Source organism: Affinundibacterium seohonense, assembly GCF_014284305.1.
GTDB classification, from domain to species: Bacteria; Pseudomonadota; Gammaproteobacteria; order Burkholderiales; family Burkholderiaceae_D; genus Undibacterium; species Undibacterium seohonense.
Genome location: NZ_JACOFW010000027.1, coordinates 1 through 51,693 on the forward strand (window position 1 = coordinate 1; position 51,693 = coordinate 51,693).

A 51,693-nucleotide genomic window follows, 5' to 3' on the forward strand; every position below is an offset into this window, starting at 1 on the left:
TTTACCAAAACCGGGGACATTCCCAGCTTCAGAGTAGAAAACCATACACTTTTTACTAGTGATAATTCGTTGAGGAACAGCCCACCGCGTAGCGGTTTAGTTCAACTTGTTTTAAAGTGAAAAAACCGAAGTTAACACAAACGTACAATTTGAGCAACACGGTTCCAACCCTCTCAAGAGGCTTATGTTTACTACTTCCTTCTTGTTATACTGCATGCATATACAGCACAACAAGAGAAACCTAGATGCGAGCGGAACCGACACATCTCTTAGATCAAGTGCGCAAGAGCATATGTTATAAACATTACAGTCTCGCGACAGGAAAACTGTATGTTAATTGGATCCACTTTTTATTAAGACGAAGGCCACCCCATCCAATTGATCCAACACAAACTTTACATCCCGCATTGCACAAATTTCTTGCATGCGCTTGCCATTTGATAGATAATCTAAATACGAATTGTTCTTATTTAGATTAAGTCCCGACTTCAAGGCAAATCACCATGAATACGCTGCAGGCTCCTCAACTTCCACGTCAATTTGCCACCGGTACGGTGATCACGCTTTTGCATGTGGCTTTGTTTGGTTTAATCGTATTGAATCCGGTTAAACATTTTCAGGCTGCGCCTAAGGAAACTGTCGTTTTGATGGTGCCAAGTATGTTGCCGAAGCCGGCATTGCCAGTGAATAAAGTGGTGATGGAGTCTGCGACAAAACCGAATAGCATCGCCGCACCTGTCGTCCCACAAATTGCTGTACAGCGTGAATCCCAAGATGCGATTACGGTTGCGCCTGCAGTCGCTGAAATCGCTCCTCAAACGACACCTGCGCCAGTAGCACCTAGCCCAATCATTGCCAAAGCTGAGCCTGCCGGTCCTAAGGTCGTTAGCGCCGTTGAGTATATCAATGCGCCACAAGCCGACTATCCACCAATGGCGCGTCGCATGGGTGAAGAAGGTCGCGTCGTTATGCAGGTTTTAGTCAACGATAAAGGTCGCGCAGAAAAAGTCGAGATTTTGAAATCTTCTGGCTTTGCGCGTTTAGATGAGTCTGCCAAACTCGCCCTGCTACGTGCGCTTTTCAAACCGTATGTGGAAGATGGCAAAGCAACGATGGTGTTGGCAACGGCAAGCATTAATTTTTCGCTGCGCGGCTAAAGAGAATTTTTGCACTTCACAAATAAAGAAAATGCATGTCGAGAGACATGCATTTTTTGTTGGTGCCCACTGTACAAGCGTTGGCATCAGCTCACTTTCGCTGCCACACTTGCCAGCGTTCTTTTCCTTCAAATACGGCTAGCGAATCACTGACTTCTTTGTCTTCCACGAGCACAAAATCATTTTGCATCAACGCGTAGAACTCGCTTGGATGGGTACGGAAAGGCGGCCCTTTTTTACTCGCATTGTCTGCATCATCGATTAAAAAATAGCCGATCAATTGTCCGCCGCTCGCTAGCAACTGCGCCCAACGGGCGACCACAGCCGAACGCTGCGTTGGCGGCAAAGCGCAAAAGAACGCACGCTCATAAATCACTGACAGTTGTGCACTCGGTGTATAGCTAAAGAAATCCGCCTGAACAATGCGATCTGCCCACGGCGACAATTGCGCCTTCGCAGTAGCGACTGCCGCTGGTGAAAAATCGATGGCGGTCACTTGCCAACCAACTTCAGATAAAAATCCCAGCTCGTGGGCATGACCGCAACCAGGAATCAAGCACACAGGCAAACTTGACTGTGTTTGTCCGATCTGCCGCACATAATCCTGCAAATTCTGTGGCACAGCACCACGATTCCAAGGCGTAAATCCTTGTTCAAAACGCTCATCCCAAAATTCGGGATGGCTCGGATTACGACTGGCAAATTCTGGCATTACACCACCGGCACCATGAAGAAATTCACATACGAAAAGGCCAGTATCACGCCTGCCACCAAACCAATGCCGAAATAAACTATCGTACGCAGCAAACTGTTGGTCGCACGTTGTTCCGCAATCAAACTCACCAACAATGCGTCATTGTTTTTACCCTCCGCCGCTCGGCTCAAGGCTTGATGCGCGAGACGTGGTAATTGCGGGAAAATATTACTGTAACGCGGTGCTTCTGCTTTGAGCTTGTCTATCAATCCGCGCCAACCGACCTGCTCACTCATCCAGCGTTCTAAGTAAGGTTTAGCGGTCTTCCACAGATCCAAATCCGGATCTAGCTGACGTCCCAAACCTTCGATATTGAGCAAGGTTTTTTGCAGCAAAACGAGTTGCGGTTGCACTTCGACATTAAAGCGGCGTGAAGTTTGGAACAGCCGCAATAAGACCTGACCAAAAGAAATATCTTTCAATGGACGATCAAAGATAGGTTCGCAACAAGCACGCACTGCCGCCTCAAGCTCATCAACGCGCGTTTCTTTTGGCGCCCAACCAGACTCAATGTGTGCCTCGGCCACGCGCTTATAATCACGTTGAAAAAACGCTAGGAAATTCTGCGATAAATAATCTTTATCGTAATCATTAAGCGTGCCGACAATACCAAAATCGAGCGCAATATAACGCCCTAAAGTGGCAGGCTCGATGGATACCAAAATATTCCCAGGATGCATATCCGCATGAAAGAAACCATCGCGGAAAATCTGGGTAAAGAAAATCGTCACACCATCACGCGACAACTTGGCCAGATCAACACCGGCTTCCTGCAGCTTATCGATTTGGGAAATCGGAATGCCCTTCATACGTTCCATCACAATCACGGATGAGGAGCATAAATCCCAGTACATTTCAGGTACGATCAATAAATCCGAGTCGGCAAAATTTCGGCGCAATTGACTACCATTGGCCGCTTCGCGCATCAAATCTAATTCATCATGCAAATACTTATCAAATTCACCGACCACTTCTTTGGCTTTTAAACGTTTGCCATCCGCCCACAAAAACTCTAACCAACCAGCAGCGATTTTCATCAGGGCGACATCGCGATCGATGGTGTCTTTCATCCCAGGGCGTAAAACCTTTACGGCGGCTTCACGACCATCTTTTAGGGTCGCAAAATGCACTTGCGCGATTGATGCAGAAGCGACTGGTACACGCTCAAAGCTAGCAAACAATTGATCAGGATGCGCGCCTAGGGACTTGGTAATTTGTGCCACCGCCAAATCAGGATCAAACGAAGGCACGCGGTCTTGTAGCAACGCCAGTTCGTTTGCGATGTCTGGTGGCATTAAGTCACGACGTGTTGACAGCACCTGACCAAACTTGACAAAAATAGGGCCCAAATCTTCTAAGGATTTACGCAAACGCTCACCACGAGGTGCAGACAAATCGCGCCAGAACAAGAGTGCTTTAATGACTTTGGCCGTGCGCGGAATCCGCAAGCCTGACATCGCGATTTCATCAATACCGTATTTCAGAACGATGCGAACAATTTTAAACAAACGTAGGGAATTTAAAATCATTGCTTAGCTACCTTCATCTTTTCTAATCGTTCTAGTCGTTTCATCAAACGCTCAACATCATCACGGGTTTTGCTCACTTGCTCACCAAACGCACGCACCGCTTGCGGGCGCACTAACATGGGATTTTCTTCTAAAAAATATTCAGCCAGATTTTCTTGTAGGTTTTGATGTGTGCGTTTCGCGTTTTCAAGCAAACTTTTACCAGTCGCCACCATGCGCACCGCAGTCACATCGCCAAATAATTTACTCAAATCTTCTTCCGCTTCCCACCGTAAATCTTGACTCAGTTGCGACAAGGTATTGGCAAAATCAGCATCGCCTTCAATCTTGACATAAGACACCGCGCGTTCACGATTTTGTGCGATCAATGGCAAGTCAGCTGGTTTGATTTTTAAAATCACTTGGTCAGGATTCGTTTCGCTGGGGTCTTCAGCAGCCAGCAACAATCCATCTGCGCCGACTTTGACACGCAACTGAAATAACTCGATATCAATACAAGCAGTCCTACCCGCATGTTTTTGCAGACGGGCTGCAGCCCATGGCTCTTGTGCCAACAAGTGATTCACAAACAGGATAAATGGAGTGGAAATCATAGGGATAAAATAAAAAACCGCGCATGACATCATGCGCGGTTCTTAGTTTAACAGCAAACCCTTAAAAGACCTTCAATCCGGCCAATTTCAAGCGTTTTTATCAGATACAAGTTTGTCCGAAAACAAGGCTGTACCGACATTCGACCAATTAATTCAACTGCTGAATACCAGCCAACAACCAACCACCTTGACCATTCACTGGTTTTGCCAAATTCCAAACTTCAGCAAATGCCTCAGGGTTAGTCGCGTTGCCTTCTTTGACCATACCTGTGAATTTCACACTAGCGACATAGTCATACGCTTGGGTTTCGATGCCTAACAATTCGGCATCCAAGGTCACTACATCCGTTTCATTCTTCGCTGTACCACGGTCTTGCAATTCCAGTTTCATTTCTGCAAACATTTCTGGTGACGTGAATTCACGAATATCATTGATATCACCACGATCCCATGCTGCTTGCAAACGAATGTAATTTGATTTCGCATGACGCAAAAATCCTGTCACATCGAAGTCGGCTGGGATAGTCCAGTTGCCTTGATTGGCTACTGGAGCCGCATCTGCACCTGCGCCACCAAAATTCGCTGTACTAACTGAAGCCGGTGTAAATGCTTTTGGCGCATTGTCATTCGGTGCATCCACACGCGAACCGATTTCAGGTAAAGCATTGTTATTTGGCATACCAGCATACGCAGGCTGTTGGTTAAACATGCTTGGCGCATTGCCTGCTGCATTACCAGCTTTTCTGCGTGTGAAGAAACGATACGCCATAAATGCCAACAAACCGATCGCTGCGAAAGTCAAAATTGAGCCCATCGCACTAGCCAAAGCGCCACCCATACCTAAAGAAGAGAACAAACCTGCCAACAACGCTCCACCAATCAAACCGCCCACGATGCCTTTCCAAGGAATCGATGGCTTAGGTGGCACCGCTGGTGTTGCCGCATTTGGCGCACCTGGTTTAGCTGCTTGAGCAGGATTTGCCGCGCTTGCCGCTGGTGCTTTTTGTGTCACATTATTTGATTGACGTCCAAAAGAGCCTTTCTTACCCATACGCTGTGCTTCAGCATCCGCAACCACCATGGTTGTCGCACCGAACAACAAAGCGACACTTAATAAAATATGTTTCATACAAATCTCCTTTTTATACTGCAAACTGTACACAAACTATCCGAACCGTTTTCAAACCACTTACAAACCTTCAGCAATCAATCTGTTTTGATCGACTGCCTTACAATTTAATTCCTGTGTGCAAAGCCGCCACACCTGCGGTCAAATTAAAATACTCAACGCGCTCCAAACCAGCTTCTTGCATCATGCCTTTCAGGGTTTCCTGATCGGGGTGCATGCGTATCGATTCAGCTAAATAACGATAACTGTCCGCATCATTCGCAATCTTTTGTCCCAACCAAGGCAGCACCTTGAATGAATAGACGTCATACGGTTTTTGCAAGGCATCAGGGACTTTAGAAAATTCCAACACCAACAATTTTCCGCCTGGCTTCAAGACCCGACGCATTTCCGCAAGCGCCTGATCTTTGTGCGTCATGTTACGCAAACCAAATGCGACACTAACGCGATCAAAATAATTGTCTGGAAACGGTAATTTCTCCGCATCACATAACAAAGTTGGGGTAATCAAACCTTTGTTCAAGAGACGATCACGACCTACGCGCAACATCGACTCATTGATATCGGTATGCCAGACTTCACCCGTTTTTCCTGCCTGCTTTACAAATTCTTTAGCCAGATCACCGGTTCCACCGGCAATATCGAGCACCTTGAATCCGGGCCGTATGCCTGCTTGCGCAACCGTGAAGATCTTCCAAACACGGTGCAAGCCAGCGGACATCAGATCATTCATGACATCGTATTTGGCTGCAACAGAATGGAATACTTCTGCCACTTTATGGACTTTTTCTTCTTCGGCGACCGTGGTGTAGCCGAAATGGGTAGTCGACCCATCTACTTTGTTTGCTTGCTCGCTCATCTTGATAATCTGCAGAGAATGAAAGATTATGATTTCTACGCATTGCTTCAGACTTGTCGACGAGACTGAAGCCGCGTTGTTAGAAATCGACAGGCGCGATTATAGAGCTGAATCAGGAATCTGATCAGCACCTAGCGCGATAATTCGTCGGTAGAAATTTCAAAAAATTACCTACGAACCGCATTTTGATCCGGTTTTAGGTGCAGGAATGGCGTCACGCCCCTCTTCGCCAGCATAACCAGCGGCTTGCAGGCGTGCTAAATAGTCTTGCCACAATGCTGCCTGATGCATGCCCAACCAATACAAGTATTCCCAAGTAAAGATACCTGTGCTGTGATCATCGGTGAAAATCGGTTTAATCGCGTAATTACCCACCGGTTCGATGCCAGTAATGCTGACCAAGCGTTTGCCAATTTGTAAAACCTCTTGCCCTTCGCCATGACCGCGTACTTCGGCTGAGGGTGAATACACGCGCATTAATTCAAATGGCAGCTCAAAACGTTTGCCGTCATCAAATTCGACTTCCAACAAACGCGATATGGTTCTGGCGTTCAGCGCTGTTGGATGGATTTTATGGGAAATTGGTGGTGGTAGTTGGTTCATGATTTTCTTATTTGATGGGTAATCAATTCAATTGGCTGCAGACTCGATCACTGTCATTCCTGCGCGCTTTTGGCAGGAATCCAGCGTCTTTCGTTGATCAAGCAACGCCAATGGGCTCCTGCCTTCGCAGGAGCGACAGCTAATGTTTCCTTAAAATAATTTAAGTCGCAAACTCACGTCGCAGAACTTCACGCAATTCGGGCAATAAAGCACGTTTCGTCTCAACTTCCGCAGAAACTCTATCCGTGGCCGCCCACACAGGATTCGGAAAGTGCGCGTCATCCTGATAACGTGGAATCACATGCCAATGCAGATGCGGCACCATATTACCTAAGCTTGCGAGATTGATTTTATGCGGCAGCATGACATCGCGTATCGCTTGTTCCACTTTGCAAACCGCTTGCATCAATGCGGAACGATCCACGATGGCTAAATCGGTCATTTCTTTAACATGCGCATTCCAGATCACACGGCAAAAACCAGGGTAGTTCGCGTCATCAACCAAGATCACGCGGAATTTAGGCGCGTTGACGATAACATCCTCATGTTTAGCAACACATAATTCGCAATCAGCCATTACACCAACACCCTTTCAATACCGCCGTTATTCGCATTAGCCACATATTCTGGCATCCAATTCTCCCCCAAAATATGTTTGGCCATCTCGACCACAATATAATCCGCCGTCGTAGCGGAGTCTTCGTTATAGCGCGACAAACCTTGCAAACAAGCCGGGCACGAGGTCAAGATTTTTACGTCACCATCAAAACCATCCGCACGTAATTTATCCGCACCTTTGAGCATTTCCTCTTCTTTGCGGAAACGAATTTGTGTGGAAATATCCGGACGCGACACGGCTAAAGTTCCAGCCTCACCGCAGCACCGATCATTCTTCTCAATCTTGGTGTCATCCACGGTCGTGATCAACGCATTCACCGTTTTCAACGGGTCTTGCAATTTCATCGGCGTATGGCAAGGGTCGTGATACATATAGCGTGTGCCATTGACAGCTGCCAGCTTCACGTCTTTCTCCAACAAGTATTCGTGAATATCGATAATGCGCGAACCCGGGAAAATTTTATCGAACTCATAGCCTTGGATTTGGTCGTAGCAAGTGCCGCAAGAGACCACCACAGTTTTGATATCGAGGTAATTCAGGGTATTTGCCATGCGATGAAATAGCACTCGATTATCGGTGATAATTTTTTCGGCTTTATCAAATTGACCTGCACTGCGTTGCGGATAGCCACAGCACAAATAACCTGGCGGCAAAACGGTTTGTACGCCAACATTCCACAACATGGCCTGCGTTGCCAAGCCAACTTGTGAAAACAGACGTTCTGAGCCACAGCCGGGGAAATAAAACACCGCTTCGGTATCTGAAGTCGTCGTCTTCGGATTGCGGATGATAGGAACAATTTTATCGTCTTCAATATCCAACAAGGCGCGTGCCGTTTTCTTCGGCAAATTGCCTGGCATTTTCTTATTGATGAAGTGAATCACTTGCTCCTTCATCGCTGGTTTACCGATACTTGCCGGTGGTGCTTTAGTTTGTTTCTTCGCGAATTTTTTGAGCAAAGTGTTGCCCCAGCGTTGAGCGCTCACACCCATGCCAAAGATGACCTGACGTGCTGCCTTAATCGTAGCAGGGTCTTTCGCATTCAAGAAAAACATCGCAGATGCAGTGCCAGGATTAAAGGACTTTTTATCCATCTTGCGCAAGAGATTGCGCATGTTCATGGAGACATCGCCAAAATCAATATCGACTGGACATGGCGTGACGCACTTGTGGCAAACCGTGCAGTGATCGGCCACATCTTCGAACTCTTCCCAATGTTTAATGGAAATACCGCGACGTGTTTGCTCTTCGTACAGGAAGGCTTCTACCAACAAGGATGTCGCCAAAATTTTATTGCGAGGCGAGTACAATAAATTGGCACGAGGCACGTGAGTGGCACAGACAGGCTTGCACTTACCGCAACGTAGGCAGTCTTTCACGCTATTGGCGATCGCACCGATATCACTTTGTTGCATGATCAGGGATTCATGCCCCATCAAGCCAAACGAAGGCGTGTAAGCATTACGCAAATCGGCCGCAAATTCAGGTAAATTTAAAAGCTTACCTTTATTGAAGCGCCCTTCTGGATCGATACGCAATTTATACGCACGGAAATCTTTAATTTCGTCTTCGGTCAAAAACTCTAACTTGGTAATACCGATACCGTGTTCGCCCGAAATCACACCATTTAAAGAACGTGCCAACACCATGATCCGTGCAACCGCATGATGCGCGACTTGCAGCATGTCGTAGTCGTCTGAATTAACAGGCAAATTCGTATGCACATTGCCGTCACCCGCATGCATGTGCAATGCGACGAAGACGCGACTACGCAATACTTTTTTATGTATCGCGGTGCATTCATCCAAGATTAATTTGAAAGCCGCACCATTGAAAATCTGGCGCAGCAGCGCACGCACTTCGGTTTTCCAAGAGACGCGGATAGTGCGATCTTGCACCACGTCAAACAAAGTCGCATCAGGCTGTTTTTGCAGACGTTGTTCGAACACGAAGTCGAGTTTATCCAATCCCAATTTACTCAATTCAACACGCGCATCGCGCAAGGGTTGATCGAGTTGCGTCAACAAATACGTCCAGCGCGCTTGTATCTCACTCAGCAATTGATCAGCTTGCGAAACGCGATCTTCGAGTAATTCTGCGGCGGGAATATCGTCGCCATCGGCGTCTTCGCTCTTACCCAAAGGCAGATTGCCGCGCAACACAAACTCTTTCAAAGCGGCGACACATGCCAGTTTATTTTGGATCGAGAGTTCAATATTGATTCGTTCGATACCGTCGGTGTATTCGCCCATACGGTCGAGCGGAATCACCACGTCTTCATTAATCTTAAACGCATTGGTGTGTTTAGAAATCGCGGCTGTTTTTGCGCGATCTAACCAGAATTTTTTACGTGCTTCCGGACTGACAGCAACGAAGCCTTCACCGACGCGGGCGTTCGCCATGCGGATCACTTCAGATGCTGCTTGCGCGACCGCATTTTCATCATCACCAACGATGTCGCCAAACAGCGCCATCTTGGGAATCACACCGCGTTTTGATTTAGTGGTGTAGCCAACCGCTTTCAAATAGCGTTCATCCAGATGTTCAAGACCTGCGAGAATCGCGCCACCTTTTTTAGTTTCACCATCGAGATAATCTTTGATCTCAACAATGCTAGGAATCGCATCGCGTGCTTGTCCGAAAAACTCCAAACAAACTGTGCGGGCGAATTTCGGCATCTTGTGCAAAATCCAGCGCGCGGATGTAATCAAGCCATCGCAACCTTCTTTCTGTACACCTGGCAAACCCGCGAGGAATTTGTCGGTCACGTCCTTACCCAAGCCTTCTTTGCGGAAGGTGCGTCCTGGGATATTTAAGAACTCCGTTTTGAAGGGGGTTTTCTCACCAGGATGTGTCCATTCCAATTGGAATTTAGCCAATTCGATATCATGAATTTTGCCGAAATTGTGTTCAAGACGTGTGACTTCCAGCCAATCACCATTCGGATCAACCATGCGCCAAGAGGCTAAGTTGTCGAGAGCTGTGCCCCACAACACGGCTTTCTTACCACCTGCATTCATCGCGACATTGCCGCCTATGCAGGAGGCTTCGGCTGAAGTTGGATCGACGGCGAAGACAAAGCCTGCCTTATCCGCAGCATCCGACACGCGCTTAGTCACCACACCAGCGCCAGAATAAATCACAGCGTAATCGCGATCCGCACCCGGCAAGCGCATCATTTCCACTGCGCCTAATTGTTCCAGTTTTTCGGTATTAATAACCGCGGATAATGGTGTCAAAGGAATCGCACCACCGGTGTAACCTGTGCCGCCACCGCGAGGAATAATCGTTAAACCTAGCGCAATGCAAGACTTCACCAGACCAGCCATTTCATCTTCGGTATCCGGCGTCAATACGACAAATGGATATTCGACGCGCCAGTCGGTCGCGTCAGTGACGTGCGAAACCCGACTTAAACCATCAAATTTGATATTGTCTTTCGCCGTGTATTTCGCCAACAGCTTGTTGGCTTTCTTGCGCAAGTCGTAGGTATCACGGAATTCTTTAGAAAAATCAGCGACCGCTTTGCGTGCGGCATTGACCAAAATTTCTACTGAGTTACTGCGATCTGCATCTTCAGAACTCACAGAATCAGTCGCCACCCGACGTTTTTCCACTTCATGCAAGCGATGGTTCAAAGCGTCGATCAAAGCCTGTCTACGCTTAGGATTCTCCAGCATATCGTCTTGCAAATAAGGATTGCGACGTACCACCCAAATATCACCAAGAACTTCATACAACATACGGGCAGAACGACCGGTCTGACGCTTGCCACGCAAATTGTCGAGCAAAGCCCAAGCGTCTTCGCCAAGCAGGCGAATCACAATTTCGCGGTCGGAAAACGAGGTGTAGTTGTACGGAATTTCACGTAAGCGGGTTGGCGCTGCGTTAGTTTTTCCATCACTGTCGTGATGAGGTGGAAGGCCTAAATGGTGGACTGGAGCATTCATCTGCAAATGGTTAGACGGATTTTAAAAACTAATTCTAGCCTATTGCGGTGCACCACGCAGGAACAGCCTTTACTTTTTTGCGGGTATCTTTTGATATATTGTGAAAAAGCCTGAGAAAATTCCGCATTCTCTCAAAAACCTTGAACATTTGGTATGGAAAATGTTGTTTTAACCGGATATTACACAGCAGTTGGAATAACAGATCAGCTCAAGCCAGCCAAACAGAAATGCGATGCCAAAACCCTTCGGGGACACTGAGAAGTAAATATGTCATGCTGAGATAACGCAAAAATTTGCCAATCGCCATATACAACATACAAGGCAAGGCTGGCAGCTTAAGCCAGCCGCCTAAGGCGCAAATCGGATCGCCGATAACAGGCAGCCATGCCAACAGCATGGTTTTTGCACCGTATCGTTCCAGCCAGGAAAACCATCGACTACTCCGCTCTCTTGCGAAGGTCTGCTTGGCCTCATAGCCAATCGCATAATTCACCATGCCGCCCAAAGTATTACCCACGGTGGCAACCAGCATGGTTAACCAAAACAACTCTGGGTTCGACTTGATCATGGCGAACACAGCTGGCTCAGAACCTAATGGAATCAAGGTCGCCGAGACAAAGCTGATGACAAAAACCGCCGTCAAACCAATTTTTGAGATGGCGAAAACACTAAACAACCAGGCAATAGCCGCTTCTATCATGGCTTTTTCATTAGGGATGAGGATGGATACATTATAATGGTTCGAACAGGACTTAAAAATTTTGCACTTATTTTACCGTCATTGCCGAGCACTACCCTTGCTGACAGACTGAAATAGGTTGGTTGCTTGCGCCATCGCGCCAGTGACACGGTCGATTCTGTACTCATCAACGCAGAATCGCTACAAACTCTAAAAGAGAATGTTGCATGATGTCCGAATTTGACATTTGACTCTCGTTTTTGAAAAAAGAATTCATCCATGGCTACCGATTACCTGAAAAAAATCCTCACTGCCCGCGTCTATGATGTGGCATTTGAAACTCCTTTAGAACTCGCTCCTACGCTGTCCAAACGTATGGACAACCACATTCACTTTAAACGTGAAGACATGCAAAGTGTGTTCAGTTTTAAGTTGCGCGGTGCCTATAATAAGATTGCGCATTTGACGCCAGCACAACTGAAGCGTGGCGTGATTTGCGCCTCGGCTGGCAACCATGCGCAAGGCGTAGCTCTGAGTGCCAAGCGTGTCGGCTGCAAAGCGGTGATCGTGATGCCAACCACCACGCCGCCAGTCAAAATTGACGCGGTGCGCGCCCATGGCGGCGATGCGGTAGAAATCGTCTTACATGGCGAGTCATATACAGATGCCTATGACCATGCATTAACCTTAGAAAAAAAACGCAAACTGACCTTCGTTCATCCGTTCGATGATCCAGACGTCATCGCGGGTCAAGGTACGGTTGGGATGGAAATTTTACGTCAACATGCAGGCCCTATTCATGCCATTTTTGTCGCGATTGGTGGTGGTGGTTTGATCGCCGGTGTTTCGGCTTATGTGAAAGCAGTCCGCCCCGACATCAAAATTATCGGCGTGCAAACTGTCGATTCGGATGGCATGTATCGCAGTCTGAAAGCGGGAAAGCGAGTGACCTTGACGGACGTTGGTTTATTTTCTGATGGCACTGCCGTAAAGCTCGTCGGCGAGGAAACTTTCCGTCTGGCGAAACAGTACGTCGATGAAGTGATCTTGGTTGATACCGATGAAGTCTGTGCTGCAATCAAGGATGTCTTCCAAGATACTCGCTCAATTTTAGAGCCAGCCGGAGCACTCGCGGTTGCAGGCTGCAAGGCCTATATCGAACGCGCCAAGGCCAACAAAAAGCCGTTAAAAAATGAAACCATGGTGACCATCGCTTGTGGCGCCAACATGAACTTCGACCGCTTACGTTTTGTTGCAGAACGCGCCGAAGTGGGCGAAGCACGTGAAGCCGTGTTCGCTGTGACTATCCCCGAAATTCAGGGCAGTTTCAAACGTTTTTGTGAACTCGTTGGTCCACGCAATGTTACCGAATTTAACTACCGTATCAGTGATAAAAAAGAAGCGCATATTTTTGTCGGCGTGCAAGTCACCAATCGAGAAGAGTCAAGCAAAATCGCGAAGAATTTTGTCAAACACGGTTTCCCTACTTTGGACTTAACCGACGATGAATTGGCTAAACTTCACATCCGCCATCTAGTCGGCGGTAAGAGCGAGTTGGCAGAAAACGAATTGCTGTATCGCTTCGAATTTCCAGAACGTCCAGGCGCGTTAATGCGCTTCTTAAATAGCATGGCACCAAACTGGAATATCAGTCTATTTCACTACCGCAATCATGGTGCTGACTATGGTCGTACTCTAGTAGGTTTGCAAGTACCGAAAAAAGAAATGAAGGCTTTCAAAGAATTTTTGAATGGCCTTGGATATCGCTACTGGGATGAGAGCGATAATCCGGTTTATAAACTATTCCTGGGATAAATCCTTGGATGCTGGATATGACATATCACTTATTAAGTTAAGAAATAGGTTAAGAAATGTAGGACGGGTGCAACCCGCGCTGCCAGAACCTAGTGCAACGCGAACCGACCTATGTGCGGCGCGGGTTGCACCCGCCCTACATGACTGCCTCAACTTGATGACGCAATGTTCATCATCCAGCCATATTTTTTGATGGAAAAACACGCACTATGAGCACTTCCAATAATTCACCTGAACAATCACAACTAGGCAAAACGTCGGCATATCAAACGCAGTATGACCCCAGTTTAATTTTTCCAATTCCACGCGCCGAAAAACGCGCCGAAATTGGTTTGAAAATTGTCGATGGTAAGGCAATCAATTTACCGTTTTTCGGCATGGATCTTTGGAACGCCTACGAAGTCTCGTGGCTAAATATGCGTGGCAAACCGCAGGTCGCTATTGTCAGTGTATTCGCACCAGCCGATTCTCCGAATATCGTCGAGTCGAAATCTTTCAAACTGTATCTGAACTCGTTTAATCAGACCAAATTAGCGGGTGCGGAAGCCTTGTTGAGTTTATTACAAACCGATTTATCCAATGGCTTCGGCGCTCCGGTACAAATTACCATCACGCCGCAAGAACATTTTGGCAAAGCCGCATTTCGAGAATTAGACGGTTTATTACTCGATCGATTGGATATTGAAGTTGACCAGTATTCACCGATGCCAACAATTTTAAGCGCGGATCACAGCCAATCGGCGGTCGAGGAAACCTTGGTCTCGCATTTACTCAAATCCAATTGTTTGGTCACGGGACAACCGGATTGGGCCAGTGTACAAATTACCTATGTTGGTGCACCTATCGATCAAGAAGCCCTTCTGAGATATTTAATTGGCTTTAGAAACCATAACGAATTTCACGAGCAATGTGTAGAACGCATATTCTGCGACCTAATGCAGTATTGCCGCCCGCAAAAACTGTCGGTGTATGCTCGCTACACACGCCGTGGCGGCCTCGACATTAATCCGTGGCGCACCAATTTTTCAACGGGGAAAATGCCCTCAAATCTGCGTAGTGCACGTCAATAATTTAAACAGAGAACACTACTTCAAATCGATATAACACTGCGATAAAACAACGCTTCTGTCTCTATGCGTTCTATACTGCAATACACTAGCGAGCAAAAGTCGACATCGTTACGCATTGATGCTTGCTCAGCGTGTTCGCATAGAGTACATTTACTTGTTTTTTTATTTAGCTTATTCGCGTTGATTTTCGCTTGGCTGTTTCGTTTCTCTACTTAAATTATTGGTCTTATGTATTCCGTTAATTGGCAAATGCTCTTAGAGCAACACGCACAAGATGCTGTCATCGTTCTAATTGATGGAACCATAGTCCATGCAAACCAGTTAGGAATTAACCTACTCAGTGCAAAAAATCTGAATGAAATTGCGGGCCTGCGGTGGACCGCATTTTTAGAGTTTAGCCATCCGAATCAAGTGAAAACCCATCTGCAGGCTGGGAGTAGTTTACTACCCAATGCGATCGCGGAATTTTGCCAACTCAAAACTCGCCAGTCCCAAGTTCTGGACGTCGAAGTTCGGTTACATAGCTTTCCTGTATTGCGCAACACGGCCTATATTTTGCGACTGCGCAATTTACAAACACAGCCTATTGCAAAGTCTTTCCACGTTCAACGAAGCGCTGCGGGAGCACCACAAAATAGCTTGAGTCATGAAGCCTTGCATCATGAAAAAGAAATTTTGGAAATGATCGCGCTCGACAATCCACTCACACAGATTTTGCAAGATGTGTGTGACCGCATGGAGCGTCTGTTAGACAACGGCTCTATGTGCACCATTATGTTGTTTGATCAGGAAAGCCAAAAACTACGGTTGGCTGCGGCACCGAGTATGGAAGCCGAATTCCACAATGAAATGGACCACATCGAAATCGCAATGGGTAATTGGTCATGTGGTGTAGCAATCCAATCGGCAAAAATTAAGATCGTTGACAATATCGAGACCAGCGAACTCTGGCAATTTCACCGCCATATTCCCTTGCAATATGGCATGCGCTCATGCTGGTCAGTACCGATTAAAACGGCTTTCAATGCCTTACTTGGAACGGTCGATTTATATCATCGCAATCAAAGACGCCCAAGTGACGATGAGCAAACTTTGATTATGGACGCCATGCATGTTATTGCATTGGCGATCGATAAAAAGAATATGGAACATAGCTTAGCGACCAGTGAAGATCGCTATCGCTCTGTGGTCAACAATTTGACCGAAGGCATTATGGTGATTGCCCCAGGTGGCAAAATTCTCACTTGTAACCCCAGTGCACAACGTATTCTCAAAATTCAAGATATTGATACAACCGGGCGTCGCCATCGTTATTTCAAACGGATTTTTCGTGACGATGGTAGTGAAATTCAAATAGGCGATGATCCGGCCTCGATGGTGTTGAAAAATGGCGAAGCCATCTCTAATTTATCGATAGGCATGCAGTTGCACGACAATGCCACCGTTTGGCTATTAGTGAATGTTCAACCTATCCATCATGCCCGTAGCAGCAGTAAAACCGAAGCGGTATTGATTTCGTTCACCGACACAACGGAAGTCAGAGAAACCGAGCGTCAGCTGCAATATATCGCGACCCACGACGCTTTAACAGGTTTACCAAATCGCCACCAATTACAACAACGGCTAGCCAATGCTCTAGCGCACACTTATGAGCAAAAAGTTGCAGTCATTTTCCTAGATTTAGATCACTTTAAAAACGTCAATGATACCGCTGGTCATGCTGCGGGTGACGGCTTACTGTGCGATGTTGCCAAACGCCTTAGTTCGTGTATTCGTGCGACCGATATGCTGGCACGACTTGGGGGTGATGAATTCGTGATTGTGGTGGAAGAGTTCGATACGGCCCAACATCTGAAAGAATTAGCTGATCGGATTTTGACTAAAATGCGAGAGCCTTTCGTCATCGATCAACATCAGTACCATCTAGGAACGTCGATTGGTATCAGCGTATTCCCGCATGACGGCACCGATGGTCCGACCCTTTTACGTTGTGCCGATTCGGCGATGTATTTAGCGAAAGAGCTAGGGCGCAATAATTACCAATTTTTCACTTCCGATTTAATGATACGGGCGCAGCATCGTTATACCTTGGAAAGAAACTTGCGTCGTGCCCTGGTTGATGATGAATTCCTGCTCTATTATCAAGCCAAATTAAACCTAATAGATGGCAGCATAGTCGGAGCTGAGGCCTTAATTCGTTGGCAAATGCCCGATATGGGACTGATCGCGCCGAACGAATTTATTCCCTTCGCCGAAGAAATCGGTTTGATTGTCCCGATGGGGCGATGGGTGCTGACTAAAGCTTGTGAACAAGCACAGAAATGGCGTCAAGAGTTTGAAATTGATTTCAAAATCAGCGTCAACATTTCACCTAAACAATTTCAGGACCCCAAATTACCGCAATTTATTTTGGAAGTTTTGCTCGCCTCTGGCTTACCAGCTCACGCCTTACAGCTTGAGATTACCGAGGGTTTATTAATGGTCGAGGCCGAGCATCTAAGCTTGGTATTTGATGCCATTAAAACCTTAGGCATCAGTATTTCTTTGGATGATTTCGGCACTGGCTTTTCGTCTTTATCGTATCTGCAACGCTTTCCTATCGACAATCTCAAGATTGACCGATCTTTCATTCGTGAGATCCCAGAAAATCAAGACTCAGTGGTGCTTACCAAAGCGATTATTGCGATGTCTAGCGCATTAGGTATGAGCGTCACTGCCGAGGGTGTTGAAAATATAGAACAAATGGATTTCTTGAAAGATGCCGGCTGCGATGAAGTTCAAGGCTTTTATTTCAGTAAACCAATTTCTGTGGAACAGTTCACACAACTTCTTAGTCAACACCGACACAAAGCTAACAGCGACATGAAGTAAACCGGAAAATCCGTGCTGAAATTCGCTCAGCGCCAAAAAGAAGCCTATAATCGCGCACTAAGTTCGACAGCGACAACAATTTGCAATCAAATCCATGCAAATCGTATGTAAAAAGCTGCAAGACATTTACGTCAACAAGCACAGGCCATTTCCGCCATATGACAAATATCGCAAAAATTCTGCCCCAAGAAAATGTTTTATTAGATTTAGATGTATCGAGTAAAAAACGGGCATTTGAACAAGCAGGTTTACTGTTTGAAAACAATTGCAGCATTGCCCGCTCCACGGTTTCTGAAAATCTATTTGCCCGTGAGCGCCTAGGCTCCACCGGGCTAGGACACGGCGTAGCGGTTCCCCATGGTCGCATCAAAGGTTTAAAACACCCTATCGCTGCTTTTGTGCGATTACAGGAGGCGATTCCTTTTGAGTCACCAGACGGCCAGGCAGTAAATTTGCTGATCTTCCTCTTGATGCCGGACAATGTCACACAACAACATTTAGAAATCCTCTCAGAGATCGCTGAAATGTTGTCAGACGACGCATTTCGCACTTCACTACAGGTGGAACAAGATGCGAAGTTAGTCTATGAGCAGCTCACCACATGGGAACCCAAAGGCCTATAATTGATCGTTTCGCTGTGTTCTAAATGCGAATGTGGTAAAGAGATTTTTATCGAGAATGACCTCGCTATACTTACTCTTCACTCCCCCTTGATCAGCTACGGAACTATCCTATGCCATTGACCACAGAATTAACGATACAGAAGATTTTTGATGACAATCGCGATACCTTGCAATTAGGCTGGTTTGCTGGATTCTCTGGTAGCGATAAACAAATCACAGATGATGCCACCGCCTCTTCTGATCAAGTTGGACATCTCAACTTAATTCATCCTGGTCGAATTCAAGTTCTCGGCCATCAAGAAATTGATTACTTTCACCGATTGTCCCCAGGCTCACGGGCAAACCTGATCAAAGAATTAGTTGCAGGTCATCCCCCAGCGTTAATCGTTGCACAAGGTTTAGAGTCACCACAAACTTTTTTGAACGTCTGTGACGACAATAATATCCCCCTGTTTTCTACACCGTTGCCAGCTGCACAGGTGATCGATTATTTACGGGTATATTTATCGAAAAAGTTAGCGCCGCAAGTGACTATGCATGGGGTGTTTATGGACGTGCTTGGTGTGGGAGTCTTAATTACAGGCGAGTCAGGTTTAGGCAAAAGCGAGCTTGGTCTGGAATTAATTTCCCGTAGTCATGGCCTCGTGGCGGATGATGCGGTCGAATTTTCACGCATTGCACCCAATATGATAGAAGGCCGCTGTCCGCCAATTTTACAAAATCTGTTAGAGGTTCGTGGACTAGGCTTGCTCGATATTAAAGCCATATTTGGCGAAACCGCTGTGCGCCGCAAGATGCGTTTAAAACTCATCGTCCACCTAGTTCGCCGCAGTACCTTGGAAGAAAATTACGAACGCTTACCGATCGACTCTCAATCACAAGATGTGCTGGGTCTACAAATCAGAAAAGTCGTTATTCCTGTCGCTGCTGGGCGTAACATCGCGGTGTTGCTGGAAGCAGCGGTGCGCAATACCATATTGCAATTACGTGGCATCAATACTTTGGAAGATTTTATGGAAAGACAGCGTCGTGCTATGGACGAAACGCTGGGATAAAACATCATGCGTATATTATTGATTTCAGGAATTTCGGGTTCGGGCAAATCTGTGGCATTAAATGTTATTGAAGATGCTGGTTATTATTGCGTAGATAATTTGCCACCGAATCTATTAATTGATTTAATAAAGACCCTGGAAACAGATGGCGTCAAAAGTGCCGCGATTGCCATCGACTCACGTAGTACGCATCAATTACAAAACGTCGCCACTACCATTGAACAATTGCGACAACTGGGTCATGAAGTCAAAGTGCTCTTTTTAACAGCCAACTCAGAAACCTTAATTGCCCGTTTTTCCGAAACTCGCCGCAGTCATCCACTTTCACATCACTTACAGGCTACGCATATCACTGATTGCAACTTAAGTCTGACAGAATGTATACAAGAAGAACGGGAGCTTCTCTCTCCCCTACAATTTCTTGGACATGTCATCGACACATCGAATTTGAGTGCTAATCATTTACGTAATTGGATTAGAGACGAGATCGCGGTTGAACACGCCTCACTAATACTCATGTTTGAATCATTTGCCTTCAAAGTTGGCGTACCACTCGACGTCGATTTTGTGTTTGATGTCAGAATCTTACCTAACCCCCATTATGATCATGCCCTTCGCCCTTTGACTGGGCGCGATCAACCTGTGATCGAATTCTTAGAAACGCAGGCTATGGCGCAAGAGCTTTATGACGATATTTTAACTTTCATCGACAAATGGCTCCCCTCATTTAAACGTGACAACCGCAGCTACTTGACGATCGGCATTGGCTGCACTGGCGGACAGCATCGCTCAGTCTATATGGTAGAAAAACTGGCGAAGTATTTTCAACAAAAAGAGCGAGTTTTGATTCGTCATCGCCAGACACATTAAATGTTAAGCCGCAAAAAAAGCCGTTCAAAATGAATTGAACGGCTTTTTTCATCATCATTGACGGATTTATTCCATCACAACTTCACGCATTTTACGTGAAACAAACAACAAGCTAACAGCAACAATCACACAGCAAACCGACAAAGCAATCGCAATCGCGTTGAGACTCACCAATTCACCTTTCAAGACCTGATTCATCATTTGCGTTTGCGCCATGATTGGAACCCATCCTAACCACGCCGGTTCTTTACCTGGATTGAGCAGAAAAAACATCGGCATAAAAGATACCACCAAGCTAAGCAACTGATTACGTACGTTAGCTTCTTTAAAGGTTTTACAAGTCAAGGATAAAGCGACCTGCAAAGCCGACAATGCTGCAGCGAGAGGAATCAGCACAACTAAGAAAGCCAATGCATCTTTCCAAGCAAACTGAAACTCGGCACGTAAAGCTTCATTGGCAATCAACGATTGTGCCGGAAAGAAACTGCTCACCGTCAAGATCACTATCAATACACTGACCGAAGCGACCGCTGCCGTCTTACCAATCGCCAACTGTAGTCCAGAAACCGGATTCATCATTAGCGGTTCTAAAGAGCCACGTTCACGTTCACCAGCAGTACTATCAATGGCGGCAAACATGCCACCCATCACGATTGCCATAATTAAAACCATAGGCAACATGCCGGTAATTGTCACGCGACGCTCATCTGGGCGACTGATATGGCGCTCTTTCACTTCCACCGCTTGCAATACCTCAGCCGAAACACCTCGCATCATCAAGGCCAAACCGGAACGTTCTTGCACATAACCATTGAGCAAAGTACGCAATGGTCGCAAACCCATTTCTGCTTGACGATTTGACGTGTCATAGGCGATTTCTAATTCCACCTTTTTCAGCTGCGCTAAATTTTCTTCAAAATTGTCTGCGACGATCAATACTGGCTTGGTCAATTCCTTATTACGCGACTTTTCTTCGTAATCTGCCGGTGCTTGCTTAATCTGATAACCTTGACGCAAGATGTAATTTTCCAAACTCGGTGCATCTTTCATATTGACTGCCAACACACTGCGATCCACCGCTTGTGACTCCACCTGCGACATTACCGTAGAAAATACAAACAACAACAACGGAACCAATAACAGTGAGCTAGCCAATACCATCATCAAGGTGCGACGATCACGCATGGCATCTGAAATCTCTTTAAAATAAATCGCTAATATCTCTCTCATACGAGACTCCCTTGATTCAATGTTGAAGTGTTGCTTGCGCTATTGCTAGAACTATTGTTTGAATGATTATTGTGAAGATTGACCTTATCCAAAAAAGCGAGCTTAACAAACGCATCTTCAAAATCAGGCTCCTTTGCCTGCTGCATTAATTCAGCCACTGTCCCCGACGCCACTGTTCTGCCTTGCGCTACGATCACAACCGTATCGCATAAACGCTCAACCTCTTGCATGATGTGCGTAGAGAACACGATGCATTTTCCGCCGCCTTCTGGACTTCTTAACCAACGCAAAAACTCCCGCAAAGCACGTGTTGCCACCACATCCAAACCATTAGTCGGCTCGTCCAAAATGATATTTTTAGGATCATGAATCAGCGCTCGAGCCAAAGCAATCTTCATTCTTTCACCTTGGCTAAATCCCTCAGTGCGGCGCTCTAACAAATTATGGATTTCTAACCAATGCGCTAGTTGATCAATACGGGAAGCAATCATTGCCTTGTCCATGCCGTGCAATTTGCCGTAGTACTGAATATTTTCACGAGCGGTCAAGCGCGGATACAAACCACGTGCGTCCGACAAAATTCCCAAACGTGCTTGCGATGCAGTTTGCCCTTCTTTGACTTGAACATCATCGATCTTGATAGCACCGCTATCCATTTTCAACATCGACGCTACCATCCGCAAACTGGTGGTTTTACCGGCACCATTGGCGCCCAACAAGCCAAGAATTTGACCATCTTGTGCAGTAAAGCTGACACCATTGACGGCCTTCACTTTTTCCGCAGTACGCTTGCCTATGCCAAATTTAGGCTTACCTAATTTGACAAATTCTTTATGCAAATCTTCGACAATAATCATCTTATTCTCCTGCTTTCTTGACTTCACCAGCGTTAGCATTATCTGCGCTCTGCACTGGTGCTAACCAAACTAGGGGGCGTGGGATTTGACGGACACAAGACGCATCAACTTTTAGTGCGTCCTCATCAGTTTTAGCACCAAGGAACTTATCGACAACGTCACGAACACAACCGTGCATTAACAAACCATGTCCAACATTCTCAACACTAATATGGCGCGCCTTACTTCCCAAGGCTTTAGTAACTTGATCACCATTGCGCGTCGGTGTAACTGGATCAATACCGCCACTTAATAACAAAACAGGCGACTTGGATGGTGGTGTGACAAAAAATTCTTTGGGGATACTTGCCCGTGGCCAGTTCGCACAAATCTTGTCATACATATTCCCCATCACCTTCGTGAACTCGTTCGCATCAGCATTAGTAGCGCGCGGCTTTGCATACGCTTCGCCACACCATACGGAATAATGCATGCCCATAGTCAGTCCGCCTGGCGCTGGCAGATTAAAGCTACCACTCATGGTTAATAGAGGATCTAATTTTCCTTGTTCCGCTTGGGTAAGCGCATACGGTAAAGCGGCGGTCATCGTCGGCGAATACAAGGACTTGAATACCATAGCGATGATGTCATCCGGTGCGATGACTGCGCTCAAGCTAGTGCCAAGGCGTGAATGCGTGAAAGTATAAGTACGCGGTGCAGCGCTCATCAATCGCTTCCATGTGCCAGCTAAATCGGGATATGCGGTGTTGCAACGGACATTTTTTAGACAATCCGCAAACACACCGTCCAGCGCAGGTTTGGCATCGCTTGCGAGTAAATCTAAATCGGGTGGCACCACACCATCAATCACCAAACGGCGCACAGCTTGTGGAAATTGACGCAAATACTCTAAGCCGACGCGGGTGCCATAAGATGCCCCAACCAGATTAATCGCGCTATAGTTTTGCGCTATACGTATCGCTTCGATATCTTGTACCGCGATACTGGTGCTAAAGAACTGCAAATCACCGTAAGGCAGTTTTTGCAGACTTTGCATACATGACTGGGTCAATTTGAATACCGCATCTTTGTCGAGAATTTTGGTATTGTTTTCCAACTCAGGACAGCGCAATGGCGCACTCTTACCGGTGCCGCGTTGATCGACAAAAACCAGATCGCGACGACGATTCAATTTACCTAAAACAGTTTCACCAAATCCAGCGGCTTCTACTGCACTTTGGCCTGGGCCACCAGCGAGTAAAAACACGGCATCAGGCAATTTATTTCTATCTTTAGATGGCAACACCACATAATGCACATCAATTTTTTTACCATCTGGTTTAGCCGGATCCAGTGGGCGTTGAATTTGAGCGCACTTTACCTCTTGTGGAAAACTGGCAATGCGACAAGGTTTGGTATCGGCTAACGCAATCGCTGGCAGACTAAGCGCAGCAAGGCCGAACAAACGAATTAGATTAGACCTATTCAAAATAACTCCTTTCATTGGGTTTTCTTCAAACAACAAATAACAGATCATTCATAACAATCTATGGCATTAGTGTGGCTTGCGGACAAAACGAAGTAAACCATGATGTGATGAAAACCCCTCACTCGCGACGAAACACGAATCGCCGCGGATGAAATTCGAATAAATTAGGGGCTTTTCTTAATCAGCGGTGAGGTTCAGCAATATTGCTTTCACGGGCGCTGGCAGAGCGAGTTGCTCTATATTGTCTAATGATGTCCAAGCAAATCCCCCATCACTTGCAAAAGGAATCTTGCTCGACAATTTGAAATGTATGGCATGAATTTGCAATTTAAAATGGGTAAAGCCATGCTCGAAAGGCGCTAACAGCGTGGCGGATCTCAATTCGCCAAAGTTACTCACGAAGCGCTGCGCTTCCGCACTATCAAGATACGATAATGCGTCATTAACAGGTTCAAGCGCTTCGGCATGCATCAAGGCCCCCTCACGCATACCATGTAGTTCGGGCAGGGAGACCAAGCCACCCCAAATGCCAGAAATGGGGCGCTGTTCCAACAAGATTGCACCATCATGCTCAAGCACGAGCATGATGCTGTGTTTTTCTTTCTGTTTAGTCTTCGGCTTACGTATCGGCAGTTCTGCGGTTCGTCCCTGCGCAAACGCGATGCACCTAGCCTGAAATGGGCAACGCTGGCAATCTGGCTTACCGCGACTACAGAGCGTCGCCCCGAGATCCATCAATCCTTGGGTATAGGCTGTGATATCTGACGCAGGCAGAAGCGCTTCTGCACGCAACCACAAATCATCTTCTACCGATTTAGTACCGGGACAAGCAGCTATACCAAACACGCGGGCAAACACGCGCTTCACGTTGCCGTCTAAAATCGCTGCGACCGTACCATAAGAAAAAGCAGCGACAGCGGCCGCAGTTGAGCGCCCTATGCCGGGTAGCTCTTGAAGTAACTTTGGATCACTGGGAAATCGTCCCTGATATCTCTCCACCACTTGCTTGGCACATTGATGCAGATTGCGGGCGCGGGTGTAATAACCTAAACCCGCCCACGACGCCATCACCTCTTCGACTGGTGCTGCTGCCAAATCTTCGACTGTAGGGAATTTTTCCAGAAAACGCTGATAATAAGGAATGACAGCGGTGACCTGTGTTTGCTGCAACATAATTTCAGACAGCCAGACTTTGTAGGCATCACCAGTTTGCTGCCACGGCAAACTATGGCGACCGTGCTGCTTCTGCCACGCAATTAATTCTGCGGAAAAACTGGGATCAAAATAAATCGAGTCGGCTGGTGCGCTACGCTGATTGCGCACTTCTAGGTTTTTTTTCATGAAGCTTGTTTAGGATAATGCTTGTTGATGAAACTGCGAGAATTCAAATCAGACATGAACAAGGTTTATGGCTTTGCAGGCGTCATCGTATTAAGGAGACGCTTACCCGCATACTTCATCACCAAACCTTTTGGCCCGACAGCCCAACCATGTAAAGCGTCGGCGAAACCGATCGCATTCAGAGGCGTCTCACCCAATACCTCCCAAGACTTTCCGCCATCACGAGTCACACCAGATCCGGCTAAACCGCCGACGACAAACGTTCTGGATTGACCTGGTATCGCGATCACTACCGATAAAAAACCTGAGGGTAAGGCGGGCGCTGCTGACCATGACAATCCACCATCCTGACTGACTACCGCATTAAGTCCTTCACCTTTGGCTTTTTGATAGTCGCCGCCGACTGCGAAACCAAATTGCGTATCTGCAAATGCCACCGAGAATAAACCTTTAGGTGGTGCTCCAGCGGCAATAGCAGTATCGGCAACACGCCAAGTCTTACCACGATCAGCAGAATGGAACACGCGTGTTTTCTCTGCACCACCCGTTGCAAACCAGACGTCTTGCGTTCCCACGACAGAAACACAAGTTCCGCTAGCAGCAAAAGCACCTTCATTCGGCAATGCGGCTAATTGATTCAAATCTTGTGCAGCGTTTTTCCAGCTTTTGCCACCGTCATTGGTAATTAAGACTTGAAATTGCCCGTTCACAGGATCGCCAAAAACAACACCATTTTGTGCATCCCAAAAATCAATCGCATCCCAAAATCCGCTCGCTTCACCGTTAACGATCATCAACTCCCAATGCGCGCCACCATCAGTGGTTTTATAGATCGTCGAAGCCTTACCTGGGCCAGCGCTCATAGCAATTGCGTTCTGTTTATCAATACCTTGAATATCACGAAAATCTAAGCTAATCGTTTCTGGCAATTTGGCGCTAATCGAGACGTTTTCCCAGTTTTCACCATCGACGGTACGGATCACCGTGCCTTTTGCGCCGCTGGCCCAAGCTACGTTGCGATTGAGTACCGACAAACCACGTAATTCGACCTTCACACCGCTGTCAATTGGTTTCCATGCGTCTTGCGCGCAAGCCATCACGGATACGCTGCTACACAATACAAATATCGACATGCTAGTCATTAGATTTTTGTGTGGCCATGCGGGTGTCATCTGTTTCATCACATTCTTCTTTCTTAAAAATAGAAAAACGCTGATAAGTTTTCTTACCAGCGTTTTGATTTACTAGGTCAATACCAAGCCAGGTCGCGTTAAACTGCGGTCACTTCCGAAGCCAATGCCTTCTGAATGTTATGACGCAAGTCTTCTAAGGTTTTCTTCTGCGCCTCGACCTCGGTCATCATCGCTTCAAAGGTCGAAATTTTTTCTTCTAAACTATCAGTCGCCACATGAATTCGCTGTATCGATTGCATGCGGTTTTTCAATTGATTTTTATGCTCACGGATCTGCGCTTCGATCGGTGCCATGACGACTTTTTGCCAGGCTTCGACATCACGATTCGCTTGCGAAAAACTTTGTTTCACCCTTGCTGAAATCGAGTCAAAAAACTTCTGCATCAACACTTTTTGCGACGTCGTCATCAAGGTAATAGCACTAAATTGTCGCAGAAAGACCGATTCAATCGCACTCACCTCTTGCATATATTTATCGAGCGAAAAAGGCATAGGTGCGGTCAAAGCCAAACCATGTTCGGTCGAAAATTTTCGATACATGATCGCCATCATTTCGGAAATTTCATCCGTCTTACGGTTCGACGCTTGCAAATTGGTTTTGATCTGCCCGAAAAAATCTTTGATGGCTTCTTTTAGGCCCATGGAGAATCTACTGGCCTCCATCGCTTCACGTGCGGTCTTAATTTCTGCCCTTAACATTTCCATTCCGAGCGTGGTATATACCTCGGTGGACAACCGGGTAAATACCGCACGTGTGCCCTGCATCTTCATCAGACTAGCGTCAAATTCTTGTTTTTCCAGTGTGACCCGCTTCATCATGTGTTCAACCACATTTTGATTTTTACCGCGTAAGCTTTTCAGTTCATGCAATTGCTCACCCACACCGCGACCGCGAGCAGTAATCACCGCATATTGTCCATCGGTGATTTCTTGAATGTCACTGGCTAATTGCGCGCGAATAATGCCTTTTTTGGAAGGAATTAGTTCTTTTGATAGAGCATATTCCAATTTCGGCAGGCGACTTTTAGCCAACAAAGGAGCGTCTTTATTGATCTTTGCAACCAAGCCCTTTTGCGCAGAAATTGGGAATATCTGTTTTTCTTCCAAACTCAAGGTATGGGCTACTGAGGACACCTGACTGCGAATCTGCGTTTCAATCTCTTCTGGCGTCCGCAGTTCATCCCACATGCTATCGATCTTATTTAACACTACCATACGCCCCGGACCGCTTCCGATGTGGTCACGCCACACTTCGATATCGCTCTTGGTAACGCCAGTATCCGCCGCCAAAATAAATAATACGGCATGAGCATTGGGAATCAAATTTAAGGTCAATTCGGGTTCAGTACCAATCGCATTCAGACCTGGTGTATCAACAATAATCAAACCTTGTTTTAACAAAGGATGAGGGAAATTAACAATAGCGTGGCGCCAAAGTGAAATTTCGACCAAGCCGTCTTCATCGACTTCCAAAGCCGAGTCAGGATCGGCTTCATCGTACAGGCCATAAGACTTCGCCACGTCTTTAGTGACTTTTTTAGTCAAACTGACTTGCTTAAAGGCTTCCAACATACCTTCACCAGACTTGGTATCTAATGGCAAGACGGTCCAAATATGCTGGTGACCTTTATATTCGGTAGTACTTAAAGTTTCGCTGCGCGTTTCAATGGGTAACAAACGTATGCAAGGCGGCATACTTTCGTCGTAGAGCAATTCGGTTGGACACATCGTGGTGCGTCCTGCAGACGATGGCAAAATTCTTTGTCCATAATCGGCGAAGAAAATCGCATTGATTAACTCTGATTTTCCGCGAGAGAATTCGGCGACAAAAGCAATGGTTAACTTATCGTCAATCAGACGCTCTTTTAGGCGCAAAACGCGTTGGTCGAGAATATTGTCAGCAAAATCCGAACCAGCAATCCAAGCCCGATATTTCTCGATGGCTTGCGCGACACCAGTTCGCCATTCACTGTACTCTTCAAAATTCTGAACCAAATTACTCATAGCATCCTCAAAATTATTCTTTTACTGCGAGTGAACTCGTGAGTTTCACAAGAAACACAACAATATGCCATTCTGGCTCATTTTTGACAATTTACACAATAAAAGCTGCTACGTTGACCTTGCATGATGTGTCTAATTGTCCCTTGACAAACACGGCAAGCTTCTCCTGCTCGGTCATAAACATAATAAGACTGTTGAAAATAGCCGGTTTTTCCATCTGCGCCGACAAAGTCTTTCAAGGTGCTTCCGCCCTTTGCAATAGCCTCGGTCAATACTTGCCGGATCGCCACCGTCAATGCCTGATAGCGTTTTAGACTGATGCGATTTGCTGCGATTTTTGGATTAATCCGCGCCCGAAACAGGCTTTCGGATGCATAAATATTGCCCACACCGACCACAATATCGCCTGCCAACAAGACTTGTTTAATAGCCATATGACGCTGACGACTCTCACGAAATAATAACTCTGGCGTAAATCGATCGGTCAGTGGCTCGACGCCTAAACGCCGCAATAACAGGTGTTCTTCCCAACCGCCATCGGCATTATCATGCCAAAGTAGCGCACCAAAACGGCGTGGATCGGTCAGACGTATCATTTGTTCGCCGAGCACAATATCGACATGATCATGTTTTTGGGCGGGTGTATTGACCGGCATGATGCGCAAGTTACCCGTCATACCGAGATGAATCAAGACACTGCCATTTTCAAAATGCAATAACAAATATTTACCACGGCGCCCGGTAGCAAGGATGGTCTTCCCAACGATCAATTGCTGTAAATGATCAGGAAATGGCCAACGCAAGCCATCACGTCGCAATACCACATTCGTCACACGCAGACCTTCGATATGGGGACTAAGGCCCAAACGGGTGACTTCAACTTCAGGTAATTCAGGCATAAAATTTTCTCATGAAGGCTTTTAACGCTTCTAATGCGCCCAAATAGGCACATCATAAGCACATCACATTAAATGTGATTTACAAGTTGACACAATAGGAACGGCTTTTCAGCGTAAAATCATTTGCAGGCATCCTGTGATATGCACCGACAGCTATTGTACTCAGACTTAGGCACCGCTTCACACCTCCTCTTTTTTATTATCTGAAACGCATGAAAATAAACTCTTCCCAATTACCTACTCTCAGCCAGATCATAAGCTCGCTCTTTATCCTTATAGCATCCAGCGAAAACGTCTTAGCTGCACCACAAAACCAAGACCAGCAAATCCCCTATGCCAAACCGGTCAAGAGTAGAAGTAATGTCAAACCCGCTGCTACAAGCCAGCACCATGCACAAGAAGATGTTAGTTCGCAGGAGACTGCTGGTCAGTCAGCAACCGGACTCAGCAAAGACATCCTCTACAAATTAACCGCATCAGATATCGCTCTACAGCGTGGTGAATGGCAAGCACCATTTGTCACCATTATGAGTCTAGCGCAGCAGACGCGCGACCCAAGACTAGCGAAGCGCGCGGTCGAGATTGCTATGTCTGCGCAACAAATTGACGAATCCATGGCGGCCGTACGACTTTGGCGCGAACTTGATGCTAACTCGCAAGAGGCGGATCAAACGTATTTGAGTTTGATGGTCATTAAAAATGATTATCCCGCGCTGGAAAAGTTTTTCCTTGGACTCCTGAAGACAAGCAGCACTGAAAGCCGGAGCGATATCATTTATCAAGCACAACGCAGCTTGAGTCGCACACGTGAACAAAAAACGGCATTACTGAGTTTAGAAAAAATTCTGGCGGATGATGCGACCACCATGCCTGGTCATATCGCCTTATCTCGTGCTGCCTACCGTAGTGGTGATATCGAACGTGCGCAACAAGAAGCAAAAGCGGCACTAGCACTTGATCCAAGCTCGGAACTTGGCATCCTGACGCTCGCCCATGCGACTGAAAAGACAGCTGCTTTTGCACTGATCGCCAATTTTTTAAAACAATATCCGCGCGCCAAAGAGGTCCGCTTAGCCTATGCAACAATGCTGGTAGAAAGTAAGCAGCTGGAACTGGCAAAAAACGAATTCCTCGGCTTTCTGCAAGCGCCCGATCAAAGCAGCTTATCGCGAAATCAAATTCTCTACACCTTAGGAAGCATAGAGATGGAGATGGGTCAATTAGATGTCGCTGAAAATTATTTTAAAGAATTAATCAGCAGACTCAGTAGCGAAGACGATGCCAGCTCCGCCTATATCAGCATGGCACAAATTGCCCTGCAAAGAAAAGATAAACAAACTGCCGATCTTTGGCTCAGTAAAGTCCCTTTTGACGATGGCAAAAACCCAGCCTGGTTCAATATTCAGATGCGCCGCGCATTACTACTAGCGAGCGATAAAAAGTTTCTTGAAGCCCGTCAATTCTTACAAACTGTCACAGCGAGCAAAGATATCGAACAAGCTCAATTATTACAAACTGAAGCGCAGATCATGCGCGATGCTGGACAAACGACCGAAGCCTTCGTGTTATTACAAATGGCTTTGGGTGAGTTCCCACAGAGTACTGATCTAATTTACGACTATGCCATGTTGGCCGAGTCCTTGAAATTTTATCCAGAAATGGAAATGGCGCTCAAACAATTGATACAAATCGCACCGAACAATGCCTTTGCCTACAACGCCTTGGGTTACTCCTATGCAGATAGAAACCTGCAATTAGATGAAGCGCTAACATTGATAGAAGCAGCAAACCAGTTGAGCCCCAATGACCCTTACATTTTGGATAGTCTAGGTTGGGTGAAATATCGTTTAAAACAATATCCAGATGCAGAGCAATTTTTACGCCGATCACTAAGTATGCGACAGGATGCTGATGTCTCTGTGCATCTGGCCGAGGTTTTATGGGCACAAAGCAAAAAAGACGAAGCAATGCAATTATTCACCGCGGCACATAAAAAAGATCCGCAAAATAGTTTATTAAAAGATACTTTGCAAAGACTAGAATTGACACTGCCATAATGTCATTTATTTACCAACAACAACCAACATAACATATGCATAAACCCAAGCTGCAATCAGATGGTTTTCTGCCACGCGCTATTGCTGTTAGATTTTTTTTAGTCGGTCTATTGAGTATCAGCTTAGGCGCTTGTAGTACGACGCAGGTGCTAAGCAGTAGTCAAGCAAATCAAACTCGATCCTTGCAAGAGCAAGTGCAATTAGTCGGCAGAATTTCAATTCAATACCAGCAAAATGACCAAGCCCAAACTGCCAGTGCTGGTTTTGAGTGGCAGCAAGCACCACAAGACTTACACATCAGCCTGAGCTCACCACTAGGTCAAACCATCGCCACCATACATGAAAATGCACACGGAGCAAGGCTAGAACAAGCCAAACAAGAAGCACGCACAGCCAGCAACATTGAACAATTGTTAGCCGACAGTCTAGGTTGGTCGATTCCCATCGCTGGCTTGAAGGGTTGGCTACAAGGTTTTGATATACAGGCCAATGGTAAAGCGATCGCAATACCAGTTAAAGACTATGTCGCCCTACAGTCGCAAGGTTGGCAACTACAATTCGTCAGCTGGCAAGCAGATACCGGCGTGATACACCCTAAACGTATCGACCTGCAACGACATACGGAAGAGCTGGGAGAAGTTAAAATTCGCATTGTCGTCGATGAATGGAAATAAGATATTCGTATGCATAGCGCTATTACAACCACTGCTGCCCAAACTAAGCTCTTAAATTGCCCCGCCCCCGCTAAGCTCAATCTTTTTTTACATATTACAGGTCGTCGTGAGGATGGCTATCACTTGCTGCAAAGTGTATTTCAATTAATTGATCGATGTGACACTCTAGATTTTGAAATACGTGATGATGGCATCATCAAACGCGAGAACGAAGTTGCAGGCGTGCCCGAAGAATCCGATTTAGTAATCAGAGCCGCACGTCTATTGCAAAGACATGCGGAGCTTAAGCTAGGCGTTAACATCCGCTTACACAAACGTCTACCCATGGGTGGTGGAGTTGGCGGCGGCTCGTCTGATGCCGCAACTACCTTAATGGCACTAAATCATTTGTGGCAATGCAACCTAGATAAAAACGACTTAATGCAACTGGGTTTACAACTTGGCGCAGATGTTCCGTTTTTTATTTTTGGGCAGAATGCCTTTGTTGAAGGCATAGGCGAGCAAATGGAAGCCGTTACCACACCAAATCAATGGTTTGTCGTGATAGAACCCGGTGTGCATGTGCCAACACCGACAATATTTTCAGCCAAAGAGTTGACAAGAAACACGAAGCCCGTCAAAATAACGGACTTTTCCAATGCAGCGAAAGTTGAATGGAAAAATGACTTACAAGCTGTTGCTTGCGCTTTACACCCTACAATTGCCGATGCCATCAACTGGCTGAAACAATATGAAATTAATCAGGGTGATGCCAAGATGACGGGATCAGGTTCTTGTGTTTTTTGCGCTTTTCCAAATGAAGACGCCGCAACAAAAATATTACAACAAGTACCTCATCACTGGACATCATGGATTGCTAAAGCCTTACAACAGCATCCTATAAATTTATCAAATGAATTTTTAGGGTAATTCAAAAAAATTTGGTTGATTGCTGATTTCAAGATAAAATAGTGGCTTCGCTGATTATCAAACGAATTTCGAAAACGAAGTAAGCAATTGATAAACGGTTGTGTAGGGGAATCGCCAAGCTGGTTAAGGCACCGGATTTTGATTCCGGCATGCGAAGGTTCGAATCCTTCTTCCCCTGCCATAAGATACGAACCGGATACAAGCCGCCGCATACAAAATGATGCGGCGGCTTTTCGGTTTTTTGCGGCAGTATTTTCAGTAATCATTACAACAAGAAATTAAAACGTGATACTGGGTATTGTTCTCTTGAAGCGGCTTTTTTATTCCCTTAGGTGATCTCATGGCACACGCTCTCGACAACATGATGGTCTTTACTGGTAATGCCAATCCTGCTTTAGCGGCAGGCGTTGCAAAGCAACTCGGCATTCGTCTCGGTAAGGCTGACGTCTCCAAGTTTTCTGACGGCGAGGTGATGGTCGAAATCAATGAAAACGTTCGTGGTAAAGACGTATTTGTATTGCAATCGACTTGCGCACCAACCAATGACAATTTGATGGAAATCATGTTGATGGTTGATGCCTTAAAGCGCGCTTCAGCTGGTCGTATCACAGCCGCCATTCCTTACTTTGGTTATGCGCGTCAAGATCGCCGTCCACGCTCTGCGCGCGTTGCGATTTCAGCCAAAGTCGTCGCGAATATGTTGGAAGAAGCTGGCGTTGGTCGCGTCCTGATTATGGATCTGCATGCGGATCAAATCCAAGGTTTCTTTGATATTCCAGTCGACAATATTTACGCATCCCCAATATTGCTGGGTGATTTGGTTGCAAAAAATTACGAAGATTTATTAGTTGTCTCACCTGACGTTGGTGGCGTAGTTCGTGCCCGTGCTTTGGCAAAACGTTTAGGCTGCGATTTGGCGATTATTGATAAGCGCCGTCCAAAAGCCAACGTGTCTGAAGTGATGAATATCATTGGTGAAGTTGAAGGCCGTAACTGCGTGATCATGGATGACATGGTTGATACCGCTGGCACGCTAACCAAGGCAGCTGAAGTATTAAAAGAGCGCGGTGCGAAGAAAGTTTTAGCGTATTGTACACATGCAGTTTTGTCTGGCCCAGCGATTGATCGTATCAATAATTCTCCTCTCGATGAATTAGTAGTGACCGATACTATTCCTTTGTCAGAAGCAGCGCAGGCTTGCTCTAAGATTCGCCAGTTGTCTTGTGATAGTTTGCTGGCAGAGACGTTCCGCCGTATTACCAAAGGCGAATCCGTTATTTCTTTGTTCTCTGATTAATTAGTCGAGAAGAATATTTAGTTTTTCGGCTGGTATATATTAAATATGCATCAGCTTTTTTCACTTTCCTGGTCGCGGGAAAGTCAACGCAGACTAGCTCATGAAAATCATGAATAGCTTGCTTATTTTGGAGTATTAAAATGAAAGTAGTCGCATTTGCACGTAAAGAACAGGGCACCGGAGCGAGCCGCCGCCTGCGTAATGCTGGTCAAACACCTGGCATCATCTACGGTGGTACTGAGCCAGCAGTGAGCATCTCATTGGATCACAATGCGTTGTTCCATGCATTGAAAAAAGAAGTGTTCCACTCTTCCATTCTCGACATGGATGTAGATGGCAAAGTTGAAAAAGTATTGTTGCGCGATTTCCAGATGCACGCGTTTAAACAATTAGTATTGCACGCTGATTTCCAGCGCGTTGATGCAAACAAAAAGATCCACGTTAAAGTGCCTTTGCATTTCGTGAACGCTGACGTTTCTCCAGCAGTAAAATTGTCTGCTGCAGTCATCAGCCATGTTGCTGTTGAATTGGACGTAGAATGCTTGCCAGCAGACTTGCCAGAATTCATCGAAGTTGACTTGTCTAAAGTTGAAGCTGGTCAATCCGTACACGTATCTAGCTTGACATTGCCAAAAGGCGTGACAGCTGTAGTACACGGTGATGACGCAACAGTTGCTATCGCTGTTAAACCAGCTGGCGCAACTTCTGCAGAAGCTGACGCAAAATAATTTAGAAGAGTTTTCTCTTTTAGATCGAAAGCCACCCTCGCAGGTGGCTTTTTTTATGCCTCGTTTTATGTCTCGTTTTATACCTCGTCTATCTCCCAATTATCATTTTCTTATATCGAACTAACGACAAAATCCTCAAGCAAGTCTCGACATATGTCGCCGAGTTAGCGACAATCAGTTTTCCACAAGGAAAATCGTTTTGCCGTTTGGTTTTCCATAGTACGACCTCCATCGCCTAAGGAATTTGCTGTGCCATCATTCAAACAATTTCGCCTCACCCTATTGGCAACGATCTTTGCCACCGCACAAATTGCTTTCATCCATCCCAGTCACGCTCAGGGTACCGGAGCACAGATTCAGTATGACACTAGCTACGATATCCTCAGCCCAGTCAAAGCAAAGAATGGCATCGTCTCCAGCGAACAAGGATTAGCCAGTCAGGTCGGTTTAGACGTATTAAAACGTGGTGGAAATGCTGTTGATGCTGCGGTGGCAGTGGGTTTTGCTTTGGCGGTCGTATTGCCACATGCAGGAAATATTGGTGGCGGCGGCTTCATGTTAATTCACGATGCCAAAAGTGGTAAGGACATTGCCTTAGATTTCCGGGAACTGGCACCATCTTTAGCACATCGCGACATGTTTCTCGACTCCAGTGGCAAAATTACTCCAGGAAGTTCAACCTCGACACATTTAGCGGTCGGTGTTCCAGGTACCGTTGCTGGCTTAGACTTAGCCTTGCGTAAATATGGCACGATGTCATTAAAAGAGCTGATCGCACCTTCGATCAAACTAGCTGACCAAGGCTTTGAAGTCACACCAAATCTAGCGCAGTTACTAGAAGCAAGCCGCAATCAACTCGGCAAATGGCCATCCAGCCGCGCTATTTTCTTCAATGGAGAACGTCCACTTCGAGCTGGTGAACAGCTGGTGCAAAAAGACTTGGCAAAGTCCTTACGCTTAATTGCACACCAAGGCCCCAAAGCATTCTACGAAGGCGAAATCGCCAAAAAAATCGTAGCCGAAATGAAAAATCATGGAGGTCTAATCACCGCCGACGACATGAAAAACTATCTTGCCGTTGAACGTCAAGCTGTGACTGGCACTTATCGCGGCTACCAAGTAGTCTCGATGCCGCCGCCAAGTTCTGGTGGTGTCCATATTATTCAAATGCTCAATATGCTGGAAGGCTACCCGCTCAGTAAGCAAGGACTCAACAGCGCCCAAACGATACATACCATGACAGAAGTCATGAAACTCGCCTACGCCGACCGCGCCGAATATCTTGGTGATCCAGATTTCATTAACGTGCCAGTGACCGGCTTAACTTCCAAAAGATATGCGGATGAATTGGTCAAAAAAATCAATCTTGAGCAAGCCACACCATCAGCGCAAATCAAACCAGGCAAACCTTTGCCTTACGAGAGCGATCAGACCACCCATTATTCCGTGGCAGATAAATTTGGCAACGTGGTGGCAACGACTTACACACTCAATCTGTTGTTTGGGAGCGGTATTGTGGCGACTGGTACGGGGATTACGCTCAACAATGAAATGGACGATTTTTCAGTCAAAGCTGGCGTACCAAATGCCTTCGGCTTGGTTGGCGGTGACGCAAATTCGGTAGCAGCAAAGAAACGCCCGCTTAGCTCAATGACACCGACGATGGTGCTAAAAGATGGCAAGCCCTTCTTAGTCACGGGCAGTCCAGGAGGAAGTCGCATCATCACGACAACCTTGCAAATTATTGTCAATGTAATCGACCATCAACTTAATCCAGCAGAGGCCACGATCGCGCCACGGTTTCATCACCAATGGGAACCGGATATGACGCGTTTAGAACGTGGATTTAACGCCGACACATTAGACATTCTCAAATCAAAAGGACATAAGTTTTCAACTGGCAGCTCAATGGGAAGAACGCAAACGATCAAAGTGACGACGGAAGGTTTTGAAGCCTTTGCCGATCCCCGCAATCCTGATGGGCGTGCGCTAGGATATTGACTCCACCTTCAACAAATCAGACCTCAGCTTCAGATCTAGCTGAGGTTTTTTCAAGATAAAGTCAGTAATTGCCCACATTTTATGCAATTGCGCCATAAACTTAATCCATATCAAATTTCCCTTTGTTGCTTGATCTAAAATAAGTTTTTAGTGAACAATAACAGGAGTCCGCGTGGCAATTGAACTTTTCAATAATGGCAAACATAGTTGCATCATGTTCAATGATCTGGTCACCGGTTCCGCCGAAGATGCGGTGCAGGCTAATCAATTTTTGATCGTCTCTCATGGTCAAGGCGCCTTAATCGATCCCTCCGGCAATATTACTTATAACGCGCTAACACTAGCGATGCAAAAGTATATGCCGAAAAAAAATCTAGAATTTCTTTTCGCATCACATCAAGATCCCGATATTATCGGTGCACTTGATAAGTGGCTGTACAGCACCGAATGTCATCTCTACGTATCGCAATTGTGGGCGCGTTTTGTGCCGCACTTCTGCAATCTAAATCGCGCTGATGGTCGTATCATAGGTATTCCCGATGAGGGCATGCCTATACCGATGATGGGTTCGACACTATATGCTGTACCTGCTCACTTTCTGCATGCCGAAGGAAATTTCCAATTCTATGACAGTACCTCAAAGATTCTGTTTTCGGGTGACATGGGTGCTTCACTGGTGGAAGCAAAAAGCATTAGTAAGCCGATTTCTACCAAAACAGAGTTTTATGATCAGCTCCACACCATGAGCGGTTTTCATAAACGCTATATGGTTTCCAATAAAGTCTGCCGCTTCTGGGTCAATATGGTGCGGCAAATGGATATCGCCATGTTGGTACCGCAACACGGTCGTTATTTGACTGGCGAAGCCATTCCTGCTTTTTTAGATTGGATAGAAAATCTGCAATGCGGGATTGATTTATTCACTCAGGAACATTATCGCTTTCGCGCCTTAGCTGGCTAAAATTGCGTTGACACCAAAGACACCATGACAATGGCATCTTTATTGCCAACTAGTTTATCGGCAGAAACCAGACAATGCCCGCAACAAGCCACGTCCGATTAAATAGCTATAGACCATAAAGCAATCTTCATCGGCGTGAATCTGCGCGCCGAATTTCATGCGAGAATATCCCCGCGCCGTTACCTGTTTTTCAAACTTAAAGACATCCCCTGCTTAAGTCGGTCTCCTCATATTAGAGCCCATTTTTCTCAATGGCGATCAAACCAGAAAGATGGGCTGCCTAAATCAAAGGTTTAAAACTGACTCGATTTCGTCAATAAAGCATCGCTCGCGAAAAAGTCTTTAAGAAGGCCTTAGCAAGACTCTACGCTGTCTATCCGCCCGATATTTTTCGGCGAATTCAGCCCTAGCGCATCTCGAAAAACTAATTGTGGAGAAAATATGAATATCGTGAGACTGATTAGCAATTCAACTTCATTGCACCACACTTTTCCATTCATGAATTAGGACGTGCTTGGCGGCGACAAACGAAACCTCTACACTGCCACCTTATGAATAAAATTCTAAAGCCAAAATTATCGCTAGGCTGGCGCCTATTTTTTGCTGTCCTATTATCGATGATCAGCATCGTGACGGTTGCGCTATTTTTGATGCGCGAAAAAGTAAGCAGTAGCTTCGCCGACTACGCCCTGAAAATTGAACTAGACCGCTTGCAAGAAGTCAGTACAGAAATTGAAATGCAGTATGCGCAGCAACAGAACTGGTCATTCTTGCCCGATGATCCGCAACAAAAACAAGTGTGGATCACGCAAGAATTACTGCGGTTGTATCAAAATAAAAATCAAGTTGCAGTGCCATCAACAGCGAAGTCGGCGAGACCAAAGCCACTACCAGTAGCAAAACCAGCCAAGCCCGCAGCGCCCGAAAAACCGCAGCCGCCATCTGCTGCTGAACCAGCAGAGCCTGGCGATCACATCATACTGCCACCGCCACCACCATTGCCACCTCCCCCGCCAGATTTCGTTGCGGTAAACAGCCCTATTGAATTACAAAGTGAGGACCAAATACCTAGCCTAATCAGTCGTATCACCCTACTTGATCAAGAACATCGCTATCTGGCTGGGCGTCCCATCAATCAAAACTTAGGTGGTTCACGTCCTCTGTACTTTGACAAACAGATCATCGCCTACTTATTCGTGCATCAATCCAAACTGCCTAGCGATGCGATGTCTAAAGATTTTTTACAAGAACAAGCCGACACCATTGCAATCATCATTGCCCTTAGCATAGGATTAAGTGGCATAGCAGCACTCCTATTGGCCTTGCATTTTCGCCGCCCTATTCGTCGCTTAGTCAATGGTGCGCGGTCTTTGTCTGAAGGGCATTTTAATACCCGTCTCAACAGTCAGCGTAGCGATGAGCTTGGTGAACTGGCGCATAGTTTCAATCAGCTTGCTGAAAAATTAGAGTTGGCAGAACAAAGTCGTCGCCAATGGGTCGCGGATACGTCTCACGAACTGCGTACGCCGATCTCGGTATTACGTGCGCAATTGGAAGCCTTACAAGATGGCATACGTCTGGCAACCCCAGACAATATCGCTTTGATGCTACGTCAGGTTTTATCGCTCAATAAGCTGATCGATGAATTATACGAACTCGCCAAATCGGATATTGGGACACTGCAATATCAGATGCACGAAACAGATTTGTGGCAACTGATTGCCGAAGAAACTGACAACTTTAAAGAAAAGATACAGCACGCTGATTTACAGTTAATGTTAGGTACCAAGCCCGCACGAAGCTTGATTGAAGCTGATAGCGAACGTCTGCGGCAAGTCATCCATAATTTATTGGAAAATGCCGTCCGTTATACCCATGCCGGCGGGACGATCAACATTAGTGCTAGTTGCACAGCAGATCAGCTACACATTCAACTAGAAGATAGTGCACCAGCGGTTCCGCCCAACGCTATCACCCGCTTAGGTGAACGTTTCTATCGGGTCGAAGGTTCACGTAATCGTGCCCACGGCGGTTCTGGATTGGGTTTGGCTTTATGCCGCCGCATTCTGGATGCGCATCATGCCACCATAGAATTTTCACATTCCTCCTTAGGTGGCCTTTGCGTTTCCATGCATTTTCCGCTGTCTGAAAATAAGTTGTAGCCCTCTTTTCAACCACCTGTTAATGGTAACAAGCCGCAGCAAGGCACCTCAACAAGAACACGCACTATGACTATACAAAACGAAATTTTGATTGTGGAAGATGAAGCAGATTTAGCGGCGTTGATTGCTGACTATGCACAAGCTTCCGGCTTTCAAAGCGAGATCATTGCCAATGGAGCGCAAGCATTAGCGCGACTACGCGTGCGGGTACCGCAATTGATCGTGCTCGACTTAATGCTACCGGGTTTAGATGGATTACAGCTATGCCGCGAAGTGCGGCAATTTTCACAAGTGCCGATCATCATGGTCACAGCCAAAGTTGAAGAAATTGATCGTCTCTTAGGTTTAGAAATTGGTGCGGATGACTATCTATGCAAACCCTTTAGTCCGCGTGAATTAATGGCACGCATCAAGGTCATTTTGCGTCGCAGTGAAACCAATCTGTATGAAGCAAAATCAGCACCAAACAAAGCCCCTGCGATCTGTATCAATGACAAGGCGTGTAACATTCTGCTGAACCAGAAAACCATGGACTTAACCCGAACGGAATTCCTGTTGTTCAAACACTTTCTACAACATCCTGGTCAAGTTTTTTCGCGGGCCCAATTACTTGACTACGCAAGTCAAGACAGCCTAGATGTGACGGACAGAGCCATCGATAGCCACATCAAAAATCTGAGGAAAAAGATCGCGCTGATTATTCCTGACAGCAACCCTATCCATGCAATCTACGGCCTTGGCTATCGTTTTGACGGCTTTGATGGACCTGAGGACAATGAAGGTAAGTAGCTGCCCACAATTTCTCCATAATTCATCGCCATGATGTCTCCATTGGCAGCATTGATACTGCCAATAAATATTCAGCGGATTCATTCCAATGAATTCGAATTGGCTAATCAATAGGAGATCGCATGAAACCCTTAATCACTATTATTTTATTTGCTGCACTAGGCGCCACTGGTTTGAGTATGGCGCAAAGTAAAGTACAAATAATTACAAAAGACCACAAACGTACTGTCGTGACCATCACTTGTGATGGAGATGATGCATCCAAAGATAAATGTAGAAAATTTGCACCACCGCCACCACCTCCAGCACCACCGCCACCACCGTTACCCAATTTGCCAGAGCCACCAGAGCCTCCGGAACCACCAGAACTACCAGAGCCACCAGAACCACCGGTGATCAGCATTCCAGATGAAGTGCATCAGGCTTGCAAAGGCAAATCCGAAGGTAGTAAGACTAGCTGGAATATAGATAAGTTTGAACACTATGCTGGTGTATGCATCAAGCGCAATGGCAAGATGGAACTCGATGTGCAGAGAATTACGATCAACAAGTAAAATATTTGTTATGACATACTACTGAAACTTGTCACCTTAGGCAACGACGTAACAAGTTTCAGTGATTGCGTTTAGCCCCCCCTCAAAAACGCAAGGCAGGCTTCCTTGAATTTTTCTTTATTCACGAAAACTCTAAAATTTTGTTTTCGAAAACTCAGCCCAAATTGTTACGCTATTTTGTGGCACTACCGTTACTTATGACAAAGGTCAAATTCATCTCAAGACGTGATGATTTGATTTTTTCCAACACCTCGGTGCGGATGTATTGCAGAGCGTGATTTGATCTACGTCAAATTGCTTGCATTCACTTCCAAGATGTACCGTCACCCCGAAATAGTCGCATACGCCGCAAGCCACATCCAGCTTAGCTTTTTCCAGCCCGACCATGTCAACTAGTTCGTTTAGCCTATATCCAAACGCAACTAGCGGATTGACCTCGTTGATCAGTTGTCTAGACTAAGCCCTATACTTTTCTATAGGACTAGCATGATGACTTCACTATCTTTAAAAACAGCACCAGCGACAATACCTTTGAAACAGATGACACTAGCGGTTGGTCTGGCTTGTTGTTGCGCAATGATTCCTTGTGCTTCAAAAGCACAAGCACAAACAACAATTGGTGACCTCGCAAATTCGGCAACACCTTCACTGACTAAACCCGCCCAAGTCGTGGTCATCAGCGGTGCCCGTTATGAACAATTTGTCGAAAATCTGCCGATGGCTATCGATGTGATTGACCAAAAGGAAATCGAACGTTTGGGTATTACCGACATACGTGATCTGGCAAAAAATCTTGCTAACGTCGACGTCAAACGTGCACCAGCACGCTTTACGGTAACAGGTGTCGGTAATTCTACTGGGCGCGATGGCAATGCCGGATTTTCGATACGCGGTCAGGACGGCAATCGCGTGCTGATGTTGATCGACGGTATGCGTTTGCCACGTAGCTATATCAATGGCAGCAATGCTTTTGGGCGAGATTCGATTGCGGTGAATTTAATCCGACAAGTCGAAATTGTACGTGGCCCGGCATCGGTCTTGTATGGCTCAGATGGGCTGGCAGGTTTGGTTAATTTTATGACTGTAGAGCCACAAGATTTTCTGCAAGTGAAGAATGCTGCAAGCAAAGATCTTGGCGGTAAATTATTCGCCAATTGGAGTGGTGACGATCATAGTCGCAGCCTTGGCGCTAGCTTAGCAGGTCGTGCCAATACGCAATGGAGTTGGCTGATAAGTGCGAATGTGAGTAAGGCAAAAGGCTTGGGTAATATGGGGACCAACGATGTCCCGAATATCGACAGAACCACGCCCAATCCTCAGGAGGATCAAACGCAATCGGTCTTGGCAAAACTTGTCTATCAACCGAGCGCCAATCAAAAGCACAGCTTAAGCATAGAGCATGTCGATAAAACCTCGGACTTTGAATTGTTATCGAGTCGTGCCAAATTGCCGATGACGACGGCATCTGCGGTGAAAGGCGAGAACGTGCATAAAGAGTCAACACGAGATCGCCTCACCTTGATTGATCGCTATGACATCAAGAACGACTGGATCGATCATTTGCAAAGCAATCTCAGTTACCAAGACAGCAGTGCACAAGATGATGGCGTGACTCATCGAAATACCTTGGCCGATCGCGTACGTAAAGTGTCGTATGCAGAGCAAGCCTGGCAGTTTAGTCTGTTAGCCGATAAATTATTTAAATCCTCGCCAAATTTTGCGCAGCGCTTGAGTTATGGTTTTGATTATTCGCGGATAGACGTGAGTAATTTTTTTGATGGGATTGATCCCGGCAATACCGATTTTATGCCGCGTAAATATTTTCCAGATACACGCGATTCCAGTCGTGCGGTCTTCTTGCAAGATGAAATTTTTGCTGGTTCTTGGATTATTACACCCGGTCTGCGCTACGACCATTTTAATTTAGATGTCAAGACCCAAGACGGTTTTGCGCCACCAGCTAAAACACCCGCTAAGTCTTTATCCGGTTCCGCAGTCGTTCCGAAATTAGGCATGTTGTACAAAGTCAATGCCGACTGGAATGTGTATGCCAGTTTTGCCGGTGGATTCCGTGCGCCGAATGCACAGCAAATTAACGGTGTGTTCGATAGTTCGACGGTACCCGCCGTGTTGTTGGCGAATCCAGATTTAAAGCCGGAGAAAAGTCAGAACTTAGAAATCGGTGTGCGCGCTCTGTTTGAGAAATTCAATCTTGATGTCGCACTGTTTAGCGGCCGTTATCAAGATTTGATTTACGATAAAAAACCTTTGGGTGGCAAAGGCATCGCAGGTGATCCGGCGATTTTTCAAACTGTGAATGTGGATAAAGCGAAAATTGAAGGTTTCGAAATTCGTGGACAGGTGCAATGGACAGAAATCGCAGGCGGTAAATTGAGCTCACCATTTGCTTATGGTAGAACCCGAGGCACTGATGAGGTTGCACATACACCGTTGAGCTCGATCAATCCCAGCAAGTTGTACGCGGGCTTACGTTATACCAATGACAGTTGGGACTGGCAATTGAATGCCCGTCACCAAGCAGGCAAAGAAGAAGCGGATTTGAGTAGTCCGTATTTGCCAAAGCCCGCTGTGCCACCACGTGTGCGCCAATTCTTGGTGTCAAGTGTAACGACCTTGGATATGCAGGTTCAATGGATAATGCAGAAAAACTGGCGGGTTAATTTAGGTGTCGACAATATCACTAATAAAAAATATTGGAACTGGAGCGATGTTCAAGGCTTAGCGGCGACATCTGTCGTGGTCGATGCTTACACGCAACCGGGGCGTTACTATCATGCTTCTTTAGTGATGGGGTTTTAGATCGCTGCTTTGATTGTGGATGACGCATATTGCGAATAAAGGTGAAAATTGTAGGGCGGGTGAAACCCGCGCCGCCAGCAAGCCAAGCACCTGAGCAGCGCGGTTTCACCCACCCTACAAAATCGCACAAACCAATGTGTAGTTTAGCAATCAGATACGTCGACATAAAGTCGGTAAAAGCGCTGGTCAGCGATTCACACGTTGACCTGTTTTCATATCGATCAAGATGATTTGCAATGCTGGCTCTGTGTTCGTCTGGCCGAAAATCTTCATTTTTAGATGGAGAATAGAAGTCATTTCAGTGTTTTCAATCGTGCTTTCACATGGATAAACAACATGCGCGAATTGCAGCTCAGCGATCTTGCGACGTATATCTAGATTAATGATTTGCATTTTTCCGTACTGATCCGCGCCTGTCGCATAATTGCCACTGGCATCAAATGTAAAACAATCTAACGCTAGCTCTAATGGAGTCTTACGCGGTGCGAATAATTGGGTATCGGCGATGCCTTCGCCCATCTGGTAATCATGTACCCAGCCTTGATAGACGGGTTCTGCTTTTGGGTTATAACTTAGTTCCCACAATTCCGCGATATCGTTGAAGACTAGGATAAAGCTTTGACGTTTGGTGTTTGCGTAGAGTGCGCTGATGGTCGCTAATTTTCCTTCTTTGTTTTGTAGCTTGAGTTGCCGGATGACTGTGTTGCTATGCAGATCAATTGCTTGCACTCGATGATTGATTTGGTCGATGCTGAGCGCATACCTGCCATTTTCAGAAACTAGATTTGGTGACGCCGTCGTTTGTGCAAACAGACCTAGCGGTGCTAATGACAAGAGCGTACAACCCAGATGCTTGAGCAATGTTTGCATACAGTTTCTTTAACCCATAAAAAAGCGTGCAGATGTTCTGTCTGCACGCTGGTTTACTTCAATATCAGTAATGCTTGATGTCGCTAATTCAAAGCTAACACATATTCCACCATCACTTTAATATCGGCATCGCTGACTGCTTTGTTCGGTGACATAGGGATCGGTCCCCAGACACCGCTGCCGCCGTCTTTCACCTTTTTGGAAAGGAGAGCAACTGCCTCAGCATTGCCTTTATATTTCTTGGCAATGTCTTTGAACGCCGGGCCAACGATTTTTTTATCGACGCCATGACAGTTCATGCAGTTATTTTTCTTGGCCAGATCGGCACCTGACTCTGATGCCATGACTGGCAAGGCAGTCATAGCGCAACTAGCCAAAAGTATGGAGAGTGTGAGTTTCATCATTGGCTCCTTAATACACATCATGTTGAGTATTGTTGACGTTGAATTTACCCGTTGGCGTAATCAGTTTTGGATCGCGGATAACGGCTTTTAATTTTCGGGTTTTGTCGTCAACGATCACAATTGCGGATTCTTTGTCTTTGGCGCTCCAGACCGAGAACCAGACTTCATCGCCAGCTTGGTTGTATTCAGGTTGGACGATGCGTTTTGCGCCATCGCCTAAGCCTGACCATTCACCGATAGGTAGAGTGACGAAGCCTTTACCAAAATTATTGATGTCAAACACCGCGACAGATTGACTGAGCTTTGGATCAGGATTTAATGGCGTGTCTACCCACAGATTCTTGGATTTTGGATGGGTCTTGATAAATAAAGAACCACCGCCTTGACCCTTAATCGTATCAACCACTTTCCACGCCTGAGCTTTGTGCTTAATCGGATCAGTACCAATCATGGAGATGCTTTCATCACCCAGATGGCTGGTTGCCCAGACTGGACCAAACTTAGGATGAACGAAATTCGCTCCGCGACCTGGGTGCGGTGTTTTGCCGACATCAACAATCGCGGCCATCTTGTCTTCTTTGGTATCGACCACCGCGATCTTATTCGAGGCATTCGCTGCCACTAAGAAGTAGCGGCCAGTTGAGTCAAAGCCACCGTCATGCAAAAATTTTGCTGCATCCAATGTGGTAACTTTCAGATTATTCAGATCTGAGTAATTGACCATCATGATTTTGCCGGTTTCTTTGGCGTTGATCACGAATTCGGGATGATAGTGCGACGCGACAATGGATGCCACACGTGGTTCAGGATGGTATTCGTTATCGACTGTCATGCCGCGAGTTGACACGATCTTCAAGGGTTTGAGGGTCTCGCCTTCCATCATCACATATTGTGGTGGCCAGTAAGAACCCGCCACGGCGAATTTATCTTCATAGCCTTTGAATTTGGATGTTTCTACAGAGCGTGCTTCCAGACCGACTTTGATTTCCGCGACGTTATCTGGTTTCTCCATCCACAGGTCAATCAAATTCAAACGTGCATCGCGACCGATCACATACAGATAGCGTCCAGATGCAGAGATGCGTGAAATATGTACGGCATAACCAGTTTTAACGATATTGATGATTTTCTTCGTATCGCCATCGATCAGCGCCACTTCGCCAGAGTCACGTAAGGTGGTCGAGAAAATATTCGCGATATTGTATTTGTTCATCTTCTTGGTTGGACGTTTATTGGGTGGAATAATGTCCTTCCAAGTCGCCAGCATTTCTTTCATGCCGAATTCTGGTGGAGTTGGTGGTTCTTGCTGAATATAGCGCGCCATCAAATCGACTTCTTTTTCGTTCAAATCACCAGAGGTGCCCCAGTTTGGCATACCCGCTGGTGATCCGTAGGCGATGAATACTTTCAGGTACTCCGTACCTTTATCTAAAGTGATATCGGGCGTCAAAGCTTTGCCCGTTGCGCCTTTACGCAACACACCGTGACAGCCAGCGCAGCGTTGGAAATAGATTTGCTTGCCGACTTCAAACTCGGCAAGTGTCATCGCCGGCGCTTTGGGATTGATGTTTTGATGCATGGCTTCGCTTGCTAATGGCGAACCGCCCGCCTGATATTTCAGCTCTGCCGCCGAGTGAGTTTTTTCTTCTTTCTTTTCTTGTGCGTAAGCGAAGCCGAAAGTAAGCGGCAAGCAAGCGATGGCTGCGACCAGAGGCCGAAGCATAGGGGTTTTATTGTTACGTAGATTACTTAACTTCATTGATGTAAACTTCATTTTAGGTCCTCTTTTTTTGATGAACTGAAGATGGCATTTCCTTAAAAACTGATTCCGATATCTCTGCTGTATTGATTCATTAATCGACTCAATGATTGAGTAGCTATGATGCATATCCAATTTCGTTACCGAGGCCGAAGCACATTTGTGCAGTGCGGACAATGTCAGGCTACGCGTCTGCTTTTGGTAAATCATTGACGACGGTCAAGAAAGAATTTGAAACGAGGAAAGTCTGCGATAGATCAAACTTGCAATGAGCTTTGTTGGAATTTTCAGAAAAGAGAGAGATAAAAAACAACGGCGATTTGTCGCGGTCGAATTGAAGTGAAAAATTTGGTTTATAGGAACTCATGAGGAACCCAAGCTTAGTTGATTTTTGACCAAGCTTTTTCTCATCCTTCGCCTGAATCGGCTTTTCAAATTAGGTCATGGCCTAATTCAATATCAAGCCATGACCGTACAGGACTACCAGTACTAATTCAGTTCACGTAAGCGATGTAGCGCGAGTGATAACCAAAATTCGCTACCATAACTTAGACACAAATTATGTTCGTACTGCTGCCAGCCCGGGTGTTTCGGTTGCAGTTGTAAAGCCTCAAGGTATTCGCACTCTGCAACAAAATATTGACGACGGTACGGTAATAAAAAACTACCCGGATGACTCGTGAGATAATCACTTGCTTCAAAATAATCAGAAAACCAGTGATTCGTGAAACCCATATCCTGATGCCAAAAATCACCGACATCATCACCGTGTATCGCTGCGCCAGAGAAGACGTGATGGGCGTGCTGCCAATCATGGAAACCATATTGTGCTGCGATTAAATTCAAGCAATGCTTGTGTTGCCATTGTGCAGGCATTACCCATTGACGCTTACGGCTTAACTTCGCTACCAATACCAAACTAGCAGGATCGCTAAGCTTTAGTTTTTTGTGCAAAAAAGACGCCCGAGTTTTGAGTTCGTTTAATACGACATTCATGACCGTTCTCCTAAGAACGGGTAGGCGCATTGCAAAGGATAATGTGTTAAAAATTTTGAAAATGACATGATCAATCTCCGTCTCGTTTATTGACGGCCCGCTGACGTCAAACGAAATGGTGAAATCACATCAAAAGAAGGATTGAGGGTGAACGCGTCTTGTGCGGGAGGGCGCCCCTTCGCACCCTGGCGCGGATTGTAGAGCGATTGCTTCAGTTATGTCAAATAAGTTCGATGCAGCTTTGCGGTATCAAATGCACGTATAGGCGCGGTAATCATGCTTAACCGTAGACGACTTATCCCAAACTTACTTGCTGTAACGATGTTACTCAGCACTCCTTATTTTGCCCAAAGCGCGCTAGCGCAACATGGCGCAATTCAGATGCAAGGCCCAGTGCAAAATCTGCCGCCAGATTTTATGGTTGATGCAAAAATGCGTGCGCAAATTATCGACAATCTGAGCAAAAAGATGCGCGCTTTCTACGTTTTTCCAGAGATCGGCGAGAAAATGGCAGCGGCCATTGAGTCACATGATAAGGCCGGCGCGTATACACATTTAAGCAGCGCCAACCGACTTGCCGCAAAACTGACCGAGGATCTACTCGCGATCAGTCACGACAAACACATTCGTGTAATGAATAGTCCAGACAAAGTGGACGATGATATAACGGCGGAACAACGCGCTAATGACAAACCTAGTGCAGAGGAATTGGCAAGTAACGCCGAGTTTGAACGCTCACGTAATTACGGCGTAGAAAAATATGAACGACTACTAGGCAATATCGCTTATCTTGAGCTAGGTGGTTTTTTGAATGCACAAACTAGCGGTGAGGTGGTCGCTGCAGCCATGACAGTCGCCAGTGGTGCCAATGCCCTGATTATTGACTTGTGTCGTAATGGCGGCGGTGATCCTGCGATGGTGGCACTCATTTGCAGCTATTTGTTTGATCCAGAGCCTGTCCATTTGAACGATCTATACTTCCGTGAAAGCAATCAGACCCGTCAATTCTGGACTCACGCGGTGGTACCCGGCAAGCGTTTTGGTAAAGACAAACCAGTTTATGTATTAACCAGCGAGCGTACTTTTTCGGCTGCCGAAGAATTTAGTTACAACTTAAAAAACCTTAAGCGTGCAACCTTGATTGGGGCCACCACGGGCGGTGGTGCTAACCCCGGCGATTCTTACAAATTAGCAGATCATCTGACCGTGTTTATTCCCAATGGGCGTGCGATTAGCCCTATTACCAAAACCAATTGGGAAGGTACTGGTGTTACGCCGCATATTGCAGTACCAGTCGATCAGGCATTGTTGACGGCGCAATTATTGGCGATGAAACCCGTGTTAGATACTATCAAGGAAGATTGGCGCAAACAGCCTTTGCAACGCGCAATTGACGACGTGCAGTCAAAATTGAATGCCATGAAAACTAAAGCAAAGAACTAACAAAGACGAATTTCTATTTGTCTAAGTGATGCGCTAGCTGATGACAAGGCTAGCCTCTCATAGCTACGATAATTGTTACTCTTGCGTTAATTGCGCATACAGACGCGGTAACAATTGAGGCAGTTCTGCTGCGTCTTTGACGACGATATAGCCTTTCGCACCGAACAGATGTGGCAAGTAGTCTTCGGCCTTTTCATCGATCGTCACACAAAAGGGTATTAACCCCAACTGACGTGCTGCACGAATCGCGACCCGCGTATCTTCGATGCCATAACGTCCTTCATATTGATCAAGATCATTGGGCTTACCATCGGTAAGAATTAAGAGTAAGCGCCGGGAGTTTTTCTGCTGTTGCAAAATCGCTGAGGCATGGCGGATCGCTGCGCCCATGCGGGTGTAAAACCCCGGTTTGATGTGTGCCAGACGACCACGTATTTGGTCGTTGTAGGGTTCATCAAAACCTTTGAGTAAATGGAAGCGCACATGGTCGCGCCTTACTGAAGAAAAACCATACAGAGCGAAGCGATCTCGTGTCGCGGATAACGCTTCGCACAACAAATATAGACTGTCTCGTATCACATCAATCACGCGCGCCTGATTGTTCACCCAGGTATCGGTAGACATCGATAAGTCAGCGAGCAAGAGACAAGCCAGATCGCGGCTTTGCTGACGATTGTCCAAGTATAAGCCGGGACTAGCGACCGTTAGTCCACGCCGGTTTGTACCGCGTCGTTCCGCACTGAAGCGCACGCAGGCATCGATATCAATATCGTCGCCACTCAGTTGTCCGCGCAGACGTTGGCGTTCTGGCGTTAAGCTTTGAAATTGTTGACGAAGTCGCTTAGCTGTACTGTGCAAATGTGCGGGCAAGGCTAGTCCTTCGGCGTTGCGCGCTAACAGCATTTGTATGCAGGCATGTTTTTCTAGAAGTTGCTGCTTCTTGTAGTGCCACTCCGGGTACATAATACCATCAGCGAGTAGCAAATCATCGTCAGCTTCGGCTGGTAAATCGAGATCGAAACGCACACGGCTAGCGGTACTCTTGCCATCGTTTGCGACGCTGAGGACGTCAAAATCATTCGCCGCTCTTTGCGCATCGGGATTGTCGTCTTCATCGAGCGGTCGATTCACTTTCACATATTCTGCCCAAGAGAATAAACTCTCGGCGCGAAATAGCAACATAAAAGGACTAAGGTTGTCGGGCATGTCGGTGCGCTCAGCCATACGTTTGCGCTGCTCGCTATCGGTTTGACCTGCGCTGCCTTGGGCTTGTTCTGGCGTGACTTTGCTGGCCGGTTTGTTGTTCTTAACATTGCTGTTGGAGGGTGAATGTAACCAAAGAATTACAGGAACAACATTGAAGTCTTTGCGTCCGACTTTTTTCAGATCAGACAGCACACTTCCGGGTTCTAACAATGCCTGACGGATTAGTAATTCATTTTCTGCTTCTTGCTTTTTTAATTTTGTCGGATCAGGCCGACGTGCGAGCGTGGCATGCACCAATCGTGCATAGCGCTCCTGCAATGAGGGAAAAGCGTTTAACAGTGACATGGTTGCTGATTGATTGCGTTGTAAATGGGGCGCTTCCGGGGTGACATCATGCGCAACTAAGGCTAGCAACCATAAATACAATTCACGATTGAGTTCACGTTCTGGAAAATAATCAATACTCGCAGGTAAGTGCAAAGTCGTTTCATCAGACCACGTTAGTTCAGCTTTCTCGCCGATACCGGCAATACGTTCAAGCCAGCCACGACGCGCGCCATGTGTGCTGGCGGAACCGGATTGCAAATTAATTCCAGGATCACCACCGAGGGCACGAAAGAAGGTTGCGGCGATGTTTTTCATCTGCGCCAATTCAACCCGAGCTTCTGGATAACCTTGATACGCGACACGGGTGATCAATTTATCCCACAGCCCGCCTATATATTCTTCCATTCGTGTGCTTTCATGATTAAGGTGCATACATCTTTTGTAGATCCTATGATAAAGAAAGAGTCGACAAGCAAATAACAATCCTTAAAATAAAAGCTCGACCAATTAAATCAAGGAGAACGACATGCTTGCGACTCTTAGGAATGATTTTACTGCAGAAAAAGTGG

At 46.2% G+C, this 51,693-nt stretch carries 40 protein-coding genes and 1 tRNA gene; 20 read left to right on the plus strand and 21 right to left on the minus strand.

Annotation, left to right across the window (positions count from 1 at the left end):
• Positions 1-503: 503 nt before the first annotated feature.
• On the plus strand, positions 504-1,157 hold the full coding sequence (locus tag H8K52_RS17680; protein ID WP_186924239.1) for an energy transducer TonB: 654 nt from the start codon (positions 504-506) through the stop codon (positions 1,155-1,157).
• A gap of 91 nt (positions 1,158-1,248) precedes the next feature.
• Here the strand turns inward: H8K52_RS17680 and H8K52_RS17685 are convergent, their stop codons facing one another.
• From H8K52_RS17685 to H8K52_RS17725, 9 genes are all read right to left on the minus strand, one after another.
• A complete protein-coding gene (locus tag H8K52_RS17685; RefSeq protein WP_186924240.1) occupies positions 1,249-1,869 on the minus strand; it encodes a methyltransferase domain-containing protein in 621 nt (206 codons plus the stop codon).
• A complete protein-coding gene (gene ubiB, locus H8K52_RS17690) occupies positions 1,869-3,440 on the minus strand; it encodes a ubiquinone biosynthesis regulatory protein kinase UbiB (protein ID WP_186924241.1) in 1,572 nt (523 codons plus the stop codon). The genes H8K52_RS17685 and ubiB overlap by 1 nt, the downstream gene beginning before the upstream one ends.
• Positions 3,437-4,033: a ubiquinone biosynthesis accessory factor UbiJ gene (locus tag H8K52_RS17695; RefSeq protein WP_186924242.1), complete on the minus strand. Its 597-nt coding sequence runs from the start codon at positions 4,031-4,033 to the stop codon at positions 3,437-3,439. The genes ubiB and H8K52_RS17695 overlap by 4 nt, the downstream gene beginning before the upstream one ends.
• A 148-nt stretch (positions 4,034-4,181) precedes the next feature.
• Complete coding sequence (locus H8K52_RS17700; RefSeq protein WP_186924243.1) at positions 4,182-5,162, minus strand: Tim44 domain-containing protein; 981 nt, start codon at positions 5,160-5,162, stop codon at positions 4,182-4,184.
• Between the two features lie 100 nt (positions 5,163-5,262).
• Positions 5,263-6,021: a bifunctional demethylmenaquinone methyltransferase/2-methoxy-6-polyprenyl-1,4-benzoquinol methylase UbiE gene (gene ubiE, locus H8K52_RS17705; RefSeq protein ID WP_186924244.1), complete on the minus strand. Its 759-nt coding sequence runs from the start codon at positions 6,019-6,021 to the stop codon at positions 5,263-5,265.
• A gap of 171 nt (positions 6,022-6,192) precedes the next feature.
• Entirely contained in the window at positions 6,193-6,624 is a 432-nt protein-coding gene (locus tag H8K52_RS17710; protein ID WP_186924245.1) for a gamma-butyrobetaine hydroxylase family protein, read from the minus strand.
• Positions 6,625-6,784: 160 nt separating this feature from the next.
• Positions 6,785-7,201: an HIT family protein gene (locus H8K52_RS17715; protein ID WP_186924246.1), complete on the minus strand. Its 417-nt coding sequence runs from the start codon at positions 7,199-7,201 to the stop codon at positions 6,785-6,787.
• Entirely contained in the window at positions 7,201-11,193 is a 3,993-nt protein-coding gene (locus tag H8K52_RS17720; protein ID WP_186924247.1) for a DUF3683 domain-containing protein, read from the minus strand. The genes H8K52_RS17715 and H8K52_RS17720 overlap by 1 nt, the downstream gene beginning before the upstream one ends.
• 208 nt (positions 11,194-11,401) lie before the next feature.
• On the minus strand, positions 11,402-11,893 hold the full coding sequence (locus H8K52_RS17725; protein WP_186924248.1) for a YqaA family protein: 492 nt from the start codon (positions 11,891-11,893) through the stop codon (positions 11,402-11,404).
• 258 nt (positions 11,894-12,151) lie between these two features.
• On the opposite strand from H8K52_RS17725, the gene ilvA reads away from it, so the two are divergent.
• From ilvA to rapZ, 6 genes are all read left to right on the plus strand, one after another.
• Complete coding sequence (gene ilvA / locus H8K52_RS17730; protein WP_186924249.1) at positions 12,152-13,687, plus strand: threonine ammonia-lyase, biosynthetic; 1,536 nt, start codon at positions 12,152-12,154, stop codon at positions 13,685-13,687.
• Positions 13,688-13,896: 209 nt separating this feature from the next.
• Positions 13,897-14,757, plus strand: coding sequence for an NADPH-dependent 7-cyano-7-deazaguanine reductase QueF (gene queF, locus H8K52_RS17735; protein ID WP_186924250.1), 861 nt, complete (start codon positions 13,897-13,899; stop codon positions 14,755-14,757).
• Positions 14,758-14,985: 228 nt separating this feature from the next.
• Complete coding sequence (locus H8K52_RS17740) at positions 14,986-17,628, plus strand: sensor domain-containing phosphodiesterase (protein ID WP_186924251.1); 2,643 nt, start codon at positions 14,986-14,988, stop codon at positions 17,626-17,628.
• 158 nt (positions 17,629-17,786) lie between these two features.
• Complete coding sequence (locus tag H8K52_RS17745; protein WP_186924252.1) at positions 17,787-18,251, plus strand: PTS sugar transporter subunit IIA; 465 nt, start codon at positions 17,787-17,789, stop codon at positions 18,249-18,251.
• Positions 18,252-18,361: 110 nt separating this feature from the next.
• Positions 18,362-19,306 carry an HPr(Ser) kinase/phosphatase gene (gene hprK, locus H8K52_RS17750; protein ID WP_186924253.1) on the plus strand — a complete coding sequence of 315 codons (945 nt, stop codon included), beginning with the start codon at positions 18,362-18,364 and terminating at the stop codon, positions 19,304-19,306.
• A 6-nt stretch (positions 19,307-19,312) separates the two neighbouring features.
• On the plus strand, positions 19,313-20,176 hold the full coding sequence (gene rapZ, locus H8K52_RS17755) for an RNase adapter RapZ (protein WP_186924254.1): 864 nt from the start codon (positions 19,313-19,315) through the stop codon (positions 20,174-20,176).
• Positions 20,177-20,242: 66 nt separating this feature from the next.
• On the opposite strand, the gene H8K52_RS17760 is transcribed toward rapZ, so the two are convergent.
• The 7 genes from H8K52_RS17760 to mutM all read right to left on the minus strand — a co-directional run bounded on the left by H8K52_RS17760 (position 20,243) and on the right by mutM (position 29,167).
• Positions 20,243-21,406, minus strand: coding sequence for an ABC transporter permease (locus H8K52_RS17760; protein ID WP_186924255.1), 1,164 nt, complete (start codon positions 21,404-21,406; stop codon positions 20,243-20,245).
• Positions 21,403-22,263 carry an ABC transporter ATP-binding protein gene (locus H8K52_RS17765; RefSeq protein WP_186924256.1) on the minus strand — a complete coding sequence of 287 codons (861 nt, stop codon included), beginning with the start codon at positions 22,261-22,263 and terminating at the stop codon, positions 21,403-21,405. The genes H8K52_RS17760 and H8K52_RS17765 overlap by 4 nt, the downstream gene beginning before the upstream one ends.
• Position 22,264: 1 nt before the next feature.
• Complete coding sequence (locus H8K52_RS17770) at positions 22,265-23,731, minus strand: alpha/beta hydrolase (protein WP_186924257.1); 1,467 nt, start codon at positions 23,729-23,731, stop codon at positions 22,265-22,267.
• Between the two features lie 177 nt (positions 23,732-23,908).
• Positions 23,909-25,072, minus strand: coding sequence for an A/G-specific adenine glycosylase (mutY, locus tag H8K52_RS17775; RefSeq protein ID WP_186924258.1), 1,164 nt, complete (start codon positions 25,070-25,072; stop codon positions 23,909-23,911).
• Positions 25,073-25,137: 65 nt separating this feature from the next.
• On the minus strand, positions 25,138-26,253 hold the full coding sequence (locus H8K52_RS17780; RefSeq protein ID WP_186924259.1) for a WD40/YVTN/BNR-like repeat-containing protein: 1,116 nt from the start codon (positions 26,251-26,253) through the stop codon (positions 25,138-25,140).
• An 89-nt stretch (positions 26,254-26,342) separates the two neighbouring features.
• Positions 26,343-28,268 (minus strand): dynamin family protein, encoded by a 1,926-nt coding sequence (locus H8K52_RS17785; RefSeq protein WP_186924260.1) that lies wholly within the window; start codon positions 28,266-28,268, stop codon positions 26,343-26,345.
• Positions 28,269-28,345: 77 nt separating this feature from the next.
• Positions 28,346-29,167 carry a bifunctional DNA-formamidopyrimidine glycosylase/DNA-(apurinic or apyrimidinic site) lyase gene (gene mutM, locus H8K52_RS17790; RefSeq protein WP_186924261.1) on the minus strand — a complete coding sequence of 274 codons (822 nt, stop codon included), beginning with the start codon at positions 29,165-29,167 and terminating at the stop codon, positions 28,346-28,348.
• A 212-nt stretch (positions 29,168-29,379) separates the two neighbouring features.
• On the opposite strand from mutM, the gene H8K52_RS17795 reads away from it, so the two are divergent.
• From H8K52_RS17795 to H8K52_RS17850, 12 genes are all read left to right on the plus strand, one after another.
• Entirely contained in the window at positions 29,380-31,224 is a 1,845-nt protein-coding gene (locus H8K52_RS17795; protein ID WP_186924262.1) for a tetratricopeptide repeat protein, read from the plus strand.
• Positions 31,225-31,259: 35 nt separating this feature from the next.
• A complete protein-coding gene (gene lolB / locus H8K52_RS17800; protein WP_186924263.1) occupies positions 31,260-31,898 on the plus strand; it encodes a lipoprotein insertase outer membrane protein LolB in 639 nt (212 codons plus the stop codon).
• A 9-nt stretch (positions 31,899-31,907) separates the two neighbouring features.
• Positions 31,908-32,807 carry a 4-(cytidine 5'-diphospho)-2-C-methyl-D-erythritol kinase gene (gene ispE / locus H8K52_RS17805; protein WP_186924264.1) on the plus strand — a complete coding sequence of 300 codons (900 nt, stop codon included), beginning with the start codon at positions 31,908-31,910 and terminating at the stop codon, positions 32,805-32,807.
• Positions 32,808-32,911: 104 nt separating this feature from the next.
• A tRNA-Gln gene (locus tag H8K52_RS17810) sits at positions 32,912-32,988 on the plus strand.
• A gap of 159 nt (positions 32,989-33,147) precedes the next feature.
• Positions 33,148-34,104: a ribose-phosphate pyrophosphokinase gene (locus H8K52_RS17815; protein WP_186924265.1), complete on the plus strand. Its 957-nt coding sequence runs from the start codon at positions 33,148-33,150 to the stop codon at positions 34,102-34,104.
• A gap of 140 nt (positions 34,105-34,244) precedes the next feature.
• Complete coding sequence (locus H8K52_RS17820; protein ID WP_186924266.1) at positions 34,245-34,832, plus strand: 50S ribosomal protein L25/general stress protein Ctc; 588 nt, start codon at positions 34,245-34,247, stop codon at positions 34,830-34,832.
• 309 nt (positions 34,833-35,141) lie between these two features.
• Positions 35,142-36,833 (plus strand): gamma-glutamyltransferase, encoded by a 1,692-nt coding sequence (gene ggt / locus H8K52_RS17825; protein WP_343044239.1) that lies wholly within the window; start codon positions 35,142-35,144, stop codon positions 36,831-36,833.
• 172 nt (positions 36,834-37,005) lie between these two features.
• Entirely contained in the window at positions 37,006-37,794 is a 789-nt protein-coding gene (locus tag H8K52_RS17830) for an oxygen-binding di-iron domain-containing protein (RefSeq protein ID WP_186924268.1), read from the plus strand.
• Positions 37,795-38,345: 551 nt separating this feature from the next.
• Complete coding sequence (locus H8K52_RS17835; RefSeq protein ID WP_186924269.1) at positions 38,346-39,956, plus strand: ATP-binding protein; 1,611 nt, start codon at positions 38,346-38,348, stop codon at positions 39,954-39,956.
• 66 nt (positions 39,957-40,022) lie between these two features.
• A complete protein-coding gene (locus H8K52_RS17840; RefSeq protein WP_186924270.1) occupies positions 40,023-40,745 on the plus strand; it encodes a response regulator in 723 nt (240 codons plus the stop codon).
• A 122-nt stretch (positions 40,746-40,867) separates the two neighbouring features.
• Complete coding sequence (locus H8K52_RS17845; protein WP_186924271.1) at positions 40,868-41,299, plus strand: hypothetical protein; 432 nt, start codon at positions 40,868-40,870, stop codon at positions 41,297-41,299.
• Between the two features lie 489 nt (positions 41,300-41,788).
• The gene (locus H8K52_RS17850) at positions 41,789-44,119 is read left to right on the plus strand and encodes a TonB-dependent hemoglobin/transferrin/lactoferrin family receptor (protein WP_186924272.1); all 2,331 of its coding nucleotides are present in this window, start codon (positions 41,789-41,791) and stop codon (positions 44,117-44,119) included.
• Positions 44,120-44,305: 186 nt separating this feature from the next.
• Here the strand turns inward: H8K52_RS17850 and H8K52_RS17855 are convergent, their stop codons facing one another.
• The 4 genes from H8K52_RS17855 to H8K52_RS17870 all read right to left on the minus strand — a co-directional run bounded on the left by H8K52_RS17855 (position 44,306) and on the right by H8K52_RS17870 (position 48,148).
• Positions 44,306-44,989: a hypothetical protein gene (locus H8K52_RS17855; protein WP_186924273.1), complete on the minus strand. Its 684-nt coding sequence runs from the start codon at positions 44,987-44,989 to the stop codon at positions 44,306-44,308.
• Positions 44,990-45,072: 83 nt separating this feature from the next.
• The gene (locus H8K52_RS17860) at positions 45,073-45,351 is read right to left on the minus strand and encodes a c-type cytochrome (protein ID WP_425507558.1); all 279 of its coding nucleotides are present in this window, start codon (positions 45,349-45,351) and stop codon (positions 45,073-45,075) included.
• A gap of 49 nt (positions 45,352-45,400) precedes the next feature.
• Positions 45,401-47,116, minus strand: coding sequence for a cytochrome D1 domain-containing protein (locus H8K52_RS17865; protein ID WP_186924278.1), 1,716 nt, complete (start codon positions 47,114-47,116; stop codon positions 45,401-45,403).
• 525 nt (positions 47,117-47,641) lie between these two features.
• Complete coding sequence (locus H8K52_RS17870; RefSeq protein WP_186924275.1) at positions 47,642-48,148, minus strand: hypothetical protein; 507 nt, start codon at positions 48,146-48,148, stop codon at positions 47,642-47,644.
• A 276-nt stretch (positions 48,149-48,424) separates the two neighbouring features.
• Here H8K52_RS17870 and H8K52_RS17875 point away from each other — a divergent pair, with 276 nt between their 5' ends.
• Positions 48,425-49,591 carry a S41 family peptidase gene (locus tag H8K52_RS17875; protein ID WP_186924276.1) on the plus strand — a complete coding sequence of 389 codons (1,167 nt, stop codon included), beginning with the start codon at positions 48,425-48,427 and terminating at the stop codon, positions 49,589-49,591.
• 75 nt (positions 49,592-49,666) lie between these two features.
• On the opposite strand, the gene H8K52_RS17880 is transcribed toward H8K52_RS17875, so the two are convergent.
• A complete protein-coding gene (locus tag H8K52_RS17880; RefSeq protein WP_186924277.1) occupies positions 49,667-51,529 on the minus strand; it encodes a nitric oxide reductase activation protein NorD in 1,863 nt (620 codons plus the stop codon).
• Between the last annotated feature and the right edge of the window lie 164 nt (positions 51,530-51,693).

Excerpts from the sequence above, each read along its gene's own strand:
- ubiE (WP_186924244.1), bottom strand. The coding sequence starts at position 6,021 with ATGAGCGAGCAAGCAAACAAAGTAGATGGGTCGACTACCCATTTCGGC.
- H8K52_RS17880 (WP_186924277.1), bottom strand. The coding sequence starts at position 51,529 with ATGGAAGAATATATAGGCGGGCTGTGGGATAAATTGATCACCCGTGTC.
- mutY (WP_186924258.1), bottom strand. The coding sequence starts at position 25,072 with ATGAAAAAAAACCTAGAAGTGCGCAATCAGCGTAGCGCACCAGCCGAC.
- H8K52_RS17860 (WP_425507558.1), bottom strand. The coding sequence starts at position 45,351 with ATGACTGCCTTGCCAGTCATGGCATCAGAGTCAGGTGCCGATCTGGCC.
- H8K52_RS17695 (WP_186924242.1), bottom strand. The coding sequence starts at position 4,033 with ATGATTTCCACTCCATTTATCCTGTTTGTGAATCACTTGTTGGCACAA.
- H8K52_RS17785 (WP_186924260.1), bottom strand. The coding sequence starts at position 28,268 with ATGAGTAATTTGGTTCAGAATTTTGAAGAGTACAGTGAATGGCGAACT.
- H8K52_RS17865 (WP_186924278.1), bottom strand. The coding sequence starts at position 47,116 with ATGCTTCGGCCTCTGGTCGCAGCCATCGCTTGCTTGCCGCTTACTTTC.
- H8K52_RS17875 (WP_186924276.1), top strand. The coding sequence starts at position 48,425 with ATGCTTAACCGTAGACGACTTATCCCAAACTTACTTGCTGTAACGATG.
- H8K52_RS17870 (WP_186924275.1), bottom strand. The coding sequence starts at position 48,148 with ATGAATGTCGTATTAAACGAACTCAAAACTCGGGCGTCTTTTTTGCAC.
- H8K52_RS17710 (WP_186924245.1), bottom strand. The coding sequence starts at position 6,624 with ATGAACCAACTACCACCACCAATTTCCCATAAAATCCATCCAACAGCG.
- ubiB (WP_186924241.1), bottom strand. The coding sequence starts at position 3,440 with ATGATTTTAAATTCCCTACGTTTGTTTAAAATTGTTCGCATCGTTCTG.
- H8K52_RS17780 (WP_186924259.1), bottom strand. The coding sequence starts at position 26,253 with ATGAAACAGATGACACCCGCATGGCCACACAAAAATCTAATGACTAGC.
- ilvA (WP_186924249.1), top strand. The coding sequence starts at position 12,152 with ATGGCTACCGATTACCTGAAAAAAATCCTCACTGCCCGCGTCTATGAT.
- H8K52_RS17760 (WP_186924255.1), bottom strand. The coding sequence starts at position 21,406 with ATGAGAGAGATATTAGCGATTTATTTTAAAGAGATTTCAGATGCCATG.
- H8K52_RS17680 (WP_186924239.1), top strand. The coding sequence starts at position 504 with ATGAATACGCTGCAGGCTCCTCAACTTCCACGTCAATTTGCCACCGGT.
- ispE (WP_186924264.1), top strand. The coding sequence starts at position 31,908 with ATGCATAGCGCTATTACAACCACTGCTGCCCAAACTAAGCTCTTAAAT.
- H8K52_RS17765 (WP_186924256.1), bottom strand. The coding sequence starts at position 22,263 with ATGATTATTGTCGAAGATTTGCATAAAGAATTTGTCAAATTAGGTAAG.
- H8K52_RS17720 (WP_186924247.1), bottom strand. The coding sequence starts at position 11,193 with ATGAATGCTCCAGTCCACCATTTAGGCCTTCCACCTCATCACGACAGT.
- H8K52_RS17820 (WP_186924266.1), top strand. The coding sequence starts at position 34,245 with ATGAAAGTAGTCGCATTTGCACGTAAAGAACAGGGCACCGGAGCGAGC.
- H8K52_RS17835 (WP_186924269.1), top strand. The coding sequence starts at position 38,346 with ATGAATAAAATTCTAAAGCCAAAATTATCGCTAGGCTGGCGCCTATTT.
- lolB (WP_186924263.1), top strand. The coding sequence starts at position 31,260 with ATGCATAAACCCAAGCTGCAATCAGATGGTTTTCTGCCACGCGCTATT.
- H8K52_RS17740 (WP_186924251.1), top strand. The coding sequence starts at position 14,986 with ATGTATTCCGTTAATTGGCAAATGCTCTTAGAGCAACACGCACAAGAT.
- H8K52_RS17715 (WP_186924246.1), bottom strand. The coding sequence starts at position 7,201 with ATGGCTGATTGCGAATTATGTGTTGCTAAACATGAGGATGTTATCGTC.
- H8K52_RS17855 (WP_186924273.1), bottom strand. The coding sequence starts at position 44,989 with ATGCAAACATTGCTCAAGCATCTGGGTTGTACGCTCTTGTCATTAGCA.
- H8K52_RS17815 (WP_186924265.1), top strand. The coding sequence starts at position 33,148 with ATGGCACACGCTCTCGACAACATGATGGTCTTTACTGGTAATGCCAAT.
- queF (WP_186924250.1), top strand. The coding sequence starts at position 13,897 with ATGAGCACTTCCAATAATTCACCTGAACAATCACAACTAGGCAAAACG.
- H8K52_RS17840 (WP_186924270.1), top strand. The coding sequence starts at position 40,023 with ATGACTATACAAAACGAAATTTTGATTGTGGAAGATGAAGCAGATTTA.
- H8K52_RS17725 (WP_186924248.1), bottom strand. The coding sequence starts at position 11,893 with ATGATAGAAGCGGCTATTGCCTGGTTGTTTAGTGTTTTCGCCATCTCA.
- rapZ (WP_186924254.1), top strand. The coding sequence starts at position 19,313 with ATGCGTATATTATTGATTTCAGGAATTTCGGGTTCGGGCAAATCTGTG.
- H8K52_RS17850 (WP_186924272.1), top strand. The coding sequence starts at position 41,789 with ATGACTTCACTATCTTTAAAAACAGCACCAGCGACAATACCTTTGAAA.
- H8K52_RS17795 (WP_186924262.1), top strand. The coding sequence starts at position 29,380 with ATGAAAATAAACTCTTCCCAATTACCTACTCTCAGCCAGATCATAAGC.
- H8K52_RS17685 (WP_186924240.1), bottom strand. The coding sequence starts at position 1,869 with ATGCCAGAATTTGCCAGTCGTAATCCGAGCCATCCCGAATTTTGGGAT.
- hprK (WP_186924253.1), top strand. The coding sequence starts at position 18,362 with ATGCCATTGACCACAGAATTAACGATACAGAAGATTTTTGATGACAAT.
- H8K52_RS17845 (WP_186924271.1), top strand. The coding sequence starts at position 40,868 with ATGAAACCCTTAATCACTATTATTTTATTTGCTGCACTAGGCGCCACT.
- H8K52_RS17745 (WP_186924252.1), top strand. The coding sequence starts at position 17,787 with ATGACAAATATCGCAAAAATTCTGCCCCAAGAAAATGTTTTATTAGAT.
- mutM (WP_186924261.1), bottom strand. The coding sequence starts at position 29,167 with ATGCCTGAATTACCTGAAGTTGAAGTCACCCGTTTGGGCCTTAGTCCC.
- H8K52_RS17700 (WP_186924243.1), bottom strand. The coding sequence starts at position 5,162 with ATGAAACATATTTTATTAAGTGTCGCTTTGTTGTTCGGTGCGACAACC.